Annotated in this window: 58 protein-coding genes and 1 tRNA gene (2 of these 59 cut by a window edge); 31 read left to right on the top strand and 28 right to left on the bottom strand. The window is 58.4% G+C overall.

Translation table 11 applies throughout. The features are described 5' to 3' along the window. The 3 genes from H6G07_RS07370 to H6G07_RS07360 all read right to left on the bottom strand — a co-directional run. On the bottom strand, positions 1 to 908 hold the beginning of the coding sequence (locus H6G07_RS07370; protein ID WP_199311958.1) for a pentapeptide repeat-containing protein. 1,189 nt of this gene lie to the left of the window's left edge; only the first 908 of its 2,097 coding nucleotides appear in the window; it begins with the start codon at positions 906 to 908; the stop codon falls past the left edge of the window. Positions 909 to 974: 66 nt separating this feature from the next. After that, entirely contained in the window at positions 975 to 1,664 is a 690-nt protein-coding gene (locus tag H6G07_RS07365) for a M23 family metallopeptidase (protein ID WP_084172973.1), read from the bottom strand. Between the two features lie 380 nt (positions 1,665 to 2,044). Next, complete coding sequence (locus H6G07_RS07360) at positions 2,045 to 3,289, bottom strand: cysteine desulfurase-like protein (protein WP_073607726.1); 1,245 nt, start codon at positions 3,287 to 3,289, stop codon at positions 2,045 to 2,047. A gap of 319 nt (positions 3,290 to 3,608) precedes the next feature. Here H6G07_RS07360 and H6G07_RS07355 point away from each other — a divergent pair, with 319 nt between their 5' ends. The 7 genes from H6G07_RS07355 (at position 3,609) to H6G07_RS07325 (ending at position 10,245) form a co-directional block, all read left to right on the top strand. Then, on the top strand, positions 3,609 to 6,116 hold the full coding sequence (locus H6G07_RS07355) for a GH116 family glycosyl hydrolase (protein ID WP_073607725.1): 2,508 nt from the start codon (positions 3,609 to 3,611) through the stop codon (positions 6,114 to 6,116). Between the two features lie 22 nt (positions 6,117 to 6,138). After that, a complete protein-coding gene (locus tag H6G07_RS07350) occupies positions 6,139 to 6,369 on the top strand; it encodes a hypothetical protein (RefSeq protein ID WP_199311957.1) in 231 nt (76 codons plus the stop codon). A 79-nt stretch (positions 6,370 to 6,448) separates the two neighbouring features. Continuing rightward, a complete protein-coding gene (locus H6G07_RS07345) occupies positions 6,449 to 6,688 on the top strand; it encodes a DUF2283 domain-containing protein (RefSeq protein ID WP_073607724.1) in 240 nt (79 codons plus the stop codon). 168 nt (positions 6,689 to 6,856) lie between these two features. Then, positions 6,857 to 7,717, top strand: coding sequence for a DUF4230 domain-containing protein (locus H6G07_RS07340; RefSeq protein WP_073607761.1), 861 nt, complete (start codon positions 6,857 to 6,859; stop codon positions 7,715 to 7,717). Between the two features lie 8 nt (positions 7,718 to 7,725). Further along, positions 7,726 to 8,526: a glutathione S-transferase family protein gene (locus H6G07_RS07335; RefSeq protein WP_073607723.1), complete on the top strand. Its 801-nt coding sequence runs from the start codon at positions 7,726 to 7,728 to the stop codon at positions 8,524 to 8,526. Positions 8,527 to 8,529: 3 nt separating this feature from the next. Next, positions 8,530 to 9,798, top strand: coding sequence for an FAD-binding oxidoreductase (locus tag H6G07_RS07330; RefSeq protein ID WP_073607722.1), 1,269 nt, complete (start codon positions 8,530 to 8,532; stop codon positions 9,796 to 9,798). A gap of 48 nt (positions 9,799 to 9,846) precedes the next feature. Then, the gene (locus H6G07_RS07325; RefSeq protein WP_073607721.1) at positions 9,847 to 10,245 is read left to right on the top strand and encodes a nuclear transport factor 2 family protein; all 399 of its coding nucleotides are present in this window, start codon (positions 9,847 to 9,849) and stop codon (positions 10,243 to 10,245) included. A 14-nt stretch (positions 10,246 to 10,259) separates the two neighbouring features. On the opposite strand, the gene H6G07_RS07320 is transcribed toward H6G07_RS07325, so the two are convergent. The 8 genes from H6G07_RS07320 to H6G07_RS07285 form a co-directional block, all read right to left on the bottom strand. Continuing rightward, on the bottom strand, positions 10,260 to 10,934 hold the full coding sequence (locus tag H6G07_RS07320) for an SAM-dependent methyltransferase (RefSeq protein ID WP_073607720.1): 675 nt from the start codon (positions 10,932 to 10,934) through the stop codon (positions 10,260 to 10,262). 68 nt (positions 10,935 to 11,002) lie between these two features. Then, the gene (yfcF, locus tag H6G07_RS07315; protein WP_073607719.1) at positions 11,003 to 11,641 is read right to left on the bottom strand and encodes a glutathione transferase; all 639 of its coding nucleotides are present in this window, start codon (positions 11,639 to 11,641) and stop codon (positions 11,003 to 11,005) included. 70 nt (positions 11,642 to 11,711) lie between these two features. Next, positions 11,712 to 12,515, bottom strand: coding sequence for a hypothetical protein (locus H6G07_RS07310; RefSeq protein WP_073607718.1), 804 nt, complete (start codon positions 12,513 to 12,515; stop codon positions 11,712 to 11,714). 171 nt (positions 12,516 to 12,686) lie between these two features. Then, entirely contained in the window at positions 12,687 to 13,301 is a 615-nt protein-coding gene (locus H6G07_RS07305) for a chromophore lyase CpcT/CpeT (protein ID WP_073607717.1), read from the bottom strand. A gap of 55 nt (positions 13,302 to 13,356) precedes the next feature. Continuing rightward, positions 13,357 to 14,535, bottom strand: coding sequence for a calcium-binding protein (locus H6G07_RS07300; protein WP_073607716.1), 1,179 nt, complete (start codon positions 14,533 to 14,535; stop codon positions 13,357 to 13,359). A gap of 194 nt (positions 14,536 to 14,729) precedes the next feature. Further along, positions 14,730 to 15,551: an HAD family hydrolase gene (locus H6G07_RS07295; RefSeq protein WP_073607715.1), complete on the bottom strand. Its 822-nt coding sequence runs from the start codon at positions 15,549 to 15,551 to the stop codon at positions 14,730 to 14,732. Between the two features lie 105 nt (positions 15,552 to 15,656). Beyond that, positions 15,657 to 16,790 (bottom strand): aromatic ring-hydroxylating dioxygenase subunit alpha, encoded by a 1,134-nt coding sequence (locus H6G07_RS07290; protein ID WP_084172971.1) that lies wholly within the window; start codon positions 16,788 to 16,790, stop codon positions 15,657 to 15,659. A 51-nt stretch (positions 16,791 to 16,841) separates the two neighbouring features. Beyond that, positions 16,842 to 18,797, bottom strand: coding sequence for an FAD-dependent oxidoreductase (locus tag H6G07_RS07285; protein ID WP_073607714.1), 1,956 nt, complete (start codon positions 18,795 to 18,797; stop codon positions 16,842 to 16,844). Positions 18,798 to 18,998: 201 nt separating this feature from the next. Here H6G07_RS07285 and H6G07_RS07280 point away from each other — a divergent pair, with 201 nt between their 5' ends. From H6G07_RS07280 to H6G07_RS07265, 4 genes are all read left to right on the top strand, one after another. Then, positions 18,999 to 19,772 carry an ABC transporter permease gene (locus H6G07_RS07280; protein WP_073607713.1) on the top strand — a complete coding sequence of 258 codons (774 nt, stop codon included), beginning with the start codon at positions 18,999 to 19,001 and terminating at the stop codon, positions 19,770 to 19,772. Between the two features lie 129 nt (positions 19,773 to 19,901). After that, positions 19,902 to 20,735 (top strand): glutamine amidotransferase, encoded by an 834-nt coding sequence (locus H6G07_RS07275; protein WP_084172984.1) that lies wholly within the window; start codon positions 19,902 to 19,904, stop codon positions 20,733 to 20,735. Between the two features lie 33 nt (positions 20,736 to 20,768). Further along, positions 20,769 to 21,650: an NAD(P)-dependent oxidoreductase gene (locus H6G07_RS07270; protein WP_073607712.1), complete on the top strand. Its 882-nt coding sequence runs from the start codon at positions 20,769 to 20,771 to the stop codon at positions 21,648 to 21,650. A gap of 700 nt (positions 21,651 to 22,350) precedes the next feature. Continuing rightward, complete coding sequence (locus H6G07_RS07265; protein ID WP_073607711.1) at positions 22,351 to 22,542, top strand: DUF2949 domain-containing protein; 192 nt, start codon at positions 22,351 to 22,353, stop codon at positions 22,540 to 22,542. 79 nt (positions 22,543 to 22,621) lie between these two features. Here the strand turns inward: H6G07_RS07265 and H6G07_RS07260 are convergent, their stop codons facing one another. The 10 genes from H6G07_RS07260 to H6G07_RS07215 all read right to left on the bottom strand — a co-directional run bounded on the left by H6G07_RS07260 (position 22,622) and on the right by H6G07_RS07215 (position 30,319). Beyond that, the gene (locus H6G07_RS07260; protein WP_073607710.1) at positions 22,622 to 23,164 is read right to left on the bottom strand and encodes a Uma2 family endonuclease; all 543 of its coding nucleotides are present in this window, start codon (positions 23,162 to 23,164) and stop codon (positions 22,622 to 22,624) included. 42 nt (positions 23,165 to 23,206) lie between these two features. Next, the gene (locus tag H6G07_RS07255; protein ID WP_073607709.1) at positions 23,207 to 24,334 is read right to left on the bottom strand and encodes an NAD(P)/FAD-dependent oxidoreductase; all 1,128 of its coding nucleotides are present in this window, start codon (positions 24,332 to 24,334) and stop codon (positions 23,207 to 23,209) included. Between the two features lie 21 nt (positions 24,335 to 24,355). Next, entirely contained in the window at positions 24,356 to 24,802 is a 447-nt protein-coding gene (psbQ, locus tag H6G07_RS07250) for a photosystem II protein PsbQ (protein ID WP_073607708.1), read from the bottom strand. Positions 24,803 to 24,890: 88 nt separating this feature from the next. Continuing rightward, entirely contained in the window at positions 24,891 to 25,769 is an 879-nt protein-coding gene (folP, locus tag H6G07_RS07245; protein WP_073607707.1) for a dihydropteroate synthase, read from the bottom strand. A gap of 148 nt (positions 25,770 to 25,917) precedes the next feature. Then, a complete protein-coding gene (locus H6G07_RS07240) occupies positions 25,918 to 26,076 on the bottom strand; it encodes an ATP-binding cassette domain-containing protein (RefSeq protein WP_338420683.1) in 159 nt (52 codons plus the stop codon). A 177-nt stretch (positions 26,077 to 26,253) separates the two neighbouring features. Beyond that, on the bottom strand, positions 26,254 to 26,523 hold the full coding sequence (locus H6G07_RS07235; RefSeq protein ID WP_073607706.1) for a DUF5340 domain-containing protein: 270 nt from the start codon (positions 26,521 to 26,523) through the stop codon (positions 26,254 to 26,256). A gap of 60 nt (positions 26,524 to 26,583) precedes the next feature. After that, a complete protein-coding gene (gene trpC, locus H6G07_RS07230; RefSeq protein WP_073607759.1) occupies positions 26,584 to 27,477 on the bottom strand; it encodes an indole-3-glycerol phosphate synthase TrpC in 894 nt (297 codons plus the stop codon). 221 nt (positions 27,478 to 27,698) lie between these two features. Next, entirely contained in the window at positions 27,699 to 29,135 is a 1,437-nt protein-coding gene (lpdA, locus tag H6G07_RS07225) for a dihydrolipoyl dehydrogenase (protein ID WP_073607705.1), read from the bottom strand. A 254-nt stretch (positions 29,136 to 29,389) separates the two neighbouring features. Then, positions 29,390 to 30,187: a TrmH family RNA methyltransferase gene (locus H6G07_RS07220; RefSeq protein WP_073607704.1), complete on the bottom strand. Its 798-nt coding sequence runs from the start codon at positions 30,185 to 30,187 to the stop codon at positions 29,390 to 29,392. Between the two features lie 48 nt (positions 30,188 to 30,235). Then, positions 30,236 to 30,319 (bottom strand) — tRNA-Leu (locus tag H6G07_RS07215). Between the two features lie 206 nt (positions 30,320 to 30,525). Here H6G07_RS07215 and murA point away from each other — a divergent pair. The 3 genes from murA (at position 30,526) to H6G07_RS07200 (ending at position 33,879) form a co-directional block, all read left to right on the top strand. Continuing rightward, entirely contained in the window at positions 30,526 to 31,878 is a 1,353-nt protein-coding gene (gene murA, locus H6G07_RS07210) for a UDP-N-acetylglucosamine 1-carboxyvinyltransferase (RefSeq protein ID WP_216277853.1), read from the top strand. A 172-nt stretch (positions 31,879 to 32,050) separates the two neighbouring features. Next, a complete protein-coding gene (locus H6G07_RS07205; RefSeq protein WP_073607703.1) occupies positions 32,051 to 33,415 on the top strand; it encodes an FAD-binding oxidoreductase in 1,365 nt (454 codons plus the stop codon). Between the two features lie 8 nt (positions 33,416 to 33,423). Further along, complete coding sequence (locus tag H6G07_RS07200; RefSeq protein ID WP_073607702.1) at positions 33,424 to 33,879, top strand: hypothetical protein; 456 nt, start codon at positions 33,424 to 33,426, stop codon at positions 33,877 to 33,879. A gap of 10 nt (positions 33,880 to 33,889) precedes the next feature. Here the strand turns inward: H6G07_RS07200 and H6G07_RS07195 are convergent, their stop codons facing one another. The 3 genes from H6G07_RS07195 to menA are packed head-to-tail and all read right to left on the bottom strand — an operon-like array spanning position 33,890 to position 37,209. Then, positions 33,890 to 35,296 (bottom strand): AMP-binding protein, encoded by a 1,407-nt coding sequence (locus tag H6G07_RS07195; RefSeq protein ID WP_073607701.1) that lies wholly within the window; start codon positions 35,294 to 35,296, stop codon positions 33,890 to 33,892. After that, entirely contained in the window at positions 35,281 to 36,273 is a 993-nt protein-coding gene (locus H6G07_RS07190; RefSeq protein ID WP_073607700.1) for an o-succinylbenzoate synthase, read from the bottom strand. Before H6G07_RS07190 ends, H6G07_RS07195 begins: the two co-directional genes overlap by 16 nt. 33 nt (positions 36,274 to 36,306) lie before the next feature. After that, the gene (menA, locus tag H6G07_RS07185) at positions 36,307 to 37,209 is read right to left on the bottom strand and encodes a 2-carboxy-1,4-naphthoquinone phytyltransferase (protein WP_073607699.1); all 903 of its coding nucleotides are present in this window, start codon (positions 37,207 to 37,209) and stop codon (positions 36,307 to 36,309) included. 225 nt (positions 37,210 to 37,434) lie between these two features. Between menA and H6G07_RS07180 the strand changes: the two genes are divergently transcribed. Beyond that, complete coding sequence (locus H6G07_RS07180; RefSeq protein ID WP_073607698.1) at positions 37,435 to 37,812, top strand: single-stranded DNA-binding protein; 378 nt, start codon at positions 37,435 to 37,437, stop codon at positions 37,810 to 37,812. 223 nt (positions 37,813 to 38,035) lie between these two features. Here the strand turns inward: H6G07_RS07180 and H6G07_RS07175 are convergent, their stop codons facing one another. Next, positions 38,036 to 38,404, bottom strand: coding sequence for a DUF1823 family protein (locus H6G07_RS07175; protein ID WP_073607757.1), 369 nt, complete (start codon positions 38,402 to 38,404; stop codon positions 38,036 to 38,038). 253 nt (positions 38,405 to 38,657) lie between these two features. Here H6G07_RS07175 and H6G07_RS07170 point away from each other — a divergent pair, with 253 nt between their 5' ends. The 11 genes from H6G07_RS07170 to H6G07_RS07120 all read left to right on the top strand — a co-directional run bounded on the left by H6G07_RS07170 (position 38,658) and on the right by H6G07_RS07120 (position 50,678). Further along, complete coding sequence (locus H6G07_RS07170; protein ID WP_073607697.1) at positions 38,658 to 38,891, top strand: hypothetical protein; 234 nt, start codon at positions 38,658 to 38,660, stop codon at positions 38,889 to 38,891. 74 nt (positions 38,892 to 38,965) lie between these two features. Continuing rightward, the gene (locus H6G07_RS07165; RefSeq protein WP_073607696.1) at positions 38,966 to 39,889 is read left to right on the top strand and encodes an alpha/beta fold hydrolase; all 924 of its coding nucleotides are present in this window, start codon (positions 38,966 to 38,968) and stop codon (positions 39,887 to 39,889) included. Between the two features lie 261 nt (positions 39,890 to 40,150). Continuing rightward, positions 40,151 to 41,206, top strand: a complete 1,056-nt coding sequence (fbp, locus tag H6G07_RS07160) for a class 1 fructose-bisphosphatase (protein ID WP_073607695.1) — start codon at positions 40,151 to 40,153, stop codon at positions 41,204 to 41,206. 348 nt (positions 41,207 to 41,554) lie between these two features. Continuing rightward, a complete protein-coding gene (gene zwf, locus H6G07_RS07155; protein ID WP_073607694.1) occupies positions 41,555 to 43,084 on the top strand; it encodes a glucose-6-phosphate dehydrogenase in 1,530 nt (509 codons plus the stop codon). A 220-nt stretch (positions 43,085 to 43,304) separates the two neighbouring features. Next, positions 43,305 to 44,639: a glucose-6-phosphate dehydrogenase assembly protein OpcA gene (gene opcA, locus H6G07_RS07150; RefSeq protein WP_073607693.1), complete on the top strand. Its 1,335-nt coding sequence runs from the start codon at positions 43,305 to 43,307 to the stop codon at positions 44,637 to 44,639. Positions 44,640 to 44,734: 95 nt separating this feature from the next. Beyond that, a complete protein-coding gene (gene pdeM / locus H6G07_RS07145; protein ID WP_073607692.1) occupies positions 44,735 to 45,430 on the top strand; it encodes a ligase-associated DNA damage response endonuclease PdeM in 696 nt (231 codons plus the stop codon). A gap of 106 nt (positions 45,431 to 45,536) precedes the next feature. Beyond that, complete coding sequence (locus H6G07_RS07140; RefSeq protein WP_199311955.1) at positions 45,537 to 46,340, top strand: SH3 domain-containing protein; 804 nt, start codon at positions 45,537 to 45,539, stop codon at positions 46,338 to 46,340. Positions 46,341 to 46,403: 63 nt separating this feature from the next. Beyond that, positions 46,404 to 46,634, top strand: coding sequence for a hypothetical protein (locus H6G07_RS07135; protein WP_073607690.1), 231 nt, complete (start codon positions 46,404 to 46,406; stop codon positions 46,632 to 46,634). Between the two features lie 140 nt (positions 46,635 to 46,774). Next, positions 46,775 to 47,923: a glycosyltransferase family 4 protein gene (locus H6G07_RS07130; RefSeq protein WP_073607689.1), complete on the top strand. Its 1,149-nt coding sequence runs from the start codon at positions 46,775 to 46,777 to the stop codon at positions 47,921 to 47,923. A gap of 78 nt (positions 47,924 to 48,001) precedes the next feature. Further along, the gene (gene wbaP, locus H6G07_RS07125) at positions 48,002 to 49,399 is read left to right on the top strand and encodes an undecaprenyl-phosphate galactose phosphotransferase WbaP (protein WP_242026656.1); all 1,398 of its coding nucleotides are present in this window, start codon (positions 48,002 to 48,004) and stop codon (positions 49,397 to 49,399) included. After that, positions 49,386 to 50,678, top strand: coding sequence for an O-antigen ligase family protein (locus H6G07_RS07120; protein WP_073607687.1), 1,293 nt, complete (start codon positions 49,386 to 49,388; stop codon positions 50,676 to 50,678). The genes wbaP and H6G07_RS07120 overlap by 14 nt, the downstream gene beginning before the upstream one ends. On the opposite strand, the gene petL is transcribed toward H6G07_RS07120, so the two are convergent. Next, positions 50,635 to 50,730 carry a cytochrome b6-f complex subunit PetL gene (gene petL, locus H6G07_RS26840; RefSeq protein ID WP_073607686.1) on the bottom strand — a complete coding sequence of 32 codons (96 nt, stop codon included), beginning with the start codon at positions 50,728 to 50,730 and terminating at the stop codon, positions 50,635 to 50,637. The two genes, H6G07_RS07120 and petL, sit on opposite strands and share 44 nt — an antisense overlap. Positions 50,731 to 50,923: 193 nt before the next feature. Between petL and aroB the strand changes: the two genes are divergently transcribed. The 4 genes from aroB to H6G07_RS07095 all read left to right on the top strand — a co-directional run bounded on the left by aroB (position 50,924) and on the right by H6G07_RS07095 (position 54,437). Then, a complete protein-coding gene (gene aroB, locus H6G07_RS07110) occupies positions 50,924 to 52,027 on the top strand; it encodes a 3-dehydroquinate synthase (RefSeq protein WP_073607685.1) in 1,104 nt (367 codons plus the stop codon). 97 nt (positions 52,028 to 52,124) lie between these two features. Next, positions 52,125 to 52,766 (top strand): imidazoleglycerol-phosphate dehydratase HisB, encoded by a 642-nt coding sequence (gene hisB, locus H6G07_RS07105; protein ID WP_073607684.1) that lies wholly within the window; start codon positions 52,125 to 52,127, stop codon positions 52,764 to 52,766. Between the two features lie 39 nt (positions 52,767 to 52,805). Continuing rightward, positions 52,806 to 53,546: a class I SAM-dependent methyltransferase gene (locus tag H6G07_RS07100; RefSeq protein ID WP_073607683.1), complete on the top strand. Its 741-nt coding sequence runs from the start codon at positions 52,806 to 52,808 to the stop codon at positions 53,544 to 53,546. 147 nt (positions 53,547 to 53,693) lie between these two features. After that, a complete protein-coding gene (locus H6G07_RS07095; RefSeq protein WP_073607682.1) occupies positions 53,694 to 54,437 on the top strand; it encodes an LmeA family phospholipid-binding protein in 744 nt (247 codons plus the stop codon). Between the two features lie 50 nt (positions 54,438 to 54,487). On the opposite strand, the gene H6G07_RS07090 is transcribed toward H6G07_RS07095, so the two are convergent. Continuing rightward, positions 54,488 to 55,081 (bottom strand): 3'-5' exonuclease, encoded by a 594-nt coding sequence (locus H6G07_RS07090; protein WP_084172965.1) that lies wholly within the window; start codon positions 55,079 to 55,081, stop codon positions 54,488 to 54,490. A 124-nt stretch (positions 55,082 to 55,205) separates the two neighbouring features. On the opposite strand from H6G07_RS07090, the gene H6G07_RS07085 reads away from it, so the two are divergent. After that, a complete protein-coding gene (locus H6G07_RS07085; protein ID WP_190740697.1) occupies positions 55,206 to 55,400 on the top strand; it encodes a hypothetical protein in 195 nt (64 codons plus the stop codon). Between the two features lie 92 nt (positions 55,401 to 55,492). On the opposite strand, the gene H6G07_RS07080 is transcribed toward H6G07_RS07085, so the two are convergent. Then, positions 55,493 to 55,700: the final stretch of a cation:proton antiporter gene (locus H6G07_RS07080; protein ID WP_073607681.1), read on the bottom strand. 1,040 nt of this gene lie beyond the right edge of the window; 208 of the gene's 1,248 nt are visible here — the last part of the coding sequence; its start codon lies off the right edge, out of view — the gene reads right to left on this strand; its stop codon occupies positions 55,493 to 55,495.

Below are 55,700 nucleotides of genomic sequence, written 5' to 3'. Positions count from 1 at the left end.
ACCGGCTCGCCAAAGCGGGTTTGGCGGAGTACCAACGGCGCGTCAAAACGAGCCTCGGTGAAAAACAGCGCCTTGGCAAAGTAGCTGCGCACAAAAAAGGCGCTACTCTGCCACACCGTGCGGGCGAAGTCGGCCACCCCCTGCCACTGCACGCGGCTAAAGTTGAGATCACCTGCCAGCACTGCCCGACTAAAGTTGGCATCGGCCTTAAACTCGGCCCCCTGAAAGGTCGCGCCGCTGCGAAACTGGCCCTGGTCAAACCGGGCTGGCTCAAAGAACAAGCTGCCCTTGGCCTGCACCCCCTGGCGAAAGTCGGCCCCCGAAAAGTTGACGGCCCGATTAAAGCGCGCCCCGCCCACCGAGAGCCCCTGCTCAAACACCGCCCCATTGGCCAGCACCCGGCCCAAAAAAAACGTATCGCCCCCCAGAACCTGGCCGGTGAAGCGGGTCTGCGCTACCACCAGCGGCGCTTTAAACAAATAAATTTGCTGGCTGCTGCCCTGACCCTGAATCAGCAAGGACTGGGAGAGCCGACTGAGCTGGAGCAAGCGCTGGCGATCGCGCCTCAGCTGCGCCCGCCCGGCATCGCTCAATAGTTGGGAGAGGTTGTCGCCATAGAGGGGTTCGCGCTGGCCCAGGCGCTGCAAGTCGAGGTCGCCCTGCACCACGGCATAGCTCAGGTCGAGTGCCGGGGTCGTCGCTGGCCTTTGCAGCCCGCTGCTCAGCAGTCGGTAAAAGCTATCGGTCAGGGGGCTGTCTGGCCGCAGATCGATGGTGTAGTAGCGCAGGTCAATGGCGGGTCTGCCCTCCCGCTGCACCGGGGTCGCTAGCCGCTGGCGCAATAGGTCTAATGTCAGGGGTGGGTGGCTGTCAGCCGCCAGGGCCGGGAACGGCTGAGCGATCGCCATTCCCACCCCTAAAACCACAAGTCCTAACCAGGCTATCCACCGCCGCCAGGGCCAAGGCACCGAACCCTACAGCGCCGCCTGCTGGCCAACATACATAGCCCGCAGCACCAGGGCCGGATCCACCCAGTTGTCTTGGTACTTTAGGGCCCAGTGCAGGTGCGGCCCGGTGGTGCGACCCGTCATGCCTACGCGGCCAATGCGAGCCCCCGCCGGAATCGCCTGGCCCGCCCGCAGCTGAATGCCGCCGTCGCGATCGACCATGACTTTGTTCTGGCCACTGCCCTCCACATGGCCCTGCATGTGGCAGTAGATGTGGGTCCATTCCCCAGATTTGATCGCCATGGAGGTACCGCAGGCACCGTCGCCCTCGACCCACAGCACTTCGCCCGCCCACCAGTTGCGAATGTAGCTGCCGTTGGGGGCCGCCAGATCAAGGCCGTAATGAAAACGAGAGTCACCGCCGTAGGGGTCACTGCGATAGCCGAAGGGGGAGGTATAGGTTTGGAAATTTTCGACCGGAAACGAGGCCCGAGTCCAGAGCGCAGCGGTCAGATCTTGGGCATTTGCCACCGAGACCGAGCGAGGTACCGCTACTGAGACCAGGAATGCCGTGGCCAACCCTAGCCCGAGCAAGGCTCGACGGCGAGGTCTCTGCCCCCAACCGCTTGCCAAACTACGAACCAAAGTCTTAATCACGCCGGGTTTGAATTGAGCAGCCGAAGTCAGTTTGAGGAGATTGCAGAGTCGCCAATTCATGGTGTAAATCGCGATCGGAGGAGCAGCGAACGTCGCCAATTAGCTTATCCCAGATTTCAGAAGTGGGACACTTTTCAAATTGGTTTTTTGCCCGCCCCCGCGAAACGGTGAGCTAGGCATGAATTAAGCGGTTTTTGGCTGTCAAAATTCTGCCAGCGCCAAATTAAACATGGCCGCCGCGTCGCCAGGCCGCAAACAAAGGTGGAGGCCTGTCTTCCCCTAGTCCTCAGCGGTTTGGCAGACTCGAACGTTGGCTACCGCTACCTTCGGTGAACCCGATCCAACCCAGGAACGAGACAGGCTAAGTTGCAATAAGCTTTGTTGCAACTTAGCTACATAGCTAAGTACAAATTCTTAAGCAGGTGCGGGGGCTGGGGATTTTATAGACAGTGGGCTAGGTGCTCAATTAGGCGATCGCATTCTTCAAGCGTGTTGTAGTGCACCATGCTGACCCGCACCACCCCTTGCTGGGGCAACAGCCCCAAGTCTTCGATCAGCCGCAGCGCGTAGAAATGGCCGTAGCGAATGCCAATGTTGTGGGCGTCGAGCTGGGGCGGAATGTGGTCGCTGCTCACCCCCTCCACCACAAAAGAAATGGTTGACACGCGCTCCGCCGGGTCAGCAGTGTCTCGACCGATAATGCGCACGCCGGGCCGACTGTGTAGGAACGAGAGCAGCCGTTCGTTGAGCGCTCCTTCATGCTGTTGAATGAGACCAAAGGCCTGATTGAGGGGATCTCCATCGCCAGATTGTCCGTGGTGCTGGGCTAAGGCTGCAAAATATTCGGTGATCGCCGTGAGGCTGTAGCTCAGCTCGTAGCTGCTGCCCCCCGGCTGAAACTTGTAGGGGATGGCCGTGTCGTCAATGAAGTAGTGGTTGTAGCTGGGTAGGGCCAGCAGCAACTCTTTTTTGCCGTAGAGCAGCGCCAGGTGGGGGCCGTAGACCTTATAGAGGCTAAAGGTGTAGAAATCGACATCGAGTGCTTGCACATCAATGCGGCGGTGGGGGGCAAAGGCAACCCCATCGACGCAAAGCAGTGCGCCGTGGGCGTGGACGAGATCGGCGATCGCCCGCACTGAATGAATACTGCCCAACACATTCGACGTGTGGGTGACGGCGACCAAGCGCGTCTGCGGCGTCAGCAGTGCTTCTAAATCCGCCAGATCGAGTTCAAAGGTGGTGGGGTTGACCCGCCAGATTTTGACCACAATGCCCTCGCGCTCTAGCTCCACCCAGGGGCTAATGTTGGCCTCGTGGTCGGCGTTGGTGACGATAATTTCATCGCCCGGTTCAAGGGTCGGGCGAAAGCACTGGGCCAGCATCCGCAACAGCGCCGAGGTGCTAGGACCGAGCACCACCTCCGCCGGGTCGGCGGCGTTGATCAGCGTGGCCATGGCCTTGGCCCCCGCCGCCACCCGCTCCGTCGCGAGCTGCGATACGGCGTAGCTCGCCCCCAGCTGCACATTCGACTCGTAGAGAAATTCGGTGATGCGATCGACTACGGGTTTGAGAATCTGTGAGCCGCCAGCATTGTCAAAAAACACCCAGTCGCCCGCCAAAGCGGGGAACTGATGCCGGACAAAGTCGAGATCGAGCGTAGCGGGAGAGGTGTGGGTAAGGGGCAAGGTTGACCTATCCAATTGTTCTTGAAGGGCGAGTTCGATGCCATGGGAGACGTGCCGATCGCCTCTCAAGCTCCCCAATTCTAAAGGGATCGACAGCGAGTGTGGGCTTGAGCGCCCCCAAGGCGTGAGAAATCGGTGACGAGCGGAGCCTGCGAGTCTGTGACAAGAGTATTGATGCACAAATAAAGGAAGCTACCAATTCCAGTTGCCTGGTGCCGTGGGTGAGGCCGCGATCGCAGTCCTCATTCATCGCTGGATTCCAATCTAGCGAGAGCTTGGCAATGTCCTATAAACTAACCCGCTCCGGTAATATTTTGGGATGACTGAAACCCCATCCCTCCCCCAGATTCCATCCCAGGCATGGCAGCGACCCCTCGGCCAGCCTTGGGAGCACCACTACATTGTGCGCTACGCCAGCAACCTTGACGATGGCCCAGACCACGGAGCACCCCTGGGCGGGCTGGGGGCAGGCTGTGTGGGGCGATCGCCCAATGGCGACTTCAACCTCTGGCATATGGATGGCGGCGAGCACGTCTTCCAAGGCTTCCCCGGCTGCCAGTTCAGCATTTGGGAGCAGGGGGGCGGCAGAACCCAGGCCTACGCCCTCAGCACCCAGCCGCCCGAGGATGGCAGTCTATCGTCCTGGTCGTGGTATCCGGCCTCTAACAAGACCCGCACCACAGGCAGCTACCACGCGCTGTATCCGCGCAGCTGGTACCGATACGAGAATGTGTTTCGCGCCCAGATTACCTGCGAACAGATTTCGCCAATCTGGCCCGATAACTATAAAGAAGCCAGCTACCCCGTGGTCGCTTTTGAATGGACGGCTCACAATCCCACCACTGCCCCCATCACCTTGAGCATCATGGTGAGCTGGCAAAACATAGTAGGCTGGTTCACCAATACGCAAAAATCCCCTGAGGTGCTGCTGCGCGACGACGGCAGCCCCTACTACGACTACGTGCCTGCGATCGCCCAAAGCACCGGCAACTTCAACCAGTTCATCAACGCCGATGGCCTCAAGGCCCTAGTGATGGATGGAGCTTGGCAGGGCGACCCCAAAGAGGGTGACGGTCAGTGGTGCATCGCCACGCTGGACGATCCAGCGATAGAAGTCTCCTATGACCTGCGCTGGAACCCAGCAGGCGACGGGCGCGACCTATGGGATTCGTTCGCCAAGCTGGGGCGGCTGATGAATTTGCTGGATACCTCTCCGGCGGAGGAGGGAGAGCAGATTGGCTGTGCGATCGCCCTGCGCTTCACCCTGCAACCCGGCGAAACTCGCCAGATTCCTGTCGCTCTGGCGTGGGATCTGCCCGTCACCGAATTCGCTGCTGGGGTAAACAACTACCGCCGCTATACCGACTTCTTTGGCACCGATGGGCGGAATGCTAGGGCGATCGCCTTCGATGCCCTGACTGAGTACAAAACCTGGCAGCAGCAAATCACGGCCTGGCAGCAGCCGATTCTCGATCGTGCTGACCTGCCCGACTGGTTCAAAATGGCGCTGTTCAACGAGCTGTACGACCTGGCCAGCGGCGGCACCCTGTGGAGCGCCGCCACCGAGGCCGACCCCGTGGGCCAGTTTGCGGTGCTGGAGTGCATCGACTACCGCTGGTACGAAAGCCTGGATGTGCGCCTCTACGGTGGTTTCGCCACCCTGCTGCTGTGGCCCGAGCTAGAGAAAGCCGTGCTGCGCGCCTTCGCCCGCGCCATTCCCACCCAAGACGAACGGCGGCGGATCATCGGTTACTACGTCACCATGGGGCTAGAAAATCCCCCCGCCATTCGCAAGCTCAAGGGCGCGACACCCCACGACCTCGGTGCCCCGAACGAGTACCCCTGGGCGCAGACCAACTACACCAGCTACCAAGACTGCAACCTCTGGAAAGACCTGGGCAGCGACTTTGTGCTCCAGGTCTACCGCGCCTACCAGTTCACCGGGGCGACGGATGTAGACTTTCTCAAAGACTGCTGGCCAGCGGTGGTCGAGACCCTGCAATACCTCAAGCAGTTCGATCGCGACGGCGACGGCATTCCCGAAAACGAGGGGGCTCCCGACCAGACCTTCGACGACTGGCAGCTCAAGGGCATTAGCGCCTACTGCGGTGGGCTGTGGCTGGGGGCGATGGAGGCGGCGATCGCGATCGGCGAAATCCTAACCACCAATAACCTCGCCCCTGGCAATACCCCCATTCTGCTCAGCCAGTACCGCCGCTGGCTCGACAACGGCCTCAAGGCCTACCACCCCAAACTGTGGAATGGTCGCTACTACCGACTGGATACGGGCAGTGGCTCGGATGTGGTGATGGCTGACCAGCTCTGCGGCCAGTTCATGGTGCGCCACCTGGGCCTGCCGGATCTGGTCGAGGACGAATTTACCCTGTCGGCCCTCGACGCCATCTACGACGCCTGCTTTGTGAAATTTAACCAGGTGGTGCAGAGTCACGAACGGCCACCCCAACAGAAGTTTGAGGGGGCGCAGCTGGGAAACTTTAGCGCGGCGACGCTGAAACTGGCGATCGGGGCTGCCAATGGGGTGTTACCGGATGGCTCTCCGGAAGACCCTGACAGCACCCACCAACAGGAGGTGTGGACTGGCATCAACTTTGGCCTAGCGGCGTTCTTTGCCCAGATGGGCAAGACGGAGGAGGCGATGGCGATCGCTGAATCCGTCATCCACCAAATCTACGCCTACGGCCTGCAATTTCGCACCCCTGAGGCGATCACTGCCCTGGGCACCTACCGCGCCTGCCACTACATGCGCCCCATGGCCATCTGGGGGCTGTACGAGGTGCTCACCGCCAGCACCCACTACCCTCGATAAGGGCAGAGGCTACGATAGATTCATGACTCGCTTATTTGACTGTCAATACTTCGGAGTTACCGTAGAACTGTCAGGTGAGCGGGAAGCCCACATCACAGCGAGTCATCCAGGTACGTTGCCTGACTACCTGGAGCAGCTAGCCGATACTCTAGAGACCCCTGACCTGGTACGAAGCAGCGATCGCGACCCAACGCCTTACTATTCTCCAAGTGGTTTGACTCGATTCGTACCGGGCGCTACATGGTGGTTGTGACTGTTAGCGATGTCGAGCCATCTAGGCATTGGGTGATCACGGCATATACCGCTTGTAAATTGGTGGGAGGAAAAACCCTATGGCAGAAAAGCTAGTTTTTCAATACGACCAGGTGGGCGATATTCTCTACATTAATAAGTGCGCGCCCTATGCTGAGCAGGAGTCGGAAGAAATTGGCGACGAGATGATCGCCCGCCTCAATCCGGTATCGGGGGAGGTGGAGAATTTGGAGATTCTCTTTTTCTCAGAGCGACTCCTCAACGCAGACTTTCTGCTAGAGCTGCCGGTAATTGCCAATCTTCGGCTAGCGGCCTCTTGACGATTTCGTTAGGGCCTTCGCGGTGCGATTGCCCTAACAGGCCGGTCTTCAACTATTACCCCTGCTGTAACCTGTTCACTTTTGCGCTGCCACAATGAACCAAGGGCAGCCAATCAGGTGTGCAGTACAATCAAACTGGTTGAGTTTACCCGCCTACCACCCATCGCCATGCGCCCTGCTCCTCCCGATCGCAAGCTGCCCGACCCGCTGCCGCCGCGCTATGTGGATCCTAGCGCCCCTGTTCAGCAAGAACGTTGGCCTGCGCCAGTGCCGCCGCGTCGTACTCCCTTTCGGTGGGTGCGATCGCTCTCCAATGCCCTACTTGGTGGGGCCGTGCTGGTGGGTATTGCGGCCGGGGTGGGCTTTTGGCGATCGGGCGATCGCTTTCTTGAAGGGGTGCGCATTATGCTCACCCCGGCCACGGCAGAGCCGCAGGTAGATGTGCGCTCCGTCGTCGTTCAACAGCTGCGGGGGGCCAGCGAACTGACCACGGCAATTTTTGCCATGGAAGCAGTGGTGCCCACCAAGAGCGATCGCACCTTGGCGGGTTACGTGATCGGCTCTACCAATCTGCTCTACATTGCCTATGGCGAGGTGCGGGCCGGGGTCGACCTGGCTGAACTCACCGCCGCCAACGTCCAGGTGAGCGGGGATAACTCAATTCAGATCACCCTGCCGCCGCCCAAGATTCTCGACAGCAAAATCGATCTCAGCAAATCAAACGTGTTTGACTACAGCCGCGGCTTTTTGGGCCTTGGCCCCGATACCGCCCCCGAGCTGCAAGAAAAAGCCCAGCAGGAGGCGCTGGTCAAGATTGAAGAGGCCGCCTGCCAAGAAAATCTGCTGGCCGAAGCCAACCGTCGCGCCGAAATCACGGTCGGACAGCTCCTAGCCACCGCAGGCTTTGAAACCGTCACCGTCACCACCCAGCCGCCGACTAATTCCGCCTGTGCAGCGCCTGCAAATAACGATACAGTGTTACCGGGTTTACCAGTGCCCAGTCCGCCCTCTGAAGAACCTGGCCAATAAGGATTTCCATGCTAGAGCTGTACCAGTTTGAATCTTCCTCGTTTGCCGAAAAAATTCGCCTGATTCTCGACTACAAGCAGGTGCCCTACCGCAAGGTCGAAGTTACCCCCGGCGTGGGCCAAGTCGAAGTATTTCAACTGTCGGGTCAGCGTCAGGTGCCCGTGCTCAAGGATGGTGAGCAGGTGATTCCCGACTCCACTGCGATCGCCCTGCACCTTGAAAAAGCCTTTCCCGAGCGCGCGCTCCTGCCCACCGAGTCCAAGCAAAAGGGCCTGTGCCTAGCGCTAGAAAGTTGGGCCGACGAGGCGATCGCCCCCAAAGCCCGCGTCGTGATGGTCGGTGCCTTTAAGCAGCACCCCAATTTTCGTACAGCGCTGTTGCCTAGCTTTACTCCCGCTCCGCTGCGCAGCCTGGTGGGTGCTCTCCCTGGCGACCTGCTAAATCTGGTCGGTACGGGCGTTGGCTTTGGCCCTGAGGATATTAAAGTTGCTACCGCTGGCCTGCGTCAGGATCTTGAAGCCCTGGTGCTGATGCTGCAAACCAGTCCCTACCTGCTGGGCGACCAGCCTACCCTGGCTGACTTCGCCGTGGCCGCCGCCACCATGTATCTCAAATTTCCCACGGCCCAGTATGTGGAGTTGCCCGAGGGCATCGGTGGCAAGGGCGTCCCCGGCATTGCCGATGTGCCGGAATACAAAGCTTTCTTTGACTGGCGCGATCGCCTCTATGCCGAGTTTCGCACCGCCCGCACCAACGTGCCTCCCGCTGCCAGTTCTGCCAGCGGCCCCACTCCCATCAGCATTGACTAGGGTATGGCCAACGTTGCTGAAACTTTGGGGGAGGTGGTTGAGCGCGATTGCATTCTCCCCCCCGCATCGCTCCATCTGCCAGATTACCTAACGCCCGCCGCCGTCGTCTGTCCAGCCACCGAAGCGGAACTCTCGGCGATCATGGCCTGTGCCTGGAAACATTCCTGGCGGGTCATCCCCTGCGGCAGCGGCAGCAAACTGTCCTGGGGTGGTGTCGGCTCAGGGGTGGATCTCGTCGTAAGTACGGCCCGCCTTAACCAGGTGATCGATCATGCGGTGGGGGATATGACCCTCACCGCCCAGGCGGGTGCAAAACTAGCGGACCTAGCGCCTCGACTGGCTCAGCACAACCAGTTCCTCTCCGTGGACCCGGCCTATCCAGAGCGGGCGACGTTAGGAGGAATTGTGGCTACCGCCGACACCGGCAGCCTGCGCCAGCGCTATGGTGGCCTGCGGGATCTGCTGATCGGCATTTCCTTTGTGCGCTTTGATGGGGCGATCGCCAAGGCTGGCGGGCGCGTGGTCAAAAATGTCGCGGGTTACGATCTGATGAAGCTGCTAACCGGCTCCTACGGCAGCCTAGGGATTATTTCTCAGCTCACGTTTCGGCTCTATCCAGGGCAAGATACTTCTAAAACCCTGGTGGTTATCGGGGCAGTAGGGGAAATGGAAGCCCTCTTGAGTGCCCTGCGACTGTCGCCGCTGACCCCAGCTGCCCTCGATATCCTATCCCCTGCCCTAGCTAACCGTCTGGGCTACGAGGGATTCGCCCTGATAGCTCGATTTCAATCCATTGCACCGGGAGTAGATGAGCAGGTTGAGTCGCTTTTGGCCATGGTGGGGCCAGCGCTATCTGCCCAGGTGTTGCAGGGTACGGAGGATGAGCAAGTTTGGGCAGGGGTCGGTGCAGCTCTCTTCCCTAGGTTTGAGGAACAGAATGAGGCGATCGTGGCTAAGGTGGGTCTACCTCCAGCCAAGGCCGTGACCTGGCTGGACCAACTGCCCTCGGGTAGCCTGGCGCGCATTCATGGTGGTAGCGGTATTGGCACAGTGCGCCTGGCAGCAGCCACGGCGGACATGGTGAAAGAATTGCGTGGGGGCTGCACTACCAACCAGGGCTATTTCACCCTGCTCGAAGCACCTCTCTCCCTCAAAAAATCAGTGGATGTGTGGGGCTACAGCGGCAATGCCCTGGGCGTGATGAAAGCGATCAAAGCTCAGTTTGACCCCCATAACTGTCTCAGTCCGGGGCGTTTTGTGGGCGGCCTTTGAAGCACAGTGGCTACCCCTATAATTTGAAGATTGTTGCATACCCTCTCCATGCCCGAAGCCAGCGTTCAAACATTGCGCGTTGCTGAGGTGGCGTTTCAGGCCTTTACCCAAGGGCTAGCCAGTGGCGAATGGTCGCCATTTTTAGACCAGCTCAGCGATGATTTTACCTTTTGGTTTCCGGCGGGTTCCTTTAAAGGCCTAAACCACGGCAAAGAAAAGGCGAAAGCGTTCTTTGAACTGGCATCTAGCCTATTTCCAGAAGGGCTCACTCTAACCATTCTTCAAGTAGTCTCTAATTCGACAACGGTTGTTTTTGAAGTCCGTTCATCGGGCTTGATGGCAGGGCATCCCTACGAAAATCAGGCTGCGATCGCCTTTGATGTCAGAGACAACAAGATTTGCGCTTACCGAGAGTATTTGGGTGTCGTGTTCCAGCTCGGCCAATAGTTTTAGTTGAGGCTTTAGCGACCGATTCTCAGCATTTCGTCGCCGCCTTTTTGAAACTCGTAGGCAACAGGCTCTATCTGAACGTTGTAACCTTTGCTGGAAAGTTCTTGTAAAACAACCTCCAAGTATGGATAAGGTTCGCCATTGAGTTGAATCAAAGGAAAAATCCGCACTTCAGAGGTGACTCGCAGCAGCTCGTGAATTGATGCGATATGGAAGTCAAGGGTCAGGTGCTCGGCATACAAAAACAGTAAATGAGAGCATAGGCACAGCTCAAACTGGTCGTCGTTAAAATTTAAGCTGGGCAAAGCCTGGTGCAAATATCGACCTTCAGCTTTCCCTGATTCATAATCTGATAAAAACTTCTCCATGGCGTCAAGACGAGCCTTGCCCAGCTCGTCAGCATTGCCAAAGTTTTTCCATACGTAGCGGTCAGCATTTTGCTTGACCTGAGAAATAATTGATTGATAGGTATCTCGCACCCGCTGCTCAATTTGCTCAGCCGAAAACTGATACACCGGGTCGATGGATATAACGGATCGTCCAAGCTCCGTCATCTCAGCATTAAAGCTGGCTGGACCATCGCCACAGCCGAGAATGTTTAGGGTTAAATCTGCCTCTGACAGGCTAAACATTGCCCTGTATTCATCTAGCGTTCTGCCCCAGGGAACAATCTCACTGAGTTTCATGGGTGGAGAATTAATCTTTAAACGGCAGTTTAGGAGAAAAATCTAGCTTGCCCAAGAACCTGCATTGGTCAGACTGCTTTGGATTGCTCTAACCAAGCTTGTACCGACGATCGCTGCCACTGGTGCTGCACGTACTCTACCAGCGGGTCAGGCACGCGATCGCCATTGGCAACCAGCCGATTTAGCATGAGTGCCAAATCGGTGTCGGCAATGCACCACTGGCCAAAGAGCGAAAGGCGATGGTCTTGAAGTAGAGTTCCTGCTGCTTGAAACAGTGTCTCAACTGCAACCCGCGCTCCATCAGATAGGGGTAGATCAGAGGGCTGATGGAAGATAACCGTTGTCGGTCGCTCGTCGCGAATGGGTATTAGATCGCTGCGCAACCAGGCCTGGACCTGTCGCGCTCTGGCCCTATCTCTAGGATTTTGTGGGTAGATAGTCGCGTAGGTGGGCGGCGGGAAGATCTCTTCTAAATATTCTGTGATGGCGGACGACTCTGACAGGGCAAAGTCGCCATGCTCTAGGGTGGGCACCCGACCGGTGAGGGCGCGCTGCTGGTAAGGGGTCTGACGGTTTTCCTGGGTGGCCAGATCGATGCAAACCAGATCATGGGGTAGCCCCTTTTCTTGGAGGGCCACGAACGCAGATAGCGCGTAGGGACTGGTGAACTGGGCATCGACAAATAGCTTGAGGTCAGAGTTGCCCATGCTTTCCTCCGGAAGAGTCAAGGGTGATCGCTAAAACTGTCCGGTGCTAGCCGGTTTCTTCCCCAGTAATCTAGCGCTTCAAAATCCAGTTCACCAGGGGAATGGCGGCTTTGGCGGGGAGCGGCTGAATGGCAAAGCGAAAAGGCAATAGCAGCATGATCGGTCGGCCTCCGCGTCCGCTAAAGGGGGTCAGCTGCACCACCAGGTCGAGGGAATAGTTACGGAGGGGCTCTTTGAGATTGGCCATTTTAGGAATGTCGACCACTGGTGCGGTTTGCTGGAGCACCTGGTTATCGGGGCTGCGGTCAAAGCAGTCTTCACTGACCACGACGGTGCTGAGGTACTGGTTGGGGTTGACTGCGCTGGCGACCTGGGGCGCAGTCAAGTCGAGGCGCATGCCAGGGGTGTGGCGAATCACCCGGCGAATTTCGTTGGTCATGCGGCTGATCGAGCTGCGATCCCAATCGACGATGACCTGAATGGCGCGGCTCTGGTTGACCACCTGCACCGTGAGCCCTTTTAGGGGCTGGAGTGGGTGAGGCCCCTGGGGCAGCACCTGCACCGCGATTTGACCTTCGTCGGGCTCGTCGGGCTGGTCTTCGTCGGGGGGGGCAAGGCTTCTGGGTTCGGGTACCACTAGTCTGAGGGAAACGCCCTTGCCTAAGGCTCCTTCTCCGGGCTGGAGCACGGTGGCGGCGGTTTCGGCAAAACCCTGGCGCATTAGCTGCGATCGCACGCTGCTCTCTAACCCAACAACATCGGGCACCAGCACCACCTGGTCTTCGAGTTCTTCCTCGATCGACAGTGCCATCTTATAGACCACATAGCCCATGCAGATGAAGTACACCGTCAGAATCAGGATGTCGATCTCCATAGGTGGTCAGTAAGAAGGGAAACGTTGGACGGTAAAAGAACAGGGGCGATATCCCACTGGGAACGCTTTGCGAGCGTCTCCAGTGCAGGCCTCAATGGCCTCAAACATCGCTCCAGGGTAACATTGATGGCTGCCCCGCAAGCAGCGAGAACGCCCTGGTTTCCTAGCGCTTTATCCTGGCAGTGCAAAGGCGCTTTGCTTCACTAGCTGAAACGGCCCCATCAGCGGTCCCCAAGTGGGTTTGCCGGTATCAGGGTCAACGCCACGATCCTCTAGGTACAGCACCAGGGGGCTATTGGGGACGGGTGATTCAGGGCCGAGGTCAAACTTGAGCCGCACGTAGGCGGTGATCCCGTTGGCGGTAAAGCTGCACAGGCTATCCCCTGGCAGGCGGGCGCTAAAGGTTTGGCTAGCGGGCCGGTACTCAATGGCCACTCCGCAGGTGGGCAAAGCGATCAGATCTTCGCGGGTAAGGGAGGTGAGGCGATCGGGCTGGGTGGCTGCACCGCTGTAGGCGATCGGGTCGGGCAGCGCGTAATATTGGCCCCAGAGGTGGCTGTCGCGGCTGGTGAGGTGCAAAATGCGCTGGCGATAGGGCGGTTTGCCCGAGGCCACGCTAATTTGCTCAATAAAAAAACTGTACCCTTCACCCAATAGGGCACTGGGCAGAGGTCGTTGCCACAGCCGCAGATGCAAAAACCAGGTTGGGTCGGCCAGGGATTGCTGACGGTTGTCAAACTCTCCTGCCATCTGGGTGGCTAGCTGATTCAGCAGGGCCTCGCTCATAACGTTACCGCGATCGTTCTAGCCCCGATGCTACCGGAAAGTGGCGCAGCTAGACCTATTTCAGTATGGGCAACCCGGCGGGGGGCGTAAAGGTAAGGTTAGCCGGGGTGATAGTGTCGGCCTCGACCCCCAGCAAAATCGCCTCGGTGGTGGCCTGACCCAGAGGCGTGTTCACCAGCACATGGGTGTCGGCCCCCACCTGCACAAAGTTCAAAAAATCTAGCAGATCTTGACCGGCAAACAGAGATTGAGCCGCAATCAGGCTAAAGTCGAGCAGGTCGCCCTCGGCAGCGTTGAAGTCGATGACGGTGTCTGGTGGGGTCGTAGTGCCAGGAGCGGGGTTGTAGGCCCCTGGCGTGTTGAGCCGAAAGATATCGGCCCCGGTACCGCCCACCAGCACGTTGGTATCGCCGCCGCCATCCAGCACATCGTTGCCGGGGCCGCCCATCAGCAGATCATCGCCGCCACCGCCCTCCAGGGTGTCGTTGCCCGCACTGCCGAACAGGCCGTCGTCGCCTACCCCGCCCACCAGCGTATCGTTGCCGAGGCCGCCAAAGGCTAGGTTGAGACCCGCTCCAGTCAAAATCAGGTCATCGCCGCCAAGCCCAAAGACGGCTTCATCAGCAGCGGTGCCAATAAGAAAGTTTTTGCCGTTACTGCCCTGCACCAGGGTGAATACCCGTTCGGTAGCGGGTTGCTCAGTTCCAACCGGGGGAGCTAGGGGTTCGGCGGCAAAAAGCCCGTTTAGGATGGTGGGGAAAAGGTCTGGCGGGGTAGCTACTGGAGACGGGGTACCGCTGGATAGGTCAACCTCGTAGAGGGTGGGGTCACCACTACCGGTTCGACCATAGAAAAAGAGGGTTTCTACTGTCGCCAGGGTGGCGTCAGCAGAGACCAGTGCCCCAGGCAGTGCGTCTGGTGCCAAGGTCACTTCGGCGGATGGATCTATGCCCGCCGGAGGAACTTCTATAAGGGTTGTAACGACCTCTACGATCGGGGCTATCGTATCTTGGGGCACCTCGTCAGGGGAGATGGGCTCCTCCTGAATGAAGGGCTCTGTTGTAGGGGCGGTTTTAGATGGGGGAATGAAGAGATCCGCGACAGGAATTGTAGTGACCTCTGCGATCGGGTCTGCCGTATCGTCGGGCACTTCGTCGAGGGAGTTAGGCTCCTCTCGGATGACGGACTCTGTTGTAGGGGGAGTTTTTGAGGGGGGAACAAAGAGGTCAGTCATAGGAGCACAGGCAGAAACAACAGCAAAGGGTGGGGCTGAGGCTGTGAATTTACTCCAGCGCGATCGCTGAGCGCTGGGGTCTATCCCACATTCTGGCGCGGGGACTAAAATCCGGAAAAATATCGCTTGGTATCGATACGAACAATTCAAGCGATCGCTCCAGTGGTCAAGATTCCGTAAAATTACGGTGAATCCTAGGCTACATTGCTGGGGTCTACCAATACCCACTGCTCGAAGAGGGCGCAAAACTGAGCCAGGTTAATCAGGTGAATAGGGCTGCCGGGCGTGGCGATCGCGGAGTCTCCAGCCAGGGGAATCGCGCGATCGCCCGCCGTGTTGTAGCCCCAGTCGGCTAAAAATAGCGCCACATCGTCCAAATCGGGCTGCTCTTGCACCGCTTGCAGCGCCTTTACCCGGTCTTCTACAAACCAGAGGGTCGCGTCAGCATGGGCGGCTTTGATCTGCCGCAGGGTTTCGTACTTGGGTCGCTTGACCTCTTTGCCTAAAATCCGCTCGCTAGGTAGCGTGACGCCGCCCTTGGCCAGCAATTGCTGAATAAAGCGGCCTTCCTTGGTGGACACAATCACCAGCTCCACCCCCGCCGCGATCGCCTGCTGGAGGCGATCGATCACGCCGGGGTAAAACTGCTGGTAGCTCAACCAGTCGTCAAGGTCGGCTTGAATCCAGCGATCGCGCACCCCATCTACCGCCTTGCCGATGGTGGCGGGCTCAACCCCCGCCTGGGCCAGCAGTTGTGGCACCAGCTCGGGCCAGCGATCCAGAATATCGCGATCGGCCACCCCCGATCTCAGCGCGTAGAGCACCAGCGGCATTTCCCACCCCGTTTCGACCACAGGTCGCAGCGGATAAAAGCGCTCCGCCAACCCCTCCGGCGGAGCCCCCGCCCCCGGTTCAAACACTTCCGAATAGGCTTTCCACGCGGTTTGAAAATACTCCCGCAGCCCGTCGCAGACCACGCCATCAAAATCGAGCGCCAGAATATCAGGGCCAGTCATCGGGGTAAGGGGGTAGGGGGTAGGGAGTCAGCTATCAGGTTTAAGGTATCAGGTTGTCGGGTGCAAGGTGTCGGGTATCTCCCCTCACTCCTCACTCCCTACCCCCTACTCCCCACTCCCCTCCGCCTGCTGCCGAATCAACTGCTGCACCGCCGTCAGCGCCCGGTTCAGCTCCGGCCCTCGGTAGGTGGGGTGCTGATCAAAGGCCTGCTGCTCTTGCTCCAGCATCAGCACGTCTTCGCGTACCAGCCGTCGCAGCACAAAGCTCGCCGAGTTGTTAAAGGCCCGTTTGACAAACCGCCGCACCGTCAGCGGGGTTTTGTGCAGCTTCGGAAACCGCTCTAGAGACGTAAAGTGCAGCAGATAGGCGCGGGTGTGAGTCTCGCTCACTGGGCAAAACAGGCAGTAAATCACGAAGTCATCCCCCAACGTCGATCGCCAGTGGGGATAGTGGTAGTAGACATCCAGCGGCTCGGGGTGCAGCTGCCGCAAGGAAGGGAAGATGAGCTGGCTGGCCGACCAAATTTTGTCGATGCGGTAGTAGCTCTCGGCATCGTAGTGGGCATGAACGTGGGTGTCGTCGGCCTCTAGCCCGGCCAGCACCGGGTTAGCCCACACCTGTGCGCCGCCGTGCAGATGGCCGTGGTACATGTCCATTAAATTCTCAATTAAAAAGGAGTAATGGGCCTGCACGTCGATGGTGGTCAGTGAGCCGATGAAGTTGAGGTGCTCCCACTCGGATACGCCCATGGGGGCGACTGTATCCGCCAGAGCCGCCTCACCAGGGAAGAGCCAGATAAAGCCGTCCCGCTCTTGCACGGGGTACTGGCGTAGCTGGCAGGTAGGCAGCTTTTGTTGGGGCTCCAGGTAGGGCACGTGGGCGCAGCTACCGTCGGGGGCGAACTGCCAGCCGTGGTAGGCACAGGCGATGTTGTCACCCTCGACCGTGCCCTCGCTGAGCTTGACTTGGCGGTGGGGGCAGCGGTCTTCAACGGCGATGGGGGTGCCGGTGCGATCGCGGTACAGCACAATCGGCTGGTGCCACAGGGTCACCGCTAGCGGCTGGATGCTCAATGCTTTGCTCTGGGCCACCACGTACCAATGGTTGAGATTAATTCCCAGTTGTCGCAACGGTAGTTTAGAAGCCGCAGCCTCGTGGGGTATGGAGGAAGCTTGACTCCTTCCCAGATCAGGCTGTTCGAGGGTTGTGACCGCTGCGTCTTTCTCTAATCTGTCCATCTCACACATGCCTATCGCTGAAGACAATCTACCGATGCCGGGAACGATTCCCTAAATTTTCAGCACCCCTTCGGGGTTGACCGAGAGAATGGGACGGCGCTGCACCCCTTCCCGCTGCAAAATGGCGTTGGCCGCCAGCAAACCGCTGCTCACCGCTCGCTCCATCAGGCCGCAGGGGAAGGGCATGCGCACCCAGTCGCCCGCAAACAGCAGGTTATCGGCGGCGGTGACGGTTTGGGGGCGGTTAGCAAAGCTGCCGGGGGGGAAACCGGCAAAATTCTTTTGGTTCACCAGCTGGCGGTGCAGCACGGTCGCGCCCTTTAGCTCCGGCACAATTTCGTAGAGTTCGGCCTCAAAGGTGTCGAGAATATCGGCCTGGGTGGGAAAGTCTTTCTCTTTGTAGCAGTAGGCGTGCAGCTCGACGACGCTGCCCCCGGTGCGATCGCCCCAGGCAATGTAGTCGTCTTGAATGCGGTGATAGAGGGTAATGCTATCGGTGAGCTTATAGCCCGATAGGGAGGTAAACCAGCTGTGCTGCCAGTCGAAGTCGCGATCGAGCCAAAAGCGGCCCACGGCAAAGGGGTCAGCCACCTGGAGCTGGTCGATTTGGGCAACCAGGGTGGGTTCTACCTCGCCGTCGGATAGCGAAAAGAGCGCTTTGATGCCGGGGATGTCGGCAGCCATGACGTAGTAGTCGGCGGTGAGGTCGTGGGCGACGTTGGGCACGCCATCGACGTTGGCGGCCATGAGCTGGACGCGATCGCCCTCTCGCTGCAACACTTTAAATTCCGTCAGATTCTCCTGTGCGGGGCCAGCCAGCACCGCGCCATCGCTGGCGTAGGCGGCCCCGTGGCAGGGGCAGAGGTAGCCTTCCGCCGTTGTGGTCACCTGGCGCTGCACGCTACAGCCTTGATGGGTGCAGGTCAACGATAGGGCTGTCTTAGCCCCCGGCGCGACAGAATAGACGCTGTCGCCCGCACCGAAATATTCCATCTGGTCTGAACTTAGCAGGGGATTGCGATCGACCCAAAAAGGCACAGGGTTAACGGCAACGCTGCCCTTTTGGTAGGTCACCCCCGCCACTTTGCCCTCAGCCCAGGCCACCTGGCTGACGGTCACGCCGGTCAGCACCTGGCCACCGTTGGCCTGAATGGCCGCAACCATGGGGTCCACCAGCGATCGCCCCATATCTTGACGGGTGCCGTTAAAGGCCAGCCCCTCCGGGTTGCCAAAGAAATAGAAGTGAAAAAACTGCATCAGTTCCCCGGCGCTGAGCACATCGGGGGAGTTGAGGCTCGATTTGGCAAAGGGCAAAAAGTAGAGGTCGTAGAGCCCGCGCGGAAAGTCGTTGCCCACCCACTCGGTCACTGATAGCTGGTCGAGACGTTCGTAGGTTTGAGGATTGCGGAAGCCGGTAATTTCTCGAAACACCTGGAGATGCTTGAGATGGGTGAGGTTGATGCCCCACTCCAGCCGGTTCGAAGAGGAAATGGCCAGATCGACAATATTCCACGGAAACGCGGAATTGCTGGGGCGAAACACCTCGGGGTCGTAGTGGTCTTTGTAGACCAGCGAATAGTAGTCGAGGGACTTGAAATTCTGCTGAATGCTCAGCTCGTCCACCAAGCTAAACAGGTTGTAGTACTGCGGGAAAAAGCCGTGGAAGCCGTGCTCCATCATGAAGGAGTCGTCGCCCACCTGGATCGGCCAGCTAGCGATTTTGCCGCCGAGCTGGGGCGATCGCTCCAGCAAGGTCACCGCCACACCGCGCTGGCTGAGTTCGTAGGCCGCCGCCAGCCCTGCCAAACCGCCGCCAATCACCACCGCCGTTGTGGGCTTGCCAACCTGGGCGGGCAGTTCGAGGCGATCGCGCTGAAACACCGTGGGCTGGGGTTTGCTCAGGCGCGAATAGCTCAGTAGCGCTGCTATCCCCCCAACGCCAAACAGCTTGAGGACGTTGCGACGGGCCAGGGTTTGGGCAAACAGCCCCTCTATAGATTGACTCATCTGAAGTTGTAGGCGTTGCTTGGGTCAAACTCGCCTTAGGGATGCCCCCAAGGGTGTGTGGAGAGCGACTTGGGCATTAACGGTAACACAGTCTCTCAGCCAGGAGAGGCATCGGGCGCTCCCGGCCAGAGGAGGCTGTATCCCGCGTGAAACCTGTTAAAGACTGTAGTATTAAGTTGCCTTTACAGTCTACTCATCCTGATGAAATACGCGCGAGAGACCCTAGCGGTTGCCCAGCGAATTTTAATCGAGCTGTGGCGGCGGCGGCGCAGTCTGGTTTTTTGGGCGATTTTCCCGGTTATTCTGCTCATTCTCAATAGTTTGATCCTGCAAGAACGGTTGCAGATTACCCTGGCCGAGGCCTATACCCAGGCGGCTCCCTCGACCCTGGTGGGGGCGGCGCTGTTCTTTAGCGGGCTGGGGGGCAGCGTGGCCACGGTGGTCTCCGAACGCGAACAAAAGACGCTGAAGCGCTTGTTTCTGTCACCCTTGAGCGGGGTGTCGTATTTTTTGGGCATTTGTCTGGCCTATGGGGTGATTGGGCTGGCTCAGGCGGCCTTAGTGTATGCGATCGCCCTCTCCCAGGGGGCCACCCTCGACGGCAACCCCCTCGCCAACCTGCTGATTGTGGTGCTCAGCATCGCTGCCTACGTCGGAGTGGGCTTCGTGCTAGGCACCCAACTAGCCCGCCGCACCGAAGATGTCAACGCCCTAATCGCGGCCTTTGGCATTCCACTGATGATTTTGGGGGGCACCTTTCTACCCACAGCCTTTTTCCCCGATTCCCTGGCCCAGCTCACCCGATACAACCCCATCTACCACATGATCGAAGCCCTGTCGGGGGTAGTGGTCGAGGGCAGCACCCTAGCAGATGTGGGTGAGCATGTGCAGTTTTTGGGACTGTTTGCGATCGCCATGGTGGTCGCTGGCTGGCTGGCCTACCGCCGCATGGTGCAGGTTGAGCGCCAGCTCTAGAAGCGGCTTAGCTCCGGTTCTGAGCTGAAGCGATACAGTGATAAAGACGCTTCCTCGGGCGATCGCGCCGGGTCAGGGTTAGCAGCCCGCTGTTTAGGAACGCTTTTACAGATATCATTGCGCCCCGCTGTGAGTTCTAATCACCCCGTTTTAGTCGTTGTGCACCAGTCCACCTCCAACCCAGGTCGGGTGGGGGAAGCGCTGCGCGACCTGGGCTTTGCCCTCGATGTTCGCTGCCCGGCTCTAGGTCAACCGCTGCCTGCTAACCTCGATCGCCACAGCGGCACGGTGGTGTTTGGTGGCCCCATGAGCGCCAACGACGACCACCTCGACTTTATAGCCCAAGAGATCGACTGGATTGCCCTGGCCCTAGCCGCCGACAAACCCTACCTAGGCATTTGCCTGGGGGCGCAGCTACTGGCCCGAACCCTGGGAGCCGCCGTCACCCGTCACCCTGAGGGCACGCGCGAAATCGGCTACTATCCCATTCTGCCGACCCCTTTAGGGAAGGGACTACTGCCCGGCCCGCTAATGGTCTACCAATGGCACCAGGAAGGGTTTACGCTGCCGAGCGGCAGCCACCTGCTGGCCACCGGCACCACCTTTCCCCACCAGGCATTTCGCTATGGGCGGTGGGCCTATGGGCTTCAGTTTCACCCCGAAATCACCGCTGCCATGGTCAACCACTGGACGACCGAAGGCGCTGACCAGTTAACCTATCCTGGTGCCCAGGGGCGAGCCCATCACCTCAGCCAGCATCGCCTCTACGGGGCAGCGGTAGAGCGCTGGTTGCGTCAGTTCTTAGCCGAGTGGCTAGGGGCCACCGCCCAGGCCGAAGCCGCGTGGGGACAGTACCATTCCCTTTCCCACCATCGCCGGGCGCAGGAGGCCGCAATTCCCACCGGGATTGCTTCGCAAATCGCCTCTGGCCAAAGGCCACAAACCATGACCGAAACCGGCTAAACCATTCCATTTATGTTAGGGAGGACACCACGGGTGAACATTGGGGTAATTGGTACCGGGTTGATGGGGTCGCCCATGGCGCTCAGGCTGCTGTCAGCCGGGCATAGGGTTTGGGTCTACAACCGCACTCCCGATCGGCTCAAACCTTTGGAGTTGGCGGGGGCAAAAGTCTCTGCTACGCCCCTTGCTCTAATTCAGAATGTAGAAGCCGTTATTTTTATGGTCACCAATGGGGAGGCGGTGCGATCGCTCCTTGAAGACATGGGTGTGAGCGAGTGCCCATCGCCCCTAAACCACAAAGCCATTATTCAAATGGGCACCATTGCCCCCGCAGAAAGTCAGCAGCTCAGCCAAATGGTGGCCCAGGCCGGGGGCACCTACCTAGAGGCTCCAGTCCTGGGCAGCATTCCCGAAGCCAAAAACGGCAAGCTGATCATCATGGCCGGAGCCGAAAATGAGGCCTATCAACGCTGGCAGCCCCTGCTGCAATGCTTGGGCACCACCCTCTACTATGTCGGCCCTGTGGGCAGCGCCGCCACCCTCAAGCTGACCATGAATCAGTTAATTGGCTCGCTTACCGCCGCCTTTGCCCAAAGTCTAGGGCTAGTGCAGGCGGCTGGCATCGATGTCGATATCTTCATGGCGGTGTTGCGCCAGAGCGCCCTCTACGCCCCCACCTTCGACAAAAAGCTGCACCGCATGCAGACCCGCCAGTTTGCCGACCCCAACTTTCCGACCAAACATTTGCTAAAAGACATGGGGCTGTTTGTGTCCGCCGCTAAGGCTGCTGGGCTTTCTCCCTTCCCTGCCGAAAGTGTGCGCCAGCTGGTCGAGCAGGCCGTGCAGGCCGGTTTTGGCGACGATGACTATGCTGCCCTATTCAATATCGTCAGCCCCTTACCTAAACCAGAATAGAATAATTTTTTAGGAAAGCTCGGCTGGCTCGGTTCGAAAAACCTGGGTTCGAAACCAGGCAGTGTACCGCTTCGCGCTCCGTTGGGATAGTCTGCACCACCCCGAAATACTATTGCAAATGTTCATTATCAACGGCTGCCATATGTCTGTAGCCTGTCAAGCCTGGGTAGACAGCCCCGAATGCCAAGATTCAAGCCTAACAGGCATTTTTCGCGCTTCCATTTTCGTTCGTTTGCTAAGTGCGCCATTGCGCTATCCCAAGTTTTGCCAGGGGTAGTGGCTGAGAGCCTACGCACAGTAACCCTAGCTATGCTTAGAGCCAACTCCAGTAGTCAAACTCCTCTACGACGGGAGTTCGGTCAAAATTGTTCTGAAGTTTGACAAATATTACAGGTTTCAACATTCCGTAAAGCTATGCCCGAGTTTTTATGCTATTTTTGGGCATCTTTTATCACAGCCAACGGTGACAACTACTGAAGCATTGCCTTGTGAAAATCAAGGATTGAGAGGTGATCGTCTCCCAGTAGCCTCACAACGGCGATGAGTCTCTTCCCTTGCGAGAGAGAGCACCTATCGGCGGCGATGTGATAAAAGTTCAGTTAATCCATCGTGAAATTGATGTTGCCAGGGATGCATCCTTGTGTAAAATCGTGGGCAATATCTGCAAACCCTAGCGCCCCTTTAAGGAGGTGAGACTTATATGACGGTGAGCACTCAACCCAATCTCATTCGGTTTCTACAGGATGAATTAGCCATTTCGACGGCCTCACTTCAGGTCGCTTTAAAGCACAGCGAGCAAGACCCTGGCCCGTTACCCATGATTCTGTGGCAGTACGGCTTAATAACCCTAGAGCAACTAGAGCAGATCTATGACTGGATGGAAGCGGCATAAGCCAAAGGCACCCCTGCCTGAATGTTGAGAGGCGTGGCATTGGCTGCGCCTCTTGCCGTTTCTAGGAGCGCTTCTAGAATTACTCGAATACTAAGGGCCACAGGTCGGCTACGGCTACCTCCCATCCTGGCAGCAGGTCGGGCACTGCTAGGCGATCGCCATCTCCCAAAAGAATCGCTTCATCCCCAGCTCGATACACCTCTACACACCGAGCCTCAGGGTCAATGAGAATGCCCACCTGGGTGCCCAGGGCCAAAAAATCTTGAATTTTGCTCCGCAGCTTCGTCAGTTTGTCCGTTGGTGATTTTACTTCGACCATCAAGTCGGGAGCCAGTTCTGCAAAGGAACGAGGGCTGCGCCGCAACCGCTCAGCTTTGACAAACGAAACATCGGGAGCGCGGGTGTCAGCGTTAGGCAGTATGAAACCAGCGCTAGAACCCGTGACTCGACCGAGCTGACGAGGGCGTACCCAGTTGCCAAGCACTCGCGCCAGTTCAATCGAGACCTCATCTGACTCGTAGCTAGAGGGGCTCATAATTGTCACCTCACCATCTACCAACTCCATGCGATAGTCGGGGTGTGCGGCCTGAAGTCTCTCTAATTCGCGAATTGTTAGCGTCATGACTTAACCCTCGTAGCAGAGGTGTTTGCTTCATCATAACCATCAGCCTAGCTGCTCTAGAAGGTCACGGATTGCTAGAGCAGTGGCAGGGGCGAGGAGGACACCGTTGCGGTAGTGGCCAGTGGCCAGCCAAATATTGCTGTACCCCATCAAGGGTTGGATAACTGGAGCAGCTTGGCCCTGGGGCCGAGGGCGAAGGCCCGACCAGCGCTGGGTAATGTTGCCCGTCGCTAGCGCTGGACAGTAGGCTACTGCACCAGCTAGCACCTCATCTAGCCGATCGGCCTCAGGCTGCATAGCCATTGCATCTTCTAAGGCGATTTCGGGCGGAAACTCTACCGTAGCCCCGACCCAGTAGTCGCCCTTGCCCAGGGGCACCAGGTGAATGTCGTTGCCATTGACCACGGGCTGAAAGTCAGAGTGCTCTAGCGGCTTGTCTAGGTGAAGGCAGAGGGCTTGGCCCAGCACTGGGCCAATGGGGATGGGCTGGTGGAGAGCTTGGGTGAGGGGTAGAGTCTCTAACCCTGCGGAAATCACGATCGCATCCGCTGGAAAGCTTTGATTTGAGGTATGCACAGCGGCACAGCGACGGTCTTCCTCGGGTAAAGCTTCCACCTCAGCGCCATCAAACCCCACTACGGGTTGGCCAAAGTAGAACTCAGCCCCATTTGCCTGGGCACCGGCCACCAGCGCCAGCGTGAGATCCGTAGGATTGACCTGAAAATCTTGGGGCGAGTAGATGCCGACAATAACTCCAGCGGTGCTGAGGTGAGGGCAGCGATCGCGCACCCGCTCTGGTTCCCACAGTTTCAGCTCGTACCCCTGTTGGTGGCGAATGGTTTGGAGCGATCGCCACCGGGGCAGTTCCGCCGCCGCAAAACAGAGGCTGAGAATGCCGTGGGTATTGTGCTGAATGGCTCGCCCGGTTAGCGCTTCCAACTCTGGAATCAGGGTTTGATAGCGCTTTAGGCTGCGCTCTCGCAGTCGCCAGTTGCGGCCTTTCACCTTATGGCTAATCACCGCCATGCCCACCCCCAGGGCGGCGGCGGTAGATCCCTGGGCTGGGGCCGTTTGATCGATCACCGTGACCTGAACCCCTTGGCAGAGGCTCAGTTCGTAGGCGATCGCGGCCCCGACAACGCCGCAGCCAATGATGGTGATGTGCTTCAAGGGAGGGTGAGCTAAATCGGTCTATTGAAACGTCGGCACCAGACTCAAGAAAGAGTCAAAGTCGTCGAGAGCATTGCGGTACTCTTGACCAGCGATCACCTGCTGGTTGTTGGCGGCAGCTTCGTCTAGGCGCTCTAGGTGAGTGTAAATCTCCTTGGCGAGAGACTGGGCCTGGGGCTTGTCTTTAATTAGCAATGTGCCCGCCAGCCGGTTGACCCGCGTCCGCATTTCGCCCATGGGGCCGTGGATAAAGCTCTGCACGTTCACCCAGTCTTTCTTTTGAATGTAGCTTTGAAGCTCGGGGAAGCGATCGCGCAGCTCGGCTACAGCAGGGGTATACAGCTCTACCTGCTGCAATAGCTCTGGGGTATAGGTCGTCGGTATTTTCGCTGCCGGGCCACCGCAGGCCACCAGGCAGGAGGCCACTACCGCCAGCAAAATTCCCAAAAGAGGTCTGAAGCGTCCCATAGTTAACCTTTGCGCTCTCTACATCAGTCGTCTGTATTTTACGCCGCTATGGGATTCTTACAAACCCATTAGCACCGCGATACGCGCGTTAATGGGTTCCTCGCCACACTGCGTCGGCCACGCGACACACGTCGTGCATCTCTGCCCCATCGTGGACGCGGATAATATCAGCTCCGCCAGCGATCGCCGCACAACAAGCCGCCGCCGTACCCCACACCCGCTGCTGGGGGTCGGGCTGGTCTAAAATCCAGCCGATAAAGCTCTTGCGGGAGGGGCCGACCAGCAGCGGTCGCCCCAGATCGCGGAACCGATTGAGCTGCCGCAGCAGTTCTAGGCTTTGGGCAGAGGTTTTGGCAAAGCCCAGACCGGGGTCAACGGCAATCTTGCTCGGTTTAACGCCCACCGCGATCGCCGCTTCGATCTGGTGCTGCAAAAACTCGTGAATCTCGCCCACCAGATCGTGGTAGTCGGTGCGCTGCTGCATCGTAATTGGGGTGCCCCGCAGATGCATAATCATGATCGGCACGCCCAGGTCGGCCACCGTCGAGAGCATGGCATTGTCGTAGGTGCCCGCTGAGATGTCGTTGACAATGTCGGCCCCGGCCTTGACTGCCGCCCGCGCCACCGACGACCGGGTAGTATCCACCGAAATAATGGCCTGGGCCAGGGTGTCGTCGTCATCGCGACGAATAGCCTCAATCACCGGAATCACCCGCTCTAGCTCTTCAGTACGGGAAATTGACTCGGCCCCCGGTCGGGTAGACTGGCCACCAATATCAAGAATGTCGGTACCGTGGTGCACCAGATGGCGCGCTTGGGCTACGGCTCGCTCAAGGGTATTAAACTGCCCGCCGTCGCTAAAGCTGTCGGGGGTGACGTTGAGCACCCCCATTAGGTAGGTGCGGCTGCCCCAGGTCAAGGTGCGATCGCGAATTTTCCAGGGAGACGGCACCGTCAGCAAAGACATGATAATTTACTCAGCTAGAACCTCTGCCTAGCTTAGACGAATTAGGGGTTTGGGAGTTGGGGTTTTGGGCTAAGGGTATAGGGGTCAAGGTATCCAGCTTGCCATTCACGGTTTTGCCATAGACCGTTTGCCGTTCACCTTGAATCTCCTAAAGCACCTTTTCTAAAAGCTGCTGGGCGCGATCGCTCTTGGGCGCACTAAAAAATACGTCCGGTGGCGCGTTTTCCACCAGGTAGCCGCCGTCGAGAAACAGCACTCGGTTGGCCACCTCGCGGGCAAAGCCCATCTCGTGGATGACAATCGCCATGGTGATGCCCGTTCTGACTGCGGAGACAGTTCCATGCCAGGGGTCTCTACCGCCAGATTTTCAGCCAGCCCCTCTTGAATCGAGCCTAGCTGCACCCCAACGGTTTTGTTGATATGGCTTGCAGCGAAAAAAGTTTGCTGGAAGTAGGGAAAACTACCGTTTTGCCAAGTCTTGCCCCTAGGGAGCGATGTCTTTAGGTAAAAAGCGATCGCCCAACTGGTTGGTTGACCACTGATATTCAACGTCGATCTTGACCTGTCTACAGGTTTCTTCGAGCTGGCGCTGCTGCGACAGAGCCTTGCGCAAAGCAACGATCAACTCTTGCACCTGCACCCGAATCTGAGGATTTTGGTAGGCCACCGACATGGTTTGCTGCTCTAGCAGTCGTAGCAGCAGTTCGTAGTGAATGTGTGACGGGAGCGGGAGCGGGTTGCCTAGATTTGCCATTGCGGTGCCCCAGGATGAGATCTGTTGATTAAACCAGGAAGTCGTTAAAGACTTCAGTATCTAGTCCGTATTTTTTTCATAAAGCTGGTCAATGGCTAAGCCCGGATCGGGCTGGCGAATCAGCGACTCACCCACCAGCACGGCCCCCACTCCAGCCGCCGTCACTGCCCGCAGGTCGGCTGGGGTATGAATGCCCGACTCGCTAACCAATAGAGCATTGCTGGCGGCTAGAGCCTCGCGGCGCGCCTCAATCAGCTCTGCGGTGGTCTCTAGGCGGGTGGTAAAGGTTTCCAGATCTCGGTTGTTGATGCCAATCAGCGCCAGATTCGGCACCGCCAGCACCCGATCTAACTCCTCCAGGGTGTGAACTTCAACCAGCACCGCCATCCCCAGAGCTTTGGCAATCTGGGCAAAGTAGGCCAGATCTTGGTCAGAGAGAATGGCGGCAATTAGCAGCACCGCGTCGGCCCCCTTCGACCGGGCCAGATACATTTGGTAGGGGTAGATGATGAACTCTTTGCACAGCAGCGGCAGATCAACCGCTGCCCGAATCTGGGTCAGGTAGTCAAAGTCTCCCTGAAAGAAGGTTTTGTCGGTGAGCACCGAGAGGCAGGTAGCTCCGTGGGCGGCGTAGGTTTGGGCGATCGCCACCGGGTCAAAATCAGGCCGCATTACCCCCTGGCTGGGAGAGGCCTTTTTCACTTCAGCAATCAGCGCTGGCGTGGTGCGACCATCGCGCAGAGCGGCAACAAAGTTGCGGGGCGGGGGGGCATCGAGCACCTGCCGCTGCAAATCGGCTAGGGGTAGGCGCTCCCGCAGCTGAGCGACCTCTGTCTCCTTCTGCCAAACAATTTCTTCTAAAATATTTTGGGGTTCGGCATCGTCCACTTTAATTTGGTACTGCAAGTGTTTAACCGCAACAGCGGGATTGGGAGGGCGGCGGCGAATCTTCATCTTTGGAGTTTGATATGGGCGATCTTGAATAGTAGGGTGGGCAATGCCCACCCCTGTCTGGGCTAATTACCAGTTTCTAAATTGTAGGGTGGACATCACCGCCATCGCTTGAGCACACCATCAAACCGTAAAGTCACTGCCCGGCTGATGGAACTAGTCCTGCCCCTTAGTCCTACCCCCTAAAACTGGGGTAGGTGGTGGGCAATGCCCACCCTACGCATCTAGGCCGAGACTACCACCGCCCGCTTAAAGGCTTCGTCGAGCACTTCCGAGAGGGTGGGGTGGGTGTGGACGCAGAACGACAGTTCGGTTACGGTCTGACCGTTGGCGATCGCATTGGCCGCTTCCTGAATCAGATCCGCCGCGTGCATACCAATGATGTGAGCGCCGAGAATTTCGCCAGTGTCTTTGCGGTAGATCACCTTGGCGAGCCCGTCACCCTCTCCCTCGGCTAGAGCCTTAGAGTTGCCCTTAAAGTAAGTCTTCACGGTGTCGATGGCAAAGCCCTCGGCCTCGGCTAGGGTCTTGGCGGCGGGTTCTGTCATCCCCACAAAGCTGACCTCGGGGTGGGTAAAGGCCGCCGCCGGAATGCTGAGGTAGTTGATCTGGCGCGGCTCGCCGCAGATGGTTTCGACCGTGAGAATACCCTGGGCTGAGGCGGCGTGGGCCAGCATCATTTTGCCGGTAGCATCGCCGATCGCCCACAGATGGGGCACCGGTTCGCCGTTTCGCAGCACTTGCAGGTGATCGTCCACAGGAATGAATCCCCGGCGATCGGCCTCGACGCCAACTTTTTCTAGACCCAAATCCTTCGTAGCCGGGATGCGCCCGGTAGCTACCAGGCAGGCGTCCACTTCCAGAGTCTCGACCACTTCACGGGTTTCGCGATTGGCCAACTCGATTACCACCGGGGAACCGGGAGTCACCTTCTGAGCAATCACGCCAGCGCGGGTTTCGATGTCGCGGGGGGCAATCAGCACCCGCTGAGCGATCTTGGCAATGTCGGGGTCGAAGGTGGGCATCAGCTGATCCAGCGCTTCGATGATGGTGACTTCGCAACCCAGGGCGGTGTAGACATCGGAGAACTCCAGGCCGATGTAGCCACTGCCGATGATGGCGATCCAGTCGGGTAGCCAGTCGAGCTTCAGGGCTTCGTCGCTGGTGAAGACGGTTTTGCCGTCGGTTTCAATGCCGGGGGGCACAAAAGGCACCGAGCCGGGCGACAGAATAATATCTTTGGCCGTCACAATTTTTTCGCCATCGGGGGTGGCGATCGCCGCCTTCTGCTCCCCCGCCAGCCGCGCCCAGCCCTTAATGATATCGACTCCCAGCCGAGTGAGGCTGTTGGTCATATCGCCCTGGATTTTGCTGACCAGATTTTTGGCGTGGTCGGCAATGGCCTCGCGATCGTAGGTGACATTGCCCACCGAAATGCCCAGAGATTTTAGGTGGTGTTCGTTGCGCAGCTCTCGCACTCGGCCCGACGCTGCCAGCAGCGCCTTAGAGGGAATGCAGCCCCGGTTGACGCAGGTGCCCCCCATCACATCGGCTTCAACAATGGCCGTCTTTAACCCCCGCTTCACCGCGTGCAGGGCAGCCCCGTGGCCCCCTACCCCAGCACCAATAATTAGCAGGTCGTAATCAAATGCGTCGCTCACAGCAGGCTCCTGAACAGGTAATCCAATAATCCAAACAGGGTCGATTCAAGCTAGGTCGTGGGAGGATTCTGCCCTCAGCCTAGCGGCAAATGCGGGCTAGAGACATGGGTCGTAGAGTATGGATGCTACGACAAACAAAGTTTCTTTTCATTCTTGACCACCGAGAGCAATCAGACAAGCCGGGGAGGGTGATGAAAGTTTTGAGTGTTTAGTTTCGAATTTTGAATTCAACCCCTGAACTCAAAATTCAAAACTTATCTCTCTCTCCCACTTCCCCACTCCCGCTGCCGCCGCGCCTCATAGAGCAGCAGCGCCGCCGAAACCCCCACATTGAGGGACTCTACTCCTCCCGCCATCGGAATTCGCACCTGTACCGTAGCCTGGCGCTGAAGGTCTGCCGACAGCCCGGTCCCCTCATTGCCCAGCACAATCACTGTGGGTTTGGTGAAATCCACCGACCAATAGTCCACCGTGGCGTGGGAACTGGCGGCTACTAGCTGCACTCCCGCCTGATGCCAACTCGCCAGAATAGTATTCAAATCGTCTACCACTGCCAGGGGCAGCCGAAACCACTGGCCTGCTGAGGCCCGCAGTACTTTGGGATGATCGGGGGCGACGCTATCGGTACTGAGCCACAGGCCATCGACTCCAGTGGCTACCGCTGTGCGAATGATCGTGCCCAGGTTGCCGGGGTCTTGCAGGGTTTCTACTACTAGCCCAATGCCCTCAAGCTCAGGATTTGGGGTGCGGAGAAGCTGGGGGGCGATCGCCACTATCCCATCGGGGTGCTGGGTCGTTGCCATGCCTTCTAAAACAGCGTCAGACACCAGCTCAACTCGCTCGGCCCGCTGCTCTAGTTCCAAGGCCAAATTGGGATGAGCCTTTTGCCAAGCCGGGGTGTAGCAGGCGATGTCTAAGGGATAGCTAGTGGCGAGGGCTTCCTGGATCAGGTGGGTGCCTTCGAGCAGAAATTGGCTTTGCGATCGCCGTGCCTTGGCCTGGTGCAGCTTCCTAAACAGTTTAACCAGGGGATTTTGCAGGCTCGTAAGCATGACGTAATCCCCTGGTTAACCGTTTGACTGTCGTTGTCGACTATGAGATGCGGAACCCGGGACTTGAACCCGGACATTATTGCTAACACTAGGACCTGAACCTAGCGCGTCTACCAATTCCGCCAGTTCCGCTGGCCGGGCGTTATTACCGCCGCGATTTGTAATCATGCACTGAGTTTGCGTCGAAGTCAAGCGTGTAAAAAAAGATTTCGTGATTTTAAGTGAATCGGCTATCCTGATGTGGCCAAGCCCGGCAAATAAGTCTTGACTACTGTGGCGAAATTGATGATTTCGAGTAGAATCTAGACGAAATTTGGGAAAAGGTGGAGTTATCAGTCGTGGAGGACACCGCTATCGTTACGTCCATTGGTTTACCTAACCCTGTAGCCGCTGCCGAAGCGGATGGTGCTGTCCTTGAAATTACCGGCGGGACTCCCCTAAGAGGCCAAGCCACCATCAGCGGAGCCAAAAATTCTGCCCTGGTGGTGATGGCCGGTACCCTGCTCTGCTCCCAGCCCTGCCGCATTCGCAATATTCCTCACCTGATGGATATTGAGTGCATGGGGGAGGTGCTCACTGCCCTCGGGGTAAGCCTCAAGCGCGAAGACGATGCCCTAGTGGTAGATGCCAGCACCATCGCTCATACCAAAGCGCCCTACGACCTAGTGAGTCGTCTGCGCGCCAGCTTTTTTGTCATCGGCCCGCTGCTCGCCCGCATGGGAGTAGCGCGCATTCCCCTGCCCGGTGGCTGCGCGATCGGGGCTCGCCCGGTAGAGCTGCACGTGCGAGGGCTTCAGGCTATGGGGGCCGATGTTCATATTGAGCACGGCACCGTTCACGCCTACGTACCCGGCAGCAGTAGACGGCTGCAAGGGGCCAAGATTTACCTCGACTACCCCAGCGTGGGGGCCACCGAAACCCTAATGATGGCGGCTACCCTGGCCGACGGCGAAACCATTATTGAAAACGCCGCCCAAGAGCCTGAAGTCACTGACTTAGCCAACTTCTGCCGGGCCATGGGAGCACGGATTCGCGGCGCGGGCACCAACACCATCACCATTGCTGGGGTGCCCAGCCTGCACAGCACTGACTATGGCATTATCCCAGACCGTATTGAGGCGGGCACTCTGCTGGTGGCCGGGGCTATCACCCGCTCCGAAATCAGTCTCCACCCCGTCATTCCTGAGCACCTGACGGCGGTGATTGCCAAGCTTCAGGAAATTGGTGGCCAGGTAGTGGTCGATGGCCCCAGTCGGGTGCGCTACGTGCCCTCCCACAGCATTTCCCCTACCGATATTCAAACCGGGCCGTTTCCGGGTTTCCCCACCGATATGCAGGCCCAGTTTATGGCGCTGATGGCGGTCTGCGAGGGCAGTAGCCTGATCACCGAAACGGTGTTTGAAAACCGCCTGCGCCACGTGGCCGAACTCAACCGTATGGGGGCCGATATTCGCCTCAACGGCAACTGCGCCATCATCAAGGGCGTTCATCAGCTCTCGGGGGCTCCGGTGCTGGCCACCGACCTGCGGGCCTCGGCGGCACTGGTGCTGGCCGGTCTGGCGGCCAAGGGCACCACTACCATCCAGGGTCTGCACCACCTCGATCGCGGCTACGACGATCTAGAGGGCAAGCTTCGGCTGCTGGGTGCTAATCTGCGGCGCTACAACGATGGCTCAGTTCCTGCTATTTAGCGATAGGCGCTGAAGGCGATCGCACACCTCAGGGGGTCAGGGTAGGAAGCTGCTTTGGCCCTTTGCGTTTAGGGCGATGGATTAAAATGGCGATCGCACTCTTCTATACAGATCAGCCACCCGACCGGCACTTTACACTAGCAACAGCTATCTTCTACTGGTTGATTCGCCTATGCCCCTGGCTCGCCCTGCTACCGACTGGGATGCTCTAGCCCAGGCCTTTGGTGCGATCGAAACGATTCGCGACCCCAACCAGCGCGAAAAACTCTCCAAGGACTACTACTATTTCAGCCCAGTGCTGAAGGAGCAGCTAGCGGATTTGGTGGCCGACTTGATTGTGCGCCCCACCAGTGAAGCCGAGGTGCTGGCTGCGGCCAAGATCTGCGTCGAGGCGCGAGTACCTGTCACCGTGCGGGGGGCGGGCACCGGCAACTACGGCCAGTGTATTCCCCTAGAGGGCGGGGTGGTGCTGGACTTGAGCAAAATGAACGCGGTGAAGCGGGTAGAGCCGGGGGTGGCCTGGGTGGAGCCGGGGGCCAAGCTGGCGGCGATTGATAAAGTCACCCGCGAAACTGGGTGGGAGCTGCGCATGTACCCATCGACCTACCGCACGGCGACCATTGGCGGATTTATTGGCGGCGGCAGCGGCGGCATTGGGTCGATTACCTATGGGCAGCTGCGCGATCGCGGCAATCTCAACGCCGTGCGCGTGGTCACAATGGAAGACAATCCCAGGGTGATCGAGCTGCGCGGTGATGCGGTGCAACAGGTTAACCATGCCTATGGCACCAACGGCATTATTACCGAGTTAGAGATTCCCCTTGGCCTGGCCTACCCCTGGGCGGAGGTGATTGTGGCCTTCGACGATTTTATGACCGCCGCCCACTTTGGCCAGACCCTGGGTGATGCCGACGGGTTGATCAAAAAGTTGATCAGCATCCATGCCTGGCCGATCCCCAGCTATTTTGCGTCTCTGAAACCCTACCTGCCTGAGGGCAAAGCGGTGGCGCTGCTGATGGTGGCCGAGCCGTCCCTAGCTCTATTTGAAGAATTGGTGAGGGAATTTGGCGGCACCATCACCTATAGCAAATCGGCCCAGGAAGCCAGCAAAGGCGCGCCCCTGGCGGAGTTTACCTGGAACCACACCACCCTCCACGCCCGCAGCGTTGACCCGTCGCTCACCTACCTGCAAACCCTGTTTCCCTACGACTCTAAGCTGGAGCGGGTGCGCCACTTCTATGAATACTTTGGCGACGAGGTGATCATGCACCTGGAGTACCTGCGCATGGGGGGCAACACGATTCCGGCGGCGCTGCAAATCGTGCGCTATTCGACCCCTGAGCGTCTGGCCGAAATTATTCGCTACCACGAAGAGCACGGCGCGCTGATCGCCAACCCCCACACCTATCTGCTCGAAGACGGCGGCATGAAAAAGGTGGACGCGGTACAGGTGAATTTTAAGGCTGAGGTTGACCCCCACGGGCTGCTCAACCCCGGCAAAATGCGCGGCTGGCTGGAACGAGTTGAGGCGAAATAGAGGCTGTTGTGGCGATCGCGCGTCCGTTTACAGATGAAGATCGAATTGAGTCGCTGAAGGCAGCGGTGCTAGCGGGGATCGCTGCGGGAATGGCTGCTGGGAGTCTACTGCTGGCGCATCGAGTGCCGACCATCGGTTGGGGAGCAGCGTTGACCTCGATCGCATCCGGTCTAAGCGGCAGCACCTTTTGGGTCAGCGCCATTTTTGCGGGCCTCTCCGGTGGCCTCTTCGGCATCACCTACCGCTACGCCGTGCGCCAAGACCCAAACCCGCAGCTTAAAGCCGGAGTCGTTCTTGCCTTTAGTCTGGTGCGGGGACTGGCCCTGGTGAATGTGGCGGCAGCGGTTAGCCTGCGGGGCTGGCCCTTTGCGGTGGCGATCGCCGAAAGCCTGCTCATATTTGCCGCCGCTGCCGCTAGCCTAGAGCTAGCGCGCCAGCAGAACTGGATCAAACCCGTGAAATGAGTCAGGAATCTTAACAGGCCATGCCCAGAATCTTTTGAGCCAGCGCTAAGGCCTGGGGACGGCTGAGTTTGCCCTGGGCGGTTCTAGGTAGGGCGCTAACGAGAATCCACTGCTTGGGTAGTTTGAAGGGGGCTAACTGCGATCGCAGTCGTTCAGTGAGATCGTTTAGCGATATTGAGGAATCCATCATCACCAGGGCGCAAAGCTGCTGACCCCAGCGATCGCAGGGCAGCCCCACCACGCAAGCATCGTTCACCCAGCCCGTCGCCAACAGCACCGCCTCAATCTCCTCAGGGAACACATTCTCGCCGCCGGTAATAATCTTGGTGCTGCTGCGCCCAACGATGTGTAGATAGCCCCCGTCATCCAAATAGCCAATATCATCAGTAGCGAACCCCGTAGGGTGGGCACTGCCCACCACCCAGGAACCCTTTTTGCTGGAAGCACCCCGATATCCTAAAGCCAAGGATTCGGCCTGAATAACCACCCGCCCCGCTTGCCCCGATCGCTGGGGTTGCCCCTGATCATTAATAACAGTGAGTTTTACATGGGGTAACGGTCTGCCGCTGCTGCGGTGCCCCGCCAAAAATTCCTCTGGCAGCAGGGTGGCAACCTGGGCGGCGGTTTCGGTCATGCCGTAGGTAAGGGCAACGGGAATGCCCAAAGTTTGAGACTGATCGAGCAGCGCCTTCCCTGCCGGAGCGCCCCCCAACAACACTGCTCGAAAACTTCGCAGCCAGGAAATAAACTCACTGCCTAAAGCCAGCAGTTCTTGCAACTGAGTCGGCACTAGCGAGAGAAATCCACCGGGCGGTAAGGGCAAGAATTCTTCCCGTTTGAGATGGCCGTAGGGCTGGAGCGCTAGCTGCCCGCCTGTGGACAGCACCCGCAACGCCTGCATCAGCCCGCTAACGTGAAACAGCGGCAGTACGCAGTAAGCGTGAACGCGCTCGACCTCAAAGTGGGCGCGAAAGCCTTCTACAGAGACCATTAAGGTCTCCCAGTTATGCGCCACAAACTTGATCTGTCCCGACGAACCGCCCGTAGGAATGAGCATCTGCCTTGACTGTCCGTCGGGCACTCGGCAGGCATAGGCCGAAATTCTCGGTACCAAGGGATTGCCCCAGGCTGGATCGACCATGGTCTGCACCTGGTGGCGCTCGTTCTCGCCCCAGCGAGGGTTAGCCAAGACCACGGTGCAATCTGCTGACCAGGCGGCTAGAGAGGCCGCCAAAAACTGAAGCGGTTCAGGTTCGGCGATCAAAACTGCGGGGCTGTGGGAACCGCAGAATTCTCTATAGGCAGCAAAAACAGGAATGAATTCATTGAGGTACTGCCAAAACGACTGGCTGCTGGGGCCGATCAGCCAGTCGTCGCCCCAGCGAGTTTGAAGCAGTGCGCTTAAAGTCTGTCCCATAGTTCGGCGGGGGTGAGGGTATCCCAATCGTCGGCAAACCAGCCCTGGGTGCCAAAGCCTAGGGCTGGTTCTGGGGCGGGAGAGCAACGGGCGGCGATCGCCAATGCGGCCCGTCGCCCGATCGCGGTTTCAAAGGCAGAGGAAAAGACGAGGCGGGGGCGATGCCGTTGGCAGAAGGCTTCTAGCTGCTGGGGCGAACCCGCGATCGCCGGCTTGACCACAAACACCCCTCGCCAGCCCTGTTGCCAACATTTCTCTAGCTGAGCCACCGTAGCAACCGATTCATCTAGGGCGATCGCGGTTTGATAGCGCTCCCCCAGTGCTGTCATGGCCGCTAGCTGATCGGGCGGCAGCGGCTGCTCCAGGTGTTCAACTGTGGCCAGTTGAGAATTGGTGTTGATGCGATCGCAGGCCACCAGCCATTGCTCAGCCTGGGCCAGATTCAGCCCACCATTGGCATCCAGCCGCAGCCGAGTATTCATGGGCAGGTTGACCATCAACTGATCGAGCCAGCGGATTTCGTCAGCGATTGAAGCCACGCCAATCTTCCACTTCAACGTTTGATGGCCTTGGGCTAAGCGCTGGGGGGCAACTGATAACGCCGTTTCGCCAGCGGGCAGGAGGCCGCAGATAGCGGCGTTGGCCAAGCTATCCGTAGGAATCGCTGGTTTTTGCCTAGCGATCTGCCCCGCCAAATCGGCCTGGGCAGATTCCAGCCCAAACTGAGTAGCTGGGAGAGCAGCGGGAATTTCCCCGCAGCGCCACTCATCCCCCTGAGCTTGGCAAAACGCCAGCGCCTCGGCCATCGATTCGCTGCCAAACCAAGGAATCGGGGCCACCTCGCCGTAACCTACTTGTCCCAGGCTATCCCTCAGGCGCAGCAGCAGGCCCTCTCGCCATACCCAGGGGCCGTGGGCCGTGTGCAACGGCTGGGCAAACCGTCGTCGGTAGAGACGAATTGCTAACTCAATACCCATTGTCTGGCTGTCAATTCAAAACTCAAAACCTGGCTAAGCGCTCAGCCAAAACCCCAGGCTCAGCAGCACCCCGCTCCAAAAGTGAAAGCCAATGGCAAAAAACTTGGCGTTGAAGACCCGTTGGGGTTGGTCGTGGTAGCGGGTGACGTGGCGACTGAGCCGCCAGGCCGAGAGCAGGCTCAAAAACACCAGCGCCGTCCAGACTGGAAAAATACCTAGAACCAGGGCCAGGGCGGCGATCGCAAACACAATGCCACAGACCCAGGGCACTAGCAGCGCCCCTCGCTTTGTGCCCAGACGCACAATGGGCGATCGCTTGCCCGCCGCAATATCATCCTCCACCTGGTGAAAGTGGGAGCAAAACAGCACTAGGGTCGTGGTCAACCCCACCATCACCCCCGCTATTTGGCTGCCCCACGACCAGCTCTGAGTCTGGCTATAGTAGGCCGCCCCCATGGCCAGGGGGCCAAAGCTAAAAAAGCACAGCACCTCCCCCAGCCCTTGGTAGCCCAGGCGAAAGGGCGGCCCCTGGTACATATAGCCCAGCCCGCAGCAAATCAGAACGATCGCCAGCACGGTGGGGTCTTGCTGAACCAGGGCGATCGCCACAATCCCGGCGATGCCTAGCCCCAAACACAGATTCGCTAAGGCAAAAACCAATCTCCGGTTGCGCGTTAGGTTAACGACAGAATGCGCTTTGTTAACATCAATGCCGGTCTCCGAGTCAAACACATCATTACTGAGGTTTTCCCAGGCCAAAATAAGCACCGCCGCCAGCAAAAATAGCGCAAAAATACCGCCGTCAAATTGGCCGGTTTCAGCGTAGGCGATCGCGCTGCCCACCACCATCGGCATGATGGCAACACTATACATAGGGGGCTTTATCGCCGCTAGCCAGAGTTTGCGGTTAGCTGGGTTTACCGATTGGGTGGTCATAGCACTGTAATTCCTTCAGGCTTAGCATATCGCTAAGCCGGGCCATGGCCGAAGCCAACTTTACAATCCCCATTTCCCTACGCGGCTAAATATACGTAGCCAGTAGTCTAAAAAGTTACGTAAAAATCCATAGCAAATTATGAATTTAGCTTGTGCATATTAAAACCACAGACATCTGTCGCGTCGGGCGGGGTCTGGTGCATCTAACCCAAGGAGACCCCAGCTATGTCCAGTCGCGGATTAAATCTGTGCACCCTATCCGGCAATGTCGCCGCCGACCCTCAGGTGCGCCACATTGAGCGCAAAACCGGCGGCAGCGCCCAGGTAGCCGAAATGACCATCTACGTCGATCGCATTCCCAGCCGCAAAGACAACGACAGCTTTACCGTCGATATCAGCGTGTGGGAAGGTTCCCCCGCCTGGCGCAAGCTCACCCACGTTAAAAAGGGCTCGCTGATTATCGCTAGCGGTGCGATCGATGCCTCCCCCTACGTCAGCAAAACTGACTCCCAGGCGCGGGCCGGGCTTCAGCTCAAAGCCACCGATATCTTTCTGGATTCTTCTCCCAAAGTTGAAGAACCTAAACCAGAAAGCGAGTTTTAACTATTGAGTTATTCTGCTAGCCCTTGGCCAAGCGGCAATCCCCACGCCACAGATTGCCTTCGCCAATGTCCCTAGCAGAACCAAGATCCACGGAGAGAGCGCCGTGGGTTGAGAGCGAGGATGCGGGTTAACCCGCATCCTTTTCTAATTTTGGGTCGCTGCTAACTTGCTTGAAGATCTCATCGGTTGGCGTAGCCTGCCAAAAAAACAAATGGTTTTGCGCTTAGTCACCACCCATTGACTGCTTGCGCTGGCTCAGCAGCCAGCTCACCATTGTCGCTCGCCGCGTCAATCGAGGAATTAGCTGGTCGATGCTATACCCCTTAAACCCCAATTCTTCCTTGAGCAGCTGCTTGTACTCTGGCGGAATCGACCGGGTCAGCTGCACCGTTGCCGGACGGCTCTCGATAAAGTTTGGCGGCTCTGGATATTTCTCAGCCCAAGCTGGCTCCACCGCCGAGCTATCCCAGCCGTCAGAAATTTCTTGGTAGCTCAGGCTGCACCACACCAGACGGTTCACGGTGTCGTCATCTAGCTCGTCGTTGAGAATGGCCCACAGCGTATCGTCGGTCAATGGAGGCATAGAAGGCATAGAAAAGTTATCCACCTGGCTAACTGCCACTGGGGTCGAGCTAATCTCTACCCATTTTAAGCATTGGCCCAGTCATCTCAAATCACCTGCTGCGCCTGGGGCTGTGTCGGCTGCGCCAGTTATTCGATGCCGCTTTCACCGATCCACTTCTCGATCCCGTCACATCGTGACCCCAAAACACACTTAATGATCACAACCATTGGTTAATAACTGTGCTAGCGATCGCCATGCCCTTAGCTTAGAGGACACTACCATGCAACGCCCCCGCCGTCCCCATCACGTGCTCAGCCTCACCTTTAGCCTGATCAAGTATTTCTTGTTTGGGCTAGCGGGCTGCACCATCGCCTACGTCATTGCCCTGGTGCTCGACTTGCCCTTCGTAGCTGCGGCCATTGTGTTCTTTCTCGAACAGGTGTTGGCGCGATCGCTCGTGCTGCTGGGCTGTCTGTGGGCGATCGCCGTTATCAACGAGTCCGCCCGCTCCTAGTCCTAGCTGAACCCCACCCTTTCCGTTATTGTGAAGGAGTATTAAGCAGACTGACGTCTTCGAGAGCTACCGCTGTGACCACCGCCTTGGCTATTCCCGACGTTAAAACCTGGCAATGGCAGGGGTTTTCCATTCGCTACCAGCACATTGGTGAAACGGGTGCCCCGGTGCTGTGCATTCACGGGTTTGGGGCGTCGAGCGATCACTGGCGCAAAAATCTGCCTGCCTACGGCGAAAGTTTTCAGGCCCATGCGATCGACTTAATCGGTTTTGGCCTCTCCGACAAACCCACTCCCAATCAACCCCTGCCCTACACCTTCGAGACCTGGGGCCAGCAAATTGTAGACTTTTGCCGCGAGGTGATTGGTCAGCCCGCCTACTTGGTGGCCAACTCCATCGGCTGCATCGTGGCGCTCCAGGCTGCTGTCGATGGGTCTGAGTGGGTCAAGGGCGTAGTCATGCTCAACTGCTCTATCCGCCTGCTGCACGAGCGGCGGCGAGCCGAAATTCCCTGGCACCAGCGCTTCAGCACGCCTATTGTGCAAAGTATTCTGAGCTATCCCCAGATTGGGCGATTCTTTTTCTCCCGCATTGCCCAGCGCAAGGTGATTCGCAATCTGCTCGGTCAGGCCTACCGCCGCCCCGAAGCCATCACCGACGAACTGGTCGAGGCCATTCTCAACCCGGCCCTCACGGTGGGGGCTGCCGACGTGTTTTTGGCCTTTGTGCGCTACTCCCAAGGTCCCCTGCCCGAAGACCTGTTGCCCCTAGTGCAGTGCCCGGTGTGGATTATCTGGGGCCAAGACGACCCCTGGGAGCCGGTGGCCATGGGCCGGAGCCTGGCGAACTACGCGACAGTTCAGGCAATGGAAGAACTGCCGGGCGTGGGCCACTGCCCTCAGGATGAAGCCCCTGAGCTAGTCAATCCCCTAGTGCTAGGCTGGTTAGGTCAGGCTGAACTGTCCTCTCGGATAGAACCCAGCTCATCACCTTACTGATAAGGCCAGAACCATTGCACTTCTAGCAAGCGCAGATTTGCCCGATCGCGCTGTTGCCAACCCTGAAATAGTAATGGCTCTGAGGCCAGCTCTGGTGCTCAGTGTTGTTTCCATTTATGCCTCATTTCTAAAGTGTCTCTAAAGGTTGGTCATCGATCGCAGTCTGCCTTCTTACCATGGAGACAGCCTGTAGACACAACACCAGGGGATTGTCGCCCTCGCTATACGCCACAGCCCTACCCCACAGAAAGGAATCCTACGATGGCCGACTATCAACCCGCCGCCGCTGCCTTTGCCCTCGATCGCGACTGCACCACCCTCGCCCGCCACGTCCTCGAACAGCTCCACAGCTTTGGCCCTGAGGCCCAAGATCTCAGCGCCCTGATGAACCGCATTGCCCTGGCGGGCAAGCTGATTGCCCGCCACCTGAGCCGCGCCGGGCTGATGGAGTCGGCCCTGGGCTTTACCGGCGACACCAACGTCCAGGGCGAAGCCGTCAAAAAGATGGATATCTACGCCAACGACGTGTTTATCTCGGTCTTCAAGCAGAGCGGCCTGGTCTGCCGCCTGGCCTCCGAAGAGATGGACAAGCCCTACTACATCCCCGAAAACTGCCCGATTGGCCGCTACACCCTGCTCTACGACCCCATTGATGGGTCATCTAACGTCGATATCAACCTCAATGTCGGTTCTATTTTTTCGATTCGCCGTCAGCAGGGCGATGACCTCGACCACACAGGGGCCGATCTGCTGCAAGACGGCCACCAGCAGTTGGCGGCAGGCTACATTCTCTACGGCCCCAGCACCGTTTTGGTGTACTCCATCGGTAAGGGGGTGCATGCCTTTGTGCTCGACCCCAGCCTGGGCGAGTTTATTTTGGCCACCGAAAACATTCAGGTGCCGGCCCACGGCCCTACCTACAGCGTCAACGAGGGCAACTTTTGGCAGTGGGAAGAAGCCATTCGCGACTTTACCCGCTACGTGCACCGCCACGACGGCTACTCGGCCCGCTACACCGGGGCGCTGGTGGCCGACTTCCACCGTATCCTCACCCAAGGAGGCGTGTTTCTCTACCCTGGCACCACTAAAAAGCCCGAGGGCAAGCTGCGACTGCTCTACGAAACCGCACCCCTAGCCTTTTTGATTGAGCAGGCGGGCGGGCGCGCCAGCACTGGCACCGAAGACATTATGGGCGTGGTGCCCGGCAAGATTCACCAGCGCACGCCCTTTGTGGTGGGCAGCAAAGACGATGTGGCCTTAGTGGAGTCCTTCATTCAAGACCACAGCCGCCGCCAGAGCACTCTGTTGGCCAATTAGAGCTGGGTAAGGGGCGGGTTGATAGCTCACCTGGGGCGTTGGCGTTCGTGAAGTGTCCCGAGGGAATGCCTCTCTAGATCAGAATCGCTCCGTCCCGTTAAACCCCGTTTAAACTGATTGGGTAAAGCTAAACCGGTAGCCAGGGCTACGGCCTGAACCGCCAATTCGTCTTATTTAATACCTTTCCCGAGGGGTTAATTAAGACCGTCTATAGTCTCACCAGATTTGTAAAATCTGCTGTCAATATAGATTTCTATTTCTGTTATTTGTCGGTGGCTGCTGCGATCGCCAATTCAGCCAGTACCAGCCCTGTCAGCGCGTCATTACTAACGTCTACTCCCCACGCTTATGGTGTCCTTACTTGAAAATCCCCTGCGCGCTGGTCTCCAACAAGACCGGATTCCTGAGCCGCAAATTTTAGTCATCTTTGGGGCCTCGGGCGACCTCACCCAGCGCAAAATTGTGCCCGCCATCTACCAGATGCGGCGCGAGCGGCGGCTGCCCCCCGAGCTGACCATCGTCGGCGTCGCCCGCCGCGAATGGAGCCACGAGTTCTTTCGTGAGCACCTGCGCGAAGGGGTCGAAGAATTTGGCAACGGCCTGGGCCACGAAGCCATCTGGAATGACTTCGCCCGGGGGCTGTTTTACTGCCCTGGCGACATCGACAACCCGGCCTCTTACCAAGCGCTCAAAACCCTGCTAGCCGAGATCGATGTGACCCGAGGCACCAAGGGCAACCGGGTGTTTTATCTCTCGGTTGCCCCCCGCTTCTTTGGCGAGGCCACCCAGCAGCTCGGGGCCGCAGGCATGCTTGAGAACCCCGAAAAACAGCGGCTGATTATCGAAAAGCCCTTCGGCAAAGATTTGTCCTCGGCGCGGGTGCTCAACCGGGTGGTGCAGGAGGTCTGCGACGAACGCCAGATTTACCGCATCGATCACTACCTGGGCAAAGAAACCGTTCAAAACCTGATGGTGTTTCGCTTTGCCAACGCCATCTTTGAGCCCCTGTGGAACCGGCAGTTTGTCGATCACGTGCAGATTACCGTGGCCGAAACCGTAGGCCTGGAGGGTCGGGCGGGTTACTACGAAACCGCCGGGGCGCTGCGCGACATGGTGCAAAACCACCTGATGCAGCTCTTCAGCCTCACCGCCATGGAGGCTCCCAACTCCCTCGACGCCGACGCCATTCGCAACGAAAAGACCAAGGTGCTGCAAGCTACCCGCCTGGCTGATATCGACGACATTAGCCAGGCGGCGGTGCGCGGTCAATATTCTGGCGGCTGGATGAAGGGCCAATCGGTACCGGGCTATCGTGAGGAGGATGGGGCCAACCCTAACTCCACCGTGCAGACCTTTAGTGCCATCAAGCTCGAAATCGACAACTGGCGCTGGAAGGGGGTGCCCTTCTACATGCGCACCGGCAAGCGCATGCCCAAGAAGGTGAGCGAAATTTCCATCCACTTCAAGGATGTGCCCCACCTGATGTTTCAGTCTGCCGCCCAGCAGATGAACCACAACGTGCTGGCCCTGCGGATTCAGCCCGATGAGGGCATCTCGATGCGGTTTGAGGTGAAGACCCCAGGCAACTCGCTGAGAACGCGATCGGTGGATATGGACTTTCGCTACGATGCCGCCTTTGGTCAGGCCAACACCGACGCCTACGCCCGCTTGATCGTTGACTGCATGCTGGCCGACCAAACCCTGTTTACCCGTGGCGACGAAGTAGAAGCCTCCTGGCGGCTGCTGACCCCCCTGCTCGAAGCCTGGGATGCTCCCGCTGACCCCAAGGCCATTCCCCTCTACGAAGCGGGCACCTGGGGGCCAATGGAGGCCGAGTTTTTGCTAAACAAAGACGGTCGGCGCTGGCGACGCCTTTAACCCAGTTTTGAATTTTAAGTTTTGAGTTTTGAGTTAAGGAGATTCTTAGAAAATAAAATTCCCGCTTTATCCGGCGACTGTCGCCACCGTAGGGTGGGCACTGCCCACCATTAGATAGAGTTTTCCACCAGTCGCCTAAGCCCCAATTCCCCAACTCAAAACTAAAAACTAAGCACTCAAAACTAAAAACTCCCAATTCCCCTTTACCCCCAACCTTCCTATGACTACGACTCCCATCGTTGCCCTACAAAAGCCCAAGGATATTTCCCTGGATGAGATCGAGTCAGAGCTGCACAGTATTTGGCGTCAGCAAGATTCAGGCATGACCGCGCCCATGGCGACTCGGGCCACCACCTTCACCATGGTGATCTACGAGCCCGAAGAGGTACAGCAGATCTTGGCGGCCCTGGGCTTTTACACTGGTTTCATTGATAGCAGCCACGGCAGCCAGACCCGCGAGGCCATTCGCCAAGCTCAGATGGCCTACGATCTGCGGGTGACGGGCCGGGTTGACCCTCCTACCCTGGCTCGCCTGCGGCAGGAGTATGCCCAGCTTTCCGAGGCCCAAAAGCAGTACTCCAACCTCGACCAGCGGGGGTTCAGCCTCAGCGAGTCAATTTCGGCCCACAACCCCTGCCGCATTATTAGCCTTTGCCCCACGTTTGGGGAAGATACGGGGGTCACGGCCCAGGTTTCGGTGTACTGCCCGGTGCAAAAAAAAGGAACCGGCAATCTGGTGTGCTGTGAGTACATCAACCTGCGGGGCACCAAAGCGGCCCTGGGGCGCGTCAGCGACCTGATTGCCTCGCTGATTTTGCCGGAGTTGCCCAAGTTTGTGTGGTGGAAGGCTACCCCCAGCCCTGAGCAGCTAATCTTTCAAAACTTGGCCAAGTCCAGCAACTGCATCATTGTTGATTCGAGCTATTTTAGCGATGCTGAGGCCGAGCTGCAAAAAATGCAGGAGCTGATCGAAACAGATACCTATATTGCTGACCTCAACTGGCACCGCTTGGCTCCTTGGCAGGAGCTGACTGCCGCCGCCTTTGATCCCCCTGAGCGGCGTGAGTCGCTGGTGGATGTAGACCGCATCAGCATTGACTATGAGCAGGGCAACGCGGCTCAAGCGCTGCTGTATCTCGGCTGGTTTGCTAGCCGACTGGGCTGGCAGCCGATTAATTATGTTGAAGAAGGTGGCATCTACAACATCAAGAAAATTTACTTTAAAGGTACCAACGGCCTAGACATTGAGGCCGAGCTGGCGGGCATTCCGGTGGCGGACTCGGGGGAAGTGGTGGGCGACTTGACCGGGCTACGGCTGGCCTCCACCGACAGAAATGCTAACTGCTGCACGATTCTGTGCTCTGAGACCACGGGCTGCATGCGAATGGAAGCCGGGGGCGGTGCCCAAGCCTGTCAGGTAGAGCAGGTTACGGCTCTCTCTGATCAGAAAGCCGACTTTATGCTGGGGCAGCAGCTCCAGCGCTGGGGCGAGGATGTGCTCTACGAGGAGAGTCTGGCCATGGTGGCGAAGATCATGACCCTGCTGGCCAGATAAGGGTTGGCAGAATCAATGGATTGCAGCCCAGACAATCGCGCCAAGGGGGGCTAAATCCTTTACAGTGACATCCATTGGGTTGAATTGAGTGGTTGATGGCGCTGCCCCTTATCGCTACAGAGTCTTTGACTGTGGGCCAGATTCAGCTGCGGCTGCTGCCCGAGCGGGCGGTTTTTGTGGAGCCGCTGAAGCTGCTGCTGGTGTCGGATGTCCACCTGGGTAAGGCGGAGACCTTTCAGCACCATGGGCTGCCGGTGTCTAGCCAGGTCAACCAAGGCACGCTCCGACGGCTGGAAGAACTGTGCGCCCAATATCAGCCGGAGGCGCTATGGATCTTGGGCGACCTGTTTCACGGGCGCGAGGGCATGGCCGATGAGGTAATCGACGCCTGGCTGAGGTTCTTGCACCAAACTCAAGTCAGCGCCCACCTAATCTTGGGGAATCACGATCGCCCCCTGCAAGACACTCTGACCCAACTCTCGGTGGAGTGCTTTGTGGAGGCGGTGGAGGTCGGGGGCGTTCTTTTCAGCCATGAGCCCGATGTCGACTCCACTCGGCTGAATATCTGTGGCCACATCCATCCCTGCTTTCGGCTGAAGATGGGGGGCGATCGCCTGCGTCTGCCCTGCTTTCACTGGCAGCCTCGGCAAAACCGTCTCACCTTGCCTTCTTTCGGGGAGTTTACCGGCGGCTATGACATTGCGCTGGCGGCGGGGGAGACGGCCTACGTGATAGCGGAGTCTGCCGTGATCGCATTTGGGCAAGGCGTGAATGGCAAACGCAGGCAGTAGGTCAGGGGCCAGTGGATGTGACAATCTAAAATCTAAACCTTCAAAGTCAGAAGCCCCTGGGGGCAAACGCTATGCTAGATCTCTGGGTTTCCTGAAGGGCATAGCGATGACAAAGGCCAAAGTATGGATGGCAGTGGCGCTCTGTAGTGTTTTCGTCGCGGTGGCCGCGATCGCCGTCGCCCTCGGACGGCGCAATGATCCCACCGTAGTGATGCCCACTAATCCCGAGGCACAAACCGAGGAGCAGCCAGCGGTGGTAGACCCCACTGAGCCAGCCCCAGGAACAGACCCCGAAACTGGGACTACGCCAACCCCCAACCCGCCGGAACCTGGGGTTGGCGGCACGGGGCAAGCAGTCAACCCACCCCAGGCGGCGCAGCTGATCGCCAGTCAGCCCGGGTCTCAGATCAATCTGCGATCGCAGCCCACTACCAGCGCTGATAGCCGGGGCTACGGCGTTGTGGGCGACCCCGTGATGCTGCTGCGATCGACCGAGGCCAGCGACGGCACCTGGTACTTCGTCAAATTTGACCAGTCTGGGGCCGAGGGCTGGATTCGCGGCGACTTTATCAATACCGAAGGGCGGGCCACCCCCCTGTCAGATCGAGCCAGCCAGAGCGACACCTGCGAAGGCACGATGGAAGGCATGGCCGTCACCGCCTTTTATGACGCCAACGGCTTTCACCTGGTGCGCTTCGTCAATTTAGAAACCAGAAACACCTTCGATGCCACCCTCAGCCGCCAGGGCAGCAGCAACGCCGGGCAGCCTCTCTACCAGGGCAGCGCCAGCCCACCTGCCGGTGGCAGCTACCCGGTGGCGCTCACCGACCTCTCCGGCGGCAACCCCCGCAGCGGGTCTCAGGTGAGCTTGAACTACACGGGGATTGAGGGGAGTGCGACTTGTCAGTAGGTGAGTAGGTGGGTGGGTGCTGATAAGATTGGAACGTGAAGCTGCTGCTCAAGGAGCACTCCCATGGCCACAGAACTCAGCGCAGAAGAACGACAGGAGCTAGACACCCTGCGGCAGATCATTGAGCAGGCGATCGCCGATGGCGTGCTCACCCAGACCGAGCGCGACGTCATTACTGCCACTATGCGGGCCGATGGCAAAGTCACCTTTGAGGAACTGGAGCTAGTGCGACGGCTGGTCAGCGACAAGGTCGCCGCTGGGGAACTGAACCTCGAAAAGTCTGCCGGACTGTGATCGAGGCTTGACGAAGCACAGCCGCAGGTACTGTTTGGCTCCAGCGGTTCGGCCCTGGGGCACTGCGGTGCTTGCCCTGATCAATCAGGGCGAGAAATCGCGGCGATCGCCCCCAACCAATTCCCTTACCCCCACGTTGAATGACTTCTGAAACTTTACCTGCCGCTGTGGCGATCGTGCACGAGTGGCTCGTCAGCCGGGCTGGGTCAGAAAAAGTCGTTGAGCAAATGCTGGCGGTGTGTCCTCAGGCGGATGTCTTCAGCCTGGTGCAGTTCTTAGAACCCGAGGCCATCTCGCTGATTCCGCCAGGGACGCGGGTGCAGACCTCGTTTTTGCAAAACCTGCCGGGGGCGCGACGGCACTTTCGCCAATATTTACCGCTGATGCCCCTGGCGGTGGAGCAGTTCGACCTCTCAGATTACGACCTGGTGCTCTCTAGCAACCACGCTGTGGCCAAGGGGGTTCTCACCCGCCCCCACCAGCTCCACGTCAGCTACGTGCACACCCCCATTCGCTACGCCTGGGATTTGCAGCACCAGTATCTCCAGCAGGCGGGGCTGACGCGGGGGGCAAAAAGCGCCCTCACCCGGCTGATTTTGCACTACCTGCGCCTGTGGGATCTCGCTGCTGCCCACCGGGTTGACTGCTTTGTGGCCAACTCTCGCTACGTCGCCCGCCGCATCTGGAAAACCTACCGCCGCCCCGCCACCGTGATCTACCCACCCGTAGCGGTCGATCGCTTCTGCTGGCAGCAGCCTCGCGACGACTTCTATCTCACGGTGTCGCGCTGTGTGCCCTATAAACGGGTCGATCTGACGGTGGCGGCCTTTAACCGCCTCGGGCTGCCCCTGGTGGTGATTGGCGACGGGCCAGCCCTGGCCGAGCTACAGCGATCGGCCAAACCCAACATCGCCTTTTTGCGGAACCCCACAGATGCGGTGGTGTCAGATCATATGGCGCGTTGTCGAGGTTTTATTTTTCCGGCAGAGGAGGACTTTGGTATCACCGTGGTCGAAGCCCAGGCGGCGGGGGCACCGGTGATTGCCTATGGTCAGGGCGGCTGTGCCGAAACCGTACGACCGGGGAAAACTGGGATACTGTTTAGCCAGCAAACCGTCGATCATCTGGTGCAGGCCGTGCAGCATTTTGCCCAGCACGGGGTCGAGTTGGGGGCCGAAGCCATTCGTCACCATGCCGAAACTTTCTCTGAAGCAAGATTTCGCCAGGAATTGACGACCTATTTGGCCCATAAGTGGCTGAAATTTCAGCAGGGCAATGAATTAGAGTAGTGTCGGTGTTTTAGGAGTGTGGGGAAATTTATGTTTCCTCTTGAGCGTACGGTTCATCCAGTAATGTTGTCCTTGAGGATGTCAACCCGCTCCTTGCCGATGGTTGCCCTCCTCAGTCTGTCTGATTTGCTGGCCCTAGCCTTGGCTGGAAGTGCTGGGGTTCACTTACGGTTGGCCTTTGGCGGACAGTATCTGCCCAGTCTGTATGGCCAGCTGTGGCCGATATTAGGCGTATTTTTGTTGGCCTATGCGGTAGCTGGGCTTTACCCCGCAGTAGGTCTCAGCCCGGTAGATGAGCTACGGCGTATTTGTCTTTCGACTACCTTTACCTATCTGGTGCTAGCGGCGGGGCTCTTTCTTACCCGTGAGAGTGAAACCTACTCGCGCGGAGTGTTTTTGCTGGCCTGGCTGCTGTCGTTGCTGACGGTGCTGACCGGGCGGCTGATGGTGAAGCAGTGGTTTGCTCGCTACCCCTGGTGGGGCTACCAAGTGCTCATTTTGGGGGGTGGGCGCACCGGCGAGCTGGTGATTCAAACTCTGAAAAATCAGCCTGAGTTTGGCCTCAAACCCGTAGCCGTGCTGGATGACAGCCGGGCGCATGAGGGCAGTTTGTGCGGCGTGCCCATTGTCGGGCCTCTGTCAGCCGCGCCCCACCTGGCTCTCCGCCACGATATTCACTACGCCATTGTGGCCATGCCTGGGGTGCAGCGAGAAAAGCTGCTGCGGGTGCTGGAGCTGTATGGTCGCACCTTTCCCCATCTGTTGATGATTCCTGACCTGTTTGGGGTGGCCAGCCTGTGGGTTAGCTCAAAAGACCTGGGCGGCATTTTGGGCCTAGAAATTCGTCAACAGCTGCTGCTGCCGGGGCCGCGCCTGATCAAAACCCTGCTGGATTTGGTCTTGACCCTGATTATCGGCCTGTGTTTGCTGCCAGTGCTGGTGGTGATTGCGGTCTTGGTCAAGCTCGATTCGCGGGGGCCGCTTTTCTACGGACAGCCTCGCCTGGGGCAAAATAGCGCGCCCTTCACTGCGTGGAAGTTTCGCTCGATGGTGCCCCACGCTGCGCAGGTGCTCGATCGCTACCTAGACGAAAACCCTGAACTGCGAGAGCAGTGGGAGCGTGACCACAAGCTGCGCTACGACCCACGCATTACCCGCGTGGGCCGGTTTTTGCGCCGCACCAGCCTCGATGAGCTGCCCCAGCTATGGAATGTGCTCCGGGGTGAGATGAGCCTGGTTGGCCCGCGCCCGATCGTGACGGAGGAAATTGTTCGCTATGCCGACAAGTACAGCCTTTACACGAAGGTGCTGCCGGGCCTGACGGGGCTATGGCAGGTGTCGGGGCGCAACAATGTGTCCTACGAGGAGCGGGTCAACCTGGATGCCTACTACGTGAGAAACTGGTCGGTCTGGTTAGATGTCTATATTCTGCTGAGAACAGTGTGGGTGGTTGTAATTGGCGATGGAGCCTACTAGGTTAAAAGGGGCTGAGGCCGGTAGCATAGCCCAAGAACGGTTGGTTTTGGGCAGCTTGGTGGCGTTGCCCTACATCGTCTATGGGGCGATCGCGGGGTTGGTCTGGTTTTTGCTGGTCAATCTGTTCCAGGGCTGGCGGGCGATTGGGCGATTGCTCTACACCCAGGGCTGGCTCTGGCTGGCCCTAGGCCTTGGGGTCAGCGTAGCGCTTTCCCAAAACCCAGGGGAGTCAGCCCTGCAGGCGCTGAATTTTGTGCCGTTTTTTGTGCTCTACGGGGCGATCGCCATTGCTGTGCCCCAGTTTCGCCAGCCCTGGGCGACGCTGCACAACTGGGCTGTGGCGCTACTGGGGGCGACGGTGCCCGTCAACCTGACGGCGCTCGCGGAGTTTTACCTGCGATCGCCCGGCGGTCTGGCGCGCTGGGGCAGTCATCCTGGGCTGGCCTGGCTCTATGAGCAGACCAACTATGGCTATCGGGCCAGCGCCATGTTTGGCCACCCCAACGCCCTGGCTAACTACATGGTGATTGTGTTTGGGCTGGGGCTGGGGCTCTGCGCCTACTACCTCAACCGCCCTGAACTGCGGGCGAAAAGCGTTTGGATTTGCGCTGCCACGGCCCTAGTGCTGGTGGGCATTTACTGCTCGGGCTCGCGCAATGGGCTGCTGATTGCGGGCGTTCAACTGCTGCTGTTTGGGGGGCTGCTGCGGCCCTATCGCTATATTTTTTGGGCTGGGCTGGGGGCGATCGCGCTGCTCACTGCCAGCGCCCTGATCTGGGGCGTGGGGGGCCGCACCCTGCCCGAGGCCTTTGCCACTGTCTCGCTACGCTTTAGCGTCTGGCGCTTAGCCCTTGATATGATTCCGCACCACCCCTGGTTCGGCACGGGGCTGGGCACCTTTAAGCAGCTCTACGACCCGGCTGACTTTCCGGTAGCTGACGACTTTTTACCCCACGCCCACAACCTGTGGCTGATGCTCGCCGCCGAGGCCGGTATTCCGGTTGCCCTGGGGTTTACAGGCATAGTGGGGTGGATCTTGGGGCAGGGCACCTTTGCCCTGGCGACAGTTTCGCTTCCCCCTGACGCCATGGCCCTGCTGGCGGGCTACCTCACTGGCTTTGGCGGCACCGCAGCCTTTGCCATCTTTGATCTGGCCTTTTACGATGGCCGCATCAATATCTTGGGCTGGCTGCTGCTGGGCTGCATTCAGGCCATGGCGTACCTAACATTGACCGCTAAATCAGCTTCACGAGCCGGAGACCCAGGTACAGTCCAATAGCCGTACCCACCATGACCGACAAAAACAGCACGTAGGCAACTACACCACCCATAATTTCTCTCTCCACAACGGTTACGACTCTATATTGAACCACGGCGGGAGCGTGTGGGGGGAGTGGGGAGTCTGGGAGTGGGTTATGGAGTTTTGAGTTTTGAATTGACAACTCACAATTCAAAACTGAGCACTCAGAACTTCCCTCCCCTACACGCTAAAGTTTTAGAACACCTCCGTCCCTAGCTATCCCTATGAAATCCGTTATCCCTGTGCCGCTGCCGAGCAACCCCTACGATGTGGTGGTGGCCACTGACGGCATCGACCATCTGGGCACCTGGTTGAAGGGCGGTGAGTCGCCCCTGGTGAAGCCGGGGCAAAAGCTATTGCTGGTGTCAAATCCGGCAATTTTTAAGCGGTATGGCGATCGCGCCCTAGCCTCACTCATCCAGGCGGACTACGCCGTCGAAACCTGTCTGCTACCCGCTGGGGAACGCTACAAAACCCCTGGCTCGCTACAAAAAATTTACGACGCGGCCCTCGACTTTCACCTAGAGCGCAAGTCGGCGATGGTGGCCCTGGGGGGCGGTGTGGTGGGCGATATGACGGGCTTTGCCGCCGCCACCTGGCTGCGGGGGGTGAACGTGGTGCAGGTGCCCACCTCGCTGCTGGCCATGGTCGATGCCTCGATCGGGGGCAAGACCGGCGTCAACCATCCTCGCGGCAAAAACTTGATTGGGGCATTCCACCAGCCGCGTTTGGTGATGATCGACCCCACAGTGCTCAAAACCCTGCCCGTGCGCGAGTTTCGGGCGGGGATGGCAGAGGTGATTAAGTACGGTGTGATCTGGGATAGAGACCTGTTTGAAACCCTGGAAGCCGCGCCGCGCCTCGACCAGTATCGCTACGTAGGGGACGAGCTGCTGCACACCATTCTGACGCGATCGTGCCAGGCCAAGGCCGATGTGGTGTCTCAGGATGAGCGGGAAGCCGGGCTGCGGGCGATTCTCAACTATGGGCACACCATTGGCCACGCGGTCGAAAGTCTGATGAACTACCGGGGTGTCAACCATGGGGAAGCGGTGGCGATCGGCATGGTAGCGGTGGGCAAGATCGCCACCGCCCTCGACTACTGGACTGCCGCTGAGGAAACGCGGCAGCTAAAACTAATTGAGAAAGCGGGGCTACCCACCCAAATTCCGGCCCACCTAGCCGCCAAAGACATTCTCTCGCTGCTGCAGGGCGACAAAAAAGTGGAGGATGGCCAGGTGCGCTTTGTCATGCCGGATGGCTTGGGCGCGGCCAAGGTGACAGGCGACATTACCCATGAGCAAATTGTGGCGGTTCTAGAAAACTAGTATTGCTGGGATAAATTGCGTCTCTGTCTCGACGGTCACAGCCGGTTGGTGGATACAGACTTCGGTAAAATGAGACATTACCCGTCAGCAACCCGCCATGCAAACCCAAGACCGTCCAATTTCTGCTCCTGCCCCTGGTTTGGCCTACCCCAGCCGCAGCGCCAGCGTGAGCCGCGCCACCGGGGAAACCGACGTGCAGGTGAGCCTCAATTTGGACGGCACCGGGCAGTGTGAGGCCAAGACGGGCATTCCCTTTCTCGACCACATGCTGCACCAGATTTCGTCCCACGGGTTGATTGATTTAGAAGTACGGGCCACGGGCGACATTGAGATCGACGACCACCACACCAACGAGGATGTGGGCATCACCCTGGGGATGGCGCTGCACCAGGCCTTGGGCGATCGCAAGGGCATTACCCGCTTTGGCCATTTCGTCGCGCCGCTGGACGAATCGCTGGTGCAGGTGGCGCTAGATTTCTCAGGTCGGCCCCACCTCAGCTACGGGCTGGAGATTCCGACCCAGCGGGTGGGCACCTACGACACCCAGCTAGTGCGCGAGTTTTTTGTCGCCGTGGTCAACCACAGCCAAATGACCCTGCACATTCGCCAGCTCGACGGCATCAACTCGCACCATATTATTGAAGCCACCTTCAAGGCCTTTGCCCGCGCCATGCGCATGGCCACCGAGGTAGACCCCCGCCGATCGCACCTCATCCCCAGCTCAAAGGGTGTGATTTAGACGCCCTCCTGCCTGCCAACTGCGTAAACGAGGGTAGTTATGTTTAGACAGGTCACGCCGGGCACCACCAGCCGCCTCACCACCGTTGACCACAGCGAAACCTATGGCCGACACATCTTGGCCCAGGTGGTGCCCACCCTCGCGATCGATACCTGCCTCGACATTGGCTGCGGGGGAGGGCAAGATTTGCAGGTGGTCTTGGCCCAGCATCCCCAGGCCCAGTGCGTCGGGGTTGACTATGGCGATTGGCAGGCCGCCGCGCTAGCCGCCTCGGGCATCAAACCCATTTCCGTCAACATTGAAGCTGAGCCGCTGCCCATCGCTTCAGAGTCAGTCGATTTGGTCATTGCCAACCAGGTGCTAGAGCACACCAAAGAAATTTACTGGATCAACCACGAAATTTTTAGGGTGTTGAAGGTGGGCGGCTATTTTTATCTGGGGGTGCCCAACGTTTTGGCTCTGCACAATCGGCTCTTGGGTCTATTTGGGGTACATCCCACCTGTAGCAAGATGCTTTCGGCCCATGTGAGATCTTTTTCTAAACACGACACGCTCCTCTTTTATCGAGAAGTAGCGGGAGACTTGACCCAACTGGCAGGTTTCTATGGGTCGCAGTTTTATCCATTTCCCAAGCCTCTAGCTCGTCCTTTAGCCAATGCCCTGCCCAGCTTGGCCTTCTCAATTTTCTTTTTAATCAAAAAAACGAGACCCTACGAGGGGGAGTTTTTAAACCATTTGTCAAAGGTGTTTTTAGAAACCAATTTTTTTAGAGGCCATTAGCCCGCCTACCTAGGGCGCTGCGGCAGACCCGCTATTTATCCTCCCTTGGCAGACTATTGCTGGCCCCAAGACCCGCATCTCGACAGAGCGTAAACGCCTGGAATGCCGTCTAGACTATGCCTTCACCCCTATGGAAGGACACCTACGATGGCTAAAGGCAATTCAGATCTGGGAGAGCAGGCCCTGAGCAAAGCATTTGAGGTAGGGCTATCTACCCAGCTCGATGCCGCCGACCACCTAGATGCCGAGATTCGCACTAACCCGATCGCCCTGATGCAGGGAGAGCTAGAGTCAGCCGAAATTCTGGGGCGGGGTCTGGTGATCAAAAATGATCTGCGTACCGAGCAGCTTTCGGTCAAAACCGACGGCATCGCCATCGACCCCCTCAAGGCGGCCCTGGGCAATATTAAGCTGACGCGTCCTACCAACGCCAGCGCTGCGGTTGAGCTGACCGAAGTTGATATTGAGCGGGCCTGCAATTCTGACTATATTCAGCAGAAACTGAAGTCTTTGGAGGTCACCCTAGATGGCCGTCCGGTGCAGGTCAGTGCTGAGCAAATTGACTTCTCTCTGCCGGGGAATGGTCAGGTGGCGATCGCCGCCAGCGTGGTGCTCGATGAAACCGGCGAGCGGCAGCAGGTGGCCTTTCGCGCTACCCCGGCCCTGGGGCCCCAGGGCCATGAGGTGGTGCTAAACGATGTGCAAGTCGAGCCTGAAAACACTTCAGAACCCCTCACCCAGGGGCTGCTGGCGGCGGCCAAAGACCTGCTCGACCTGCACAATTTCACCCTCAGCGGCATGACGCTCCAACTGCAAAGTCTGGATGTTCAGCCAGGGAAGATCGCCCTACAGATGCAGGCCTATGTAGAGAAATTCCCTGGGGGGAGATAGCATAGGCGGTTTTGCTGGGGGTTAGCTTGCAGGGGAGACCGACTGCTTTGCTAAGGCGTCCGTCCCTGCGATCGCTTACGTACGGGCAATCTTCCCAAGTCGGTTGGCCTCGGTGTTTGGGACTGGCCCGCGCTAGCGCCAGACGCTGAGGCCACAAGCTGGGTTGGAATCAGCATCGCAATTTTTGCGCAGGCTTCCGCATCCGACAGGGCATCGTGATGGTTGAGGGGAATGCCTAGGTAGTCGCACACGTTGGGCAGCTTGGTGGGGCGAAGGTTCCAGGCCTGACGAGCCAGCTTCACCGTACAGACAAAGTCGGGTACTGGGGGCAAAATGCCGTAGGTCTGGCAGCAGGCGTGGAGCACGCTGCGATCGAAAGACGCGTTGTGGGCCACAAAAAAGTCGGCCCCCGTCAATATCGCCGCGATGTCGGGCCACAGCCCGGCAAAATCGGGCTCATTGGCCACCTGCCGCCAGGTAATGCCGTGGATGTGGGTGAACTCAAACACCCGTCGAGGGGGGCGAATCAGATAGTGAACTTTATCGACCACCTGGCCTTGCTCGACCCGCACTAGGCCAATAGCGCAGGCGCTGTCGCGGTAGCGATCGGCGGTTTCAAAATCGAGGGCTACAAAGGTTGTCATGGCAAAATTTTACAGGCACAGGGGCGGCAACGCTAAAACTCTGCCGCAACCGTGAGACGCGCTGGGTACCTTAAAGGTATTGAACTGAGCGATCGCAACGGCCTTTTAGGGATTTTTGCATATCATGCGTGGACTTTCTTTAGTTGGGTTATTCGTTGGGCTGGGGATTGTGGGGGCACTCATGGCTCACCAAAACAAGCCCGCCGAGACTGGCGAGACCGCTCTTCCCACTGAACAGATTGAGCAGGCCAACCAGGCTGCTGAGACAGTGGAGCAGCGGGCGGAGCAGCTTCAGCAAGATCTGCAAAAACTGCCCTAGTGACTGTCCTAAGCGCTGTTCAGCGATCGCAACGACAGATTCATGCCGAGCCATCCCCCCGCTGCATCCGGCGCTATCTCAAGAGCTGGGATCTAGTCGGGCAGCTCTTTCTCGATCGGGTTGCGACCGCCAATGTAGTGCTCGTACCACCGCATCAGCGGCGTCGAGGTGACGCCATGCAGCGTTACCGAGATAGCGACGGTAATGATTGTCACCCAGGCAATCAGCTCGCCCGCTTCGTCCTGTAAACCCTGACTCAGCGCATAGGCGAGATAGTACAGCGAACCCACACCGCGAATG

It is taken from the genome of Phormidium tenue FACHB-1052, from assembly GCF_014696675.1.
Lineage (GTDB): Bacteria > Cyanobacteriota > Cyanobacteriia > Phormidesmidales > Phormidesmidaceae > Nodosilinea > Nodosilinea tenuis_A.
This window is presented reverse-complemented; position numbering and strand designations above follow the sequence as displayed.

Excerpts from the sequence above, each read along its gene's own strand:
- H6G07_RS07310 (WP_073607718.1), bottom strand. The coding sequence starts at position 12,515 with ATGGAGATCGACATCCTGATTCTGACGGTGTACTTCATCTGCATGGGC.
- H6G07_RS07220 (WP_073607704.1), bottom strand. The coding sequence starts at position 30,187 with ATGCTTACGAGCCTGCAAAATCCCCTGGTTAAACTGTTTAGGAAGCTG.
- H6G07_RS07090 (WP_084172965.1), bottom strand. The coding sequence starts at position 55,081 with ATGACAACCTTTGTAGCCCTCGATTTTGAAACCGCCGATCGCTACCGC.
- hisB (WP_073607684.1), top strand. The coding sequence starts at position 52,125 with ATGCAAACCCAAGACCGTCCAATTTCTGCTCCTGCCCCTGGTTTGGCC.
- wbaP (WP_242026656.1), top strand. The coding sequence starts at position 48,002 with ATGTCAACCCGCTCCTTGCCGATGGTTGCCCTCCTCAGTCTGTCTGAT.
- H6G07_RS07195 (WP_073607701.1), bottom strand. The coding sequence starts at position 35,296 with ATGGGACAGACTTTAAGCGCACTGCTTCAAACTCGCTGGGGCGACGAC.
- petL (WP_073607686.1), bottom strand. The coding sequence starts at position 50,730 with ATGGGTGGTGTAGTTGCCTACGTGCTGTTTTTGTCGGTCATGGTGGGT.
- H6G07_RS07240 (WP_338420683.1), bottom strand. The coding sequence starts at position 26,076 with ATGGCGATTGTCATCCACGAGATGGGCTTTGCCCGCGAGGTGGCCAAC.
- H6G07_RS07265 (WP_073607711.1), top strand. The coding sequence starts at position 22,351 with ATGACGGTGAGCACTCAACCCAATCTCATTCGGTTTCTACAGGATGAA.
- trpC (WP_073607759.1), bottom strand. The coding sequence starts at position 27,477 with ATGAAGATTCGCCGCCGCCCTCCCAATCCCGCTGTTGCGGTTAAACAC.
- H6G07_RS07365 (WP_084172973.1), bottom strand. The coding sequence starts at position 1,664 with ATGAATTGGCGACTCTGCAATCTCCTCAAACTGACTTCGGCTGCTCAA.
- H6G07_RS07325 (WP_073607721.1), top strand. The coding sequence starts at position 9,847 with ATGCCCGAAGCCAGCGTTCAAACATTGCGCGTTGCTGAGGTGGCGTTT.
- fbp (WP_073607695.1), top strand. The coding sequence starts at position 40,151 with ATGGCCGACTATCAACCCGCCGCCGCTGCCTTTGCCCTCGATCGCGAC.
- aroB (WP_073607685.1), top strand. The coding sequence starts at position 50,924 with ATGAAATCCGTTATCCCTGTGCCGCTGCCGAGCAACCCCTACGATGTG.
- H6G07_RS07095 (WP_073607682.1), top strand. The coding sequence starts at position 53,694 with ATGGCTAAAGGCAATTCAGATCTGGGAGAGCAGGCCCTGAGCAAAGCA.
- H6G07_RS07280 (WP_073607713.1), top strand. The coding sequence starts at position 18,999 with ATGAAATACGCGCGAGAGACCCTAGCGGTTGCCCAGCGAATTTTAATC.
- H6G07_RS07305 (WP_073607717.1), bottom strand. The coding sequence starts at position 13,301 with ATGAGCGAGGCCCTGCTGAATCAGCTAGCCACCCAGATGGCAGGAGAG.
- pdeM (WP_073607692.1), top strand. The coding sequence starts at position 44,735 with ATGGCGCTGCCCCTTATCGCTACAGAGTCTTTGACTGTGGGCCAGATT.
- H6G07_RS07180 (WP_073607698.1), top strand. The coding sequence starts at position 37,435 with ATGTCCAGTCGCGGATTAAATCTGTGCACCCTATCCGGCAATGTCGCC.
- zwf (WP_073607694.1), top strand. The coding sequence starts at position 41,555 with ATGGTGTCCTTACTTGAAAATCCCCTGCGCGCTGGTCTCCAACAAGAC.
- folP (WP_073607707.1), bottom strand. The coding sequence starts at position 25,769 with ATGTCTTTGCTGACGGTGCCGTCTCCCTGGAAAATTCGCGATCGCACC.
- H6G07_RS07355 (WP_073607725.1), top strand. The coding sequence starts at position 3,609 with ATGACTGAAACCCCATCCCTCCCCCAGATTCCATCCCAGGCATGGCAG.
- H6G07_RS07190 (WP_073607700.1), bottom strand. The coding sequence starts at position 36,273 with ATGGGTATTGAGTTAGCAATTCGTCTCTACCGACGACGGTTTGCCCAG.
- psbQ (WP_073607708.1), bottom strand. The coding sequence starts at position 24,802 with ATGGGACGCTTCAGACCTCTTTTGGGAATTTTGCTGGCGGTAGTGGCC.
- H6G07_RS07170 (WP_073607697.1), top strand. The coding sequence starts at position 38,658 with ATGCAACGCCCCCGCCGTCCCCATCACGTGCTCAGCCTCACCTTTAGC.
- yfcF (WP_073607719.1), bottom strand. The coding sequence starts at position 11,641 with ATGGGCAACTCTGACCTCAAGCTATTTGTCGATGCCCAGTTCACCAGT.
- H6G07_RS07135 (WP_073607690.1), top strand. The coding sequence starts at position 46,404 with ATGGCCACAGAACTCAGCGCAGAAGAACGACAGGAGCTAGACACCCTG.
- H6G07_RS07295 (WP_073607715.1), bottom strand. The coding sequence starts at position 15,551 with ATGACTGGCCCTGATATTCTGGCGCTCGATTTTGATGGCGTGGTCTGC.
- H6G07_RS07085 (WP_190740697.1), top strand. The coding sequence starts at position 55,206 with ATGCGTGGACTTTCTTTAGTTGGGTTATTCGTTGGGCTGGGGATTGTG.
- H6G07_RS07300 (WP_073607716.1), bottom strand. The coding sequence starts at position 14,535 with ATGACTGACCTCTTTGTTCCCCCCTCAAAAACTCCCCCTACAACAGAG.
- H6G07_RS07345 (WP_073607724.1), top strand. The coding sequence starts at position 6,449 with ATGGCAGAAAAGCTAGTTTTTCAATACGACCAGGTGGGCGATATTCTC.
- H6G07_RS07260 (WP_073607710.1), bottom strand. The coding sequence starts at position 23,164 with ATGACGCTAACAATTCGCGAATTAGAGAGACTTCAGGCCGCACACCCC.
- H6G07_RS07340 (WP_073607761.1), top strand. The coding sequence starts at position 6,857 with ATGCGCCCTGCTCCTCCCGATCGCAAGCTGCCCGACCCGCTGCCGCCG.
- H6G07_RS07175 (WP_073607757.1), bottom strand. The coding sequence starts at position 38,404 with ATGCCTTCTATGCCTCCATTGACCGACGATACGCTGTGGGCCATTCTC.
- H6G07_RS07100 (WP_073607683.1), top strand. The coding sequence starts at position 52,806 with ATGTTTAGACAGGTCACGCCGGGCACCACCAGCCGCCTCACCACCGTT.
- H6G07_RS07130 (WP_073607689.1), top strand. The coding sequence starts at position 46,775 with ATGACTTCTGAAACTTTACCTGCCGCTGTGGCGATCGTGCACGAGTGG.
- H6G07_RS07290 (WP_084172971.1), bottom strand. The coding sequence starts at position 16,790 with ATGGACAGATTAGAGAAAGACGCAGCGGTCACAACCCTCGAACAGCCT.
- menA (WP_073607699.1), bottom strand. The coding sequence starts at position 37,209 with ATGACCACCCAATCGGTAAACCCAGCTAACCGCAAACTCTGGCTAGCG.
- H6G07_RS07205 (WP_073607703.1), top strand. The coding sequence starts at position 32,051 with ATGCCCCTGGCTCGCCCTGCTACCGACTGGGATGCTCTAGCCCAGGCC.
- H6G07_RS07235 (WP_073607706.1), bottom strand. The coding sequence starts at position 26,523 with ATGGCAAATCTAGGCAACCCGCTCCCGCTCCCGTCACACATTCACTAC.
- H6G07_RS07320 (WP_073607720.1), bottom strand. The coding sequence starts at position 10,934 with ATGAAACTCAGTGAGATTGTTCCCTGGGGCAGAACGCTAGATGAATAC.
- opcA (WP_073607693.1), top strand. The coding sequence starts at position 43,305 with ATGACTACGACTCCCATCGTTGCCCTACAAAAGCCCAAGGATATTTCC.
- H6G07_RS07330 (WP_073607722.1), top strand. The coding sequence starts at position 8,530 with ATGGCCAACGTTGCTGAAACTTTGGGGGAGGTGGTTGAGCGCGATTGC.
- H6G07_RS07285 (WP_073607714.1), bottom strand. The coding sequence starts at position 18,797 with ATGAGTCAATCTATAGAGGGGCTGTTTGCCCAAACCCTGGCCCGTCGC.
- H6G07_RS07335 (WP_073607723.1), top strand. The coding sequence starts at position 7,726 with ATGCTAGAGCTGTACCAGTTTGAATCTTCCTCGTTTGCCGAAAAAATT.
- H6G07_RS07350 (WP_199311957.1), top strand. The coding sequence starts at position 6,139 with ATGACTCGCTTATTTGACTGTCAATACTTCGGAGTTACCGTAGAACTG.
- H6G07_RS07120 (WP_073607687.1), top strand. The coding sequence starts at position 49,386 with ATGGAGCCTACTAGGTTAAAAGGGGCTGAGGCCGGTAGCATAGCCCAA.
- H6G07_RS07140 (WP_199311955.1), top strand. The coding sequence starts at position 45,537 with ATGACAAAGGCCAAAGTATGGATGGCAGTGGCGCTCTGTAGTGTTTTC.